The sequence below is a fragment of the Natronomonas sp. genome (assembly GCF_028274965.1).
Classification (GTDB): Archaea; Halobacteriota; Halobacteria; order Halobacteriales; family Haloarculaceae; genus Natronomonas.
Map to the genome: position 1 here is coordinate 1 of NZ_JAQCNO010000056.1, position 54,335 is coordinate 54,335.

A 54,335-nucleotide genomic window follows, 5' to 3' on the forward strand; every position below is an offset into this window, starting at 1 on the left:
GCCGTTTCGGATCTCCGGCCCCGACGGACGGCACGGACGGCTCTCGGAAGCGTCGTGCCGTCCGAAATGAAACGCCAACGGGAGTGTGCCCACCGATCCCGGACGGCCGAAGACCGTTCGGGAACCGAGTGGGCCAACTCGGATTTGAACCGAGGACCTCCCGGTTATCAGCCGAGCGCTCATACCTAGCTGAGCTATTGGCCCTGTGTTGGCGCGTTTCAGCGTTGCGCCGTGCGTCGTTTAAACGTTTCTTTTCGACCGTCGACGCCGGCGGACTACCGGCGGTCGAACTCCTCGCCCTCGTCGGGTTCTCCCCGCCGACCGCCGGAGTCGTCGCTGACGTCCTCGAACTCGTACTGCCGTTCGTCCATCTCGACCGTGTCGGTCCCGCTCGACCCGCCCGGGGTCGCCCCGTCGGAACCCGGGCCGCCGGGAAAGCCACCGTCGAACCCGTCGTCGTCGCCGCCCGGGAACCCCCCGACGTACACGTTTCCGGTCGCGAACCCGCCGGTCTGCCCGTCGAGAAACGGCGTCACGACGTACCGCTTGACGGCGATCCGGATCGGGTACCGCGTCGGCGGGACGACCAACACCAGGCCGAGCAGGTCCGTGATGAGCCCCGGCGTGAGCATCAACGCGCCGGCGACGAGGAGCAGTGCGCCGTCGAGGAGTTCGTCCGTCGGCGCCGAGCCCTGCGCGAGTTTGTGCTGTATCTTCCGGACGGTGTGTCTGCCCTCCGCGCGGACCAAAAGCAGCCCCAAGAGCGCGGTCACCACGACAACGGCGACGGTCGCGGCGGGGCCGATCGACACCGGCCCGAGCCCGGTCGCCAAGACGACGAGCAACAGCACGTCGACGAGGGGGACGAGCAGCAGAACGCCGATTGCCCGCAGTTGCATACCCGCGAGTACCGGTGGATGCGGGAAAACCCTTCCGAGACCGGAAGCGATACCGCCTTAGGCGGGCGGCCGCTTCGGGTAGCCGATGGAAGCAGCGCTAGTGATCCTCGACGGCTGGGGGCTCGGCGACGGGGGCCCCGGGGACGCGGTATCGGCCGCCGACACGCCGGTCTTCGACGGTCTCCGCGCGGCGGCGGCGTCCGGGACGTTGCGAACGCACGGCCGGGCGGTCGGCCTCCCCGACGGACAGATGGGAAACAGCGAGGTCGGCCACCTCAACATCGGGGCCGGACGGGTCCTCAAGCAGGACTCGACCCGGATCACCGACGACATCGACGCGGGCACCTTCGCCGACAATCCGGCCATCGCGGAGACGATGGCGGCGGCCGACCGCAACGGCGGGACGGTCCACTTCGCGGGCCTTCTCAGCGACGGCGGCGTCCACTCCTACCAGTCGCACCTCCACGCGCTCATCGAAACGGCCGCGGATCGCGGCGTCGACGCCGTGACCCACGCGTTCACAGACGGCAGAGACACCCCGCCGGACGGCGGGACCGGCTACGCTGCCGAACTGCGATCCGTCGTCGAACGCCACGGAACCGGCCGCGTCGCGACGGTCGTCGGCCGCTACTACGCGATGGACCGCGACCGGAACTGGGACCGGACAAAGCGGGCCTACGACGCCGTCGTCGACCGGGCGGCGCCCCACGAGGCCGACTCGGCGCGGGCGGCCATCGAAGCCGCCTACGACCGCGGCGAGACCGACGAGTACGTCGAACCGACGCTCGTCCGCGGCCCCGGCGACGCCGAGGAGCCGGCCCTCTCGGAGGGCGACGCCGTCGTCTGTTTCAACTTCCGCGCCGATCGGGTCCGGCAACTCGTCCGCATGCTCGCCGACATCGACCCGGAGTGGCCCTTCGACACCGATCCCCCTGACGTCGAGGTGGTCACGATGACCGAGTACGACGAGCGCTTCGGGTTGCCGGTCGCCTACCCGCCGATCGAGCCCGAGCGGACGCTCGGCGAGGCGCTCTCGGCCGCCGGACTCACCCAGCTCCGGGCGGCCGAATCGGAGAAGTACGCCCACGTCACGTACTTCCTGAACGGCGGCCGGGAGGTCGCCTTCGACGGCGAGCGCCGCGAGATCGTTCCGAGCCCGGACGTGGCGACCTACGATGAACGACCGGAGATGTCGGCCCCGGAACTGACCGACGCCGTCCTCGAGGCGATCGACGCCGGCGCCGTCGATGTCCTCGTCTGCAACTACGCCAACCCGGATATGGTGGGCCACACGGGCGAGTTCGACGCCGCCGTCGCGGCGGTCGAGGCCGTCGACTGCCAACTCGGCCGGCTCCGAGAGGCCGTCACAAACGCCGGGGGCGATCTCCTCGTTACCGCCGACCACGGCAACGCCGACGACATGGGAACGCCGGAGGCCCCCCACACCGCCCACACGACGAACCCGGTCCCGTTCGTGTACGCGACGCCGGAGGGCACCGACGGCGGCCTGTCGGTCCGCTCCGGCGGGGCGCTCGCCGACGTCGCGCCGACGCTTCTGTCTCTCATCGGCGTCGACATCCCGGCGGCGATGACCGGCGAGAGGCTACTCCGATGAGCGAGGCGGTCGTCGTCCCGTCGGACCGGGACGTCCGCGGGACACTCGATCGGCCCGACAGCGAGCGCTGTATCGTCGCCTGCCCGCCCCACCCCCAGATGGGCGGCAGCCGATCGGACAAGCGGCTCCGCGCCGTCAGCGACGCCGTCGGCTGTGCGTGTCTCCGCTTCGACTACGGCCCCTGGGACGACGGCTACGGCGAACTCGCCGACGCGCGCGACGCCTTCGCGTGGGCCGGCGAGCGCTACGAGCGCGTCGGGCTGTTCGGATACAGCTTCGGCGGCTGTCTCGCCTTGCTCGCGGCGGCCCGCGAGTCGGTCGCCGGGACGCCGCCGGGGTCCGTCGCCGCTCTGTCGCCGGCGGCCCGCCTCGCACCCGACCTCGACGCCGTTTCGGCGATCGACGACATCGACTGTCCGATCGCGGTCGTCTACGGCGAGCGCGACACGACCGTCGATGCCGAGGCGGTGGCCGATCGGGTCCGCGAGCGCGGCGGGGACGTGTCCGTGCTGAGTGCGGATCACCACTTCGTCGGTCAGACCCGCGCCGCCGCCGAGGCGATCGCGGCGTTGTTTTCGGCGTGATTCAGGCCGGAACCGACCGACGAGGGAGGCCGGTCAGAACTGATAGCGGCGCGCGTTGTCGTCGTTTCCGCCGACGAGATCGGTCCCGCCCGTCATCTCGTCGAAGGTCACGCCCGAAAGGTACTCCTCGTAGGTCACGTCGTACCCGCTTCGGAGGTGAAAATCGAGGTTGCCGGTGTCGACGGCGGTCTGAAACAGCATGTGGATCGCCCGCCGGACCAGTTCGTCGGTCCCGTCGGGGTCGTACGCGCTTTCGAGCATCGCGAGTTCGTTCCGCGTCTCGCCGTCGAGCGCGACGGTCATCTCCCCGCCGAGGTCGGCGTAGGTGCCCTCGATGTCGTCCGAGAGGTCCTCGAGTCCCATACGACCCGTGCGGTTCGTCGGCGGAAATCGGTTTCGTTCGCCGACCGTCACACACAAACGAGCGTCGGCGGTACGGTGAGACATGACCGACGCGGCCGGGGCGCTCCCCGAGGACCTCCCCGCGGTCCGGGAGGCGCTCGTCGAGTGGTACGAGGCCGGCCACCGGGAGTTCCCGTGGCGCGAGACGGAGGACCCCTACCGGATACTCGTCTCGGAGGTGATGAGCCAACAGACCCAACTCGGTCGGGTCGAGACGGCGTGGCGGGAGTTCCTCGAGGAGTGGCCGACAGTCGAGGCGCTCGCGGCCGCCGACCGGGCCGACGTGGTCGGGTTCTGGACGGAGCACTCCCTCGGGTACAACAACCGGGCGAGGTACCTCCACGAGGCCGCCACCCAGGTCCTCGAGGACCACGACGGTGCGTTCCCCCGGTCGCCGGAGGGACTCGAGGAGCTGATGGGCGTCGGCCCCTACACCGCCGACGCCGTCGCCTCCTTCGCGTTCAACGAGGGCGGCGCTGTCGTCGACACGAACGTCGAACGCGTGCTGTACCGCGCCTTCGACACCGAGGACGACGCCGACGACTTCGAGGACGTCGCCGCCGAACTCATGCCGGCCGGAGAGTCCCGAATTTGGAACAACGCGATCATGGAACTCGGCGGCGTCGCCTGCGGGAAGACGCCCCGGTGCGACGAGGAGGGGTGTCCGTGGCGCGGGTGGTGTCACGCCTACGCGACCGGCGATTTCACCGCGCCCGATGTCCCGACACAGCCGAGCTTCGAGGGCTCCCGCCGCCAGATGCGCGGCCGGGTCGTCTCGGCGCTGACCGAGTACGGCGAACTCACCCTCGACGAACTCGGCCCCCGCGTCCGGGTCGATTACGCGCCCGACGGCGAGTACGGCCGAACGTGGCTCCGGGAACTGGCGGGCGATCTCTCCGCGGACGGGCTGCTTGAGATGTCCGAACGCGACGGCGAAACGGTCGTGCGGCTTCAGGAGTAACCCGGCGTTCGGGTCGGTATGCGGTACTGTTTTCCGTCCGTTCGCGTAGTACCCCGCATGGACCGAACCCGCGTGACGGCCGTCGTCGGCAGCCTCCGCGACGGGAGCTACACGCGACCCGCCTGCCGCCGCGCGCTCGACGCGGCCGCCGCCTTCGACGGCGTCGAGACGGACCTCGTGGACCTGCGGGAGCTGTCGCTTCCCGTCTACGACGCCGACGCCGCCGACGCCGGCGACGCGTCGGTGCTGAAATCCCGCGTGCGAAGCGCCGACTCGGTCGTCCTCGGCTCCCCGGTGTACCACGGGTCGTACGCCGCGCCGTTGAAAAACGCCCTCGACTACTGCGGCTTCGACGAGTTCGAAAAGACGACCGTCGGTCTCCTGTGTGTCGCCGGCGGTTCCTTTCCGACGACGACGCTCGATCACCTCCGGTCGGTCGGTCGGGCCCTCGACGCGTGGGTGCTCCCGCATCAGGTCGCCATCCCGCGGGCGCGAACCAGCTTCGAGGACGGCGAGATCACCGACGAGGAGGTCGCAAACCGCGTCGATACCCTCGGACGGCGGGCCGTCGAGTACGCGGCGATCGAACCGGACCCCGAGACCATCGAGTCGACGCAGAACGTCGGCGCCGAGGACTGATAGATTCCGACAACCGTTTTAAGCCCCGACTGTTGAGTTCCGGTAATGGGAAGCTGTATCATTTGCGGCACGTCGACCGATGGACCGATCTGCGACGTCCATCAGGAAGATGTCGTCTTCGAGTTCGAAGGTAACGACCCCTCACAACTGACGTCCGGACGCTTCTACCGCGGCACCGTCGACGGCTACGCCGACTTCGGCGTGTTCATCAACATCGGGAACGTGACCGGGCTCCTCCACCGGAGCAAACTGGACCGACGCCTCGAGAGCCTCGAGTGGGAGGTCGGCGACGACATCTGCGTCCAGGTGAACAACGTCCGCGACAACGGCGACATCGACCTCGACTCCTCGATCCGACAGTCCGCCGAGGACTTCCGTGGGAGGCTCGTCCAGACGCCCGACGGCGATCGGCTCCCGGACGCCGCGAACGAAGCCACCGAGGGCGGTGGTACGGGAAACGGGAGCGGTGAGGCCGACTCCGGAACGGCCTCAAGCGCGGCCCGAACGGACGCCGACACCGGCCCGGTCCATGATTCCGATCCCGATCCCGACCCCGAACCGGAACCGGATCCGAACCCCGCCCCGGAGTCAGGACCGTCAGAAGACGCCGGCTCCGACCCGGCGGCGGACGAGACCGACCCCGCCGGGAGCGCCGACACCGGCACTGACACTCACAGCGACACCGACGCTGACGCGGACACCGCTACTGCCGCCGAGGCTGAGACCGACGCCGACATCGGTCGCGTCACGGTCGAGAGCCTGAGCGACCGCGTCGGCGAGACGGTCCGACTCGAGGGCCGGGTCGCCTCCGCCCGACAGACGTCCGGGCCGACTGTCTTCGAACTCAGAGATGAGACCGGGATCGTCGACTGTGCGGCGTTCGTCGAGGCCGGCGTCCGGGCGTACCCGGAGGTCGAGGCCGACGACGTCGTCCGACTGGACGGCGAGGTCCGCGTCCGGCGCGAAGAGATACAGATCGAGACCGGATCGCTCGTGACGCTCGAGGGCGAGGCGCTCGCGGCCGTCGAGTCCCGCATGGACGCCGCCCTCGACGACCGGGCCGGCCCCGAGCGCGTCGAGGCCCTCGCCGACGACCCGGCCATCGAGGACGCCCTCGAGGGGATCGGCGCCGTCGCGACCCGGATCAGGCGTGCGGTCATCGAGTCCCGCCCGATCGTCGTTCGGCACGACGCGACCGCCGACGGGTACGTCGCCGGCGCGGCGATCGAACGGGCCGTCCTCCCGCTCGTGGAGGCCGAGCACAACTCGGCCGACGCGGTGTACCACTACTTCGATCGCCGGCCGCTCGAGGAGGGTGTCTACGACATGAACGACGCGACGAAAGACGTCACGCGGATGCTCGGCGACCGCGAGCGCCACGACGAGAAGCTCCCGCTTTTCGTCTTCGCCGCCGCCGGATCGACCGCGGCGTCGATGGACGGCCTCGAGTTGCTCGAGATCTACGACGCGCCGCGGGTGGTCCTCGACGGACGGCCCGCCGACGACGCGGTCGTCGCGGAGATCGACTCCCTCCTTGCCGTGGCCGACCGGACGGCGGCGACGGTCGCGGCGACGGTCGCGGCCGCGGTCAACGACGACGTCCGCGGCGATCTGGCTCACCTCCCGGCGATCAGCTACTGGGCGGACGTTCCGGACGCCTACGCGGCGCTCGCCTCGGAGGCCGGCGTCGACGCCGCCGCGGCGAAGCGACTCCGCGAGGCGATCGCCCTCGAGGCGTTCTACCAGTCCTACGAGGACAAACGACAGCTCGTCATCGACCTGCTGTTCGAAAAGCGGACCGGGCTCGCCGAGCAGGTCTCCGAGCAGTTCGTCACGAAACTCGAGGCCGAACTCGACACCGCCGAGCCGAACGCGGAGGAGCGGACGATCGACGGCACGACGGTCACCGTCCTGGACACCGAGGCGTACACCCACACGTACGACTTCCCGCCGACCCGACTGCTGCTCGACGAGCTGTCCCGGCGGCTCGACTCGGCGGCGGTCGTCGGCCTCGGGACGGACGAGGTGCACATCCGCTCGGACGTCGCCTTCGATCTCGACGCCGTCGGCGCGTCCGTCTCGGCGGCGGTGCCGGCCGCGAGCGTCTCGAACCCCGGGAGTCGGGAACCGAAACTGGAGTTCCTCGCCGGCGAGCGCGAGGCGGTCACCGACGCGGTCGTCGAGGCGGTCGCCGAAGTGGTCGCCGCGCCCTCGGCGTGAGGCCCCGTCCTCGATTACCTTCGCCCCCGACCGCTATCCATTTCCCGCCGCGTCACGTTACACCGGTAGCGAATGAGCACCGACGCCGATCCGACCGAGTCAGAAGCGTTCGAACGCGTCTGTGAGTCGCTCGTGTCTGCGATCCTCGCCGGCGACGTCGACCGCGACGACCTCGAACGCGCCAAGATGGACGCCTGCCGGGAGCACTCGGCGCCGAAGGTCCCGAAGAACACCGAGTTGCTCGATTACGCTCCGGCCGATCGACGCGAGGAACTGGAGTCGGTGCTCCGACGGAAGCCGGTCCGGACGGCGTCTGGCGTCTCGCCCGTTGCGATCATGACGTCGCCGCACATGTGCCCGCACGGCAAGTGCCTGTACTGTCCCGGCGGCCCCGCCTCCGAGTTCTCCTCCTCGCAGAGCTACACCGGCCACGAACCGGCGGCCGCCCGGGGCGTCCAAAACGAGTACGACCCCTACGGGCAGGTGACGCTGCGGTTGCACCAACTGCGGGAGATCGGCCACCCGGTCGACAAGGTCGAACTCATCGTCATGGGCGGGACGATGACCGCCCGGAGCCACGACTACCAGGAGTGGTTCGTCAAGCGCGCCTTGCAGGCGCTGAACGACTACGATCTTGAGGCGCCGCCGGCACCGAGCGAATCGGAGTCGTTCAAACCGGCCCCCGAGGAGACGGAGTTTCGGTACCTCGAGGACGTCATCGCCGAACACGAGACCGCGGCGATCCGCAACATCGGGACGACCTTCGAGACGAAACCCGACTGGTGTGACCCCGAGCAGATCGACCGGATGTTGGCCCTCGGCGGGACGAAAGTCGAGGTCGGCGTCCAGACGACCTACGAGCGGATCAACCGCGAGATGCACCGGGGTCACGGCGTCGAGGCGTCGATCGACGCGAACCGGCGGCTCCGTGATGCGGCGTTCAAAGTCGGGTTCCACATGATGCCCGGTCAGCCGGGGATGTCCGAGGAGATGTGTCTTCAGGACTTCCGGGAGCTCTTCGAGTCCCCGACGTGGCGGCCGGACTACCTCAAGATCTACCCGACGCTCGTCGTCCGCGACACGATCACCTACGACATGTGGCGCCGCGGCGAGTACGAGCCGCTGACAAACGAGGAGGCGGCCGAACTCGTCGCCGAGATCAAATCGATGATCCCCCGCTACACGCGGCTTCAGCGGGTCCAACGCGACATCCCCGCCGACTTCATCGACGCCGGCGTCTGGAAGTCGAACCTCAGGCAGCTCGCCCGCAAGCGCATGGACGAACACGGCTGGTCGTGCGAGTGCATCCGCTGTCGGGAGGTCGGCATGAACGACGCCGAGCCCGGGACCGTCGAGTTGGATACGATGCGCTACGAGGCGGCCAACGGCACGGAGCACTTCATCTCCTTCGAGGACTTCGAGAAGGACCTGCTCGTCGGGTTCTGTCGGCTCCGGTTTCCAGACGACCCGGTCCGGGCCGAACTTGAGGACGCGGCGCTGGTCCGGGAACTGCACGTGTACGGAAGCGAGGTCGGCGTCGGCGAGGACGGATCGGGGGACGGCGACCACCAGCACCGCGGGTACGGCCGGCGGCTCCTCGCGGAGGCGGAGCGGCTGGCCCGCGAGGCCGGCTACCGGAAGCTCTCCGTTATCTCCGGGATCGGCGTCCGCCAGTACTACCGCGAGAAGCTCGGGTACCACCAGGACGGCCCGTACGTCTCGAAACGGCTGGTCTGACCCGACCGCGGCCCCGCCGACCCGACGCGGTACGGTCAAGAGGGTCGCGGCGAAAACGGGCGTATGGCGCGCGAGATCGCCGACGGCGTCTGGCTTCTCGACGTCGCGTGGCCGGAGCCGATCGGCGCGAACGCGTACCTCGTCGACGACGGCGAGGTGACACTCGTCGACGCGGGCGTCCCGGTTCCCCGCCGGCCGTTGGCCGGGGAGATCCGCGCGACGGGCCACTCGGTGTCGGCGCTCGATCGCGTGCTGTTGACGCACTACGACATCGATCACGTCGGGGGGTTGGCGCGGATCGACGCGGACGTTCCGACGCACCTCGGCCGGGCCGATCTCCGTCTCGTCAGGCGGTCGTGGTCGCCGCCGTGGCGGCATCACAAGGGCGCGTTCCACCGGATCGTCCGCCGGGTGTACTCCCTTTCGGATACGGACCTCCGGGGCGTCGACGACGGCGACCGGATCGGCGGGTTCGAGGCGTTTCACACCCCCGGGCACAACCCCGGCCACACCGTCTTTTTGCACCCGGCCTCCGGGACCGCGCTGCTCGGTGACCTCGTCTGGAGCACCGACGAGGGGCTCCTCGCGCCGCCGTGGTTCGACTCCTACGACACCGCCCGGATCACCCGCAGCATCGCCCGGATCGCGGGCGAGTCCTTCGAGATCGCCTGCCCGGGGCACGGTCCGCCGCTCGCGGGCGGGGCAGCGGCGGCGCTCGCGGAGTTTGCCGCCGTCCCCGGGGACGGCCCCCGGCCGTGACCGTGGGGTTCAAGCGTTCGACCGACCTCACGGCGTTTATGCACCCGCGGGCAGCGGAGTTCGCACGGCGCGTCAGCGAGGAGCACGGGACCGAGATCGACGTCCACGAGTTCCCCGAGGGGACCAAAACCGCGGCCGACGCGGCCGAGGCGGTCGGGTGCTCGGTCGCACAGATCGCGAGCGGGATCGTCCTCTCGGCCGACGGCGACCTCGTCGTCTCGGTGACGAGCGGCGCGAACCGGGCCGACGAGGCGAAGATCGCCGAGTTGGTCGGCGTCGATCCGGCGGCGGTGTCGATGGCCGGCGCCGACGAGATCAAGCGAACGCTCGGGTGGTCGATCGGCGGTGTGCCGCCGTTCTGCTACGACGCGCCGGTGCCGGTGTTTCTCGACGAGACGCTCACCGACTTCGAGGAGGTGTGGGCCGCCGCCGGAACGCCCGAGGCCGTCTTCCCGATCGATCCGGACACCCTCGCGGCCCTCGCCGACGCGATCGTCGCGGACGTCCGCCAGTAGTCCGGCGATCGGAACGGGCCAGACGCCCCGGGGCGTCGCACCCGCGACGCGTTATTATCTTCTCCCGCGTTCGATGGGAAAGTTATTATATCGTAGGCACATATTGTGAAACAGATGGGACTCACCAGACGTCAGGCGCTTTCGGCGGCCGCGGCGGCAGGCGCTGCCGGAGCGACGGCCGGCTGTCTCGGCGGATCGGCCAGCGAAGCCGACCCCGCCCCGGGCGATACGACCGCCCGCTCCTCGTTTTTCGTCTTCGGCGACGTCACGGACCGCGTCGCCGGCGACGCCGCGACGAGCGACCTCCTCGTGCCGATCGGACAGCACGGCCACGGGTGGGAACCGGGGCCGCGGGTCCGCGAGGACGTCCGCCGCTCGGAGCTGTTCGTCCACGGGATGGAGGGGTTCCAGCCGTGGACGGACGCCATCCGCCGGGACCTCCGGGCCGACGGGACGGACGTGACCACCGTCGACATCAGCGCCGACGTCTCGCTGATCGGGACCGGCGAGCACGCGAGCGACGGCCACGATCACGACCACGAGCATAGCCACGACGGCGAGGGCGGCGACAGCGACGGCGGGACGCCCGACCCGCACTTCTGGATGGACCCACTCCGGACGCGGGACGCGGCCGAAACCGTTCGCGCCGCGCTCGCCGATGTCGACCCGGACAACGCCGAGGCCTACGCCGAGAACGCCGCGGCCTTCGGCGCCGACCTCGAGGCGCTCCACGAGCGGATCGAGTCCGTCGTGGCGGCCGCGTCGAACGACGTCATCCTGGTCGCCGGACACGACTCCTTCGGGTACTTCGCCGACCGCTACGGCGTCACCGTCGAGTCGCTCACCGACGTCTCCCCCGACGACCGCCCGACGACGCGCGACATCGAGCGCGCACAACAGCTCATCGACACCCACGACCTCCGGTACATCTGCGCCGATCCGCTCGAACCCCAGGAGGCGGCCGAGCAGTTGGCAAGCGAGACCGGCGTCGAGGGGGTGTTGCCGCTCACGGCGATGCCCGGCCTGACGGAGGCCTGGAGCGACGACGGGTGGGGCTACGTCTCGATCATGGAAACCGTCAATCTCCCCTCGGTAGAACGCACACTGAACGCATAATGGCCGCGATCGAACTCGAGGACGTCACGTTCGGGTACGGCGAACAGCCCGTCGTCGAGTCGGTCTCGCTCGACGTCGCCGCGGGGGAGTTCCTCGGCCTCGTCGGCCCGAACGGGTCGGGGAAGACGACGCTTCTGCGGCTGGTAATCGGCCTCGAAACGCCCGACAGCGGGGCGGTTCGGCTGTTCGGCGATCCGGCCCACGAGTTCGCGGACGGCGAGCGGATCGGATACGTCCCACAGGACGTGACGAGCGCGAAAAACCAGATGCCCGTCACCGTCGAGGAGGTCGTCCGGATGGGCCGCTACCCCCACCGATGGATCGGCGGGTTCAGCGACGAGGACCGCCGCTCGGTCCGGGCGGCGATCGAACGCGTCGGGATCGGCGATCTCGCGGACAGACGCGTCGGCCGCCTCTCTGGCGGACAGCGACAGCGCGTGTTCATCGCGCGCGCGCTCGCCGGCGAGGCGGACCTGCTCGCGCTCGACGAACCGACCGTCGGCGTCGACGCCGAGTCGCGGGAGGCGTTCTACCGGCTGTTGCACGAACTGAACGACGAGGGGCTCACGATCGTCCTCATCGAACACGACATCGGCGTCGTAACGACCCATGCCTCCGAGATCGCCTGTCTCAACCGGACGCTGTTTTTCCACGGCGACCCGGACGCCTTCGTCGAGACGGACGCGCTCGCAAACGCCTACGGGGGCGGCCAGCGCGTCGTCCACCACGACCACTGACACAGGGAACACGGATGCACTCACCCACACACGCGGCGGCTCCACCGCACGCGCTCGCCGGCGTCCCGAGTCGGCTCTCCGAGGCGGTCCTCGAGGGGCTCTGGGGGACCGCGATGGACGCCCTCGCCCGGGCGAGCGGCGTCGAGATGCTCGGGTTCCCGTTCATGCAGCGGGCCTACCTCGCGGCCGTCTGCGTCGCGCTCATCGGCCCGCTCGTCGGGGTGTTTCTCGTCCACCGCGAGATGTCGATGATCGGCGACACGCTCGCGCACTCGGCGTTCGCCGGCGTCGCGGCGGGGCTGTTCGTGAACTCGCTTTTCGCGGTGACGGTCCCGCCGCTGCTGGCGGCGCTTGTCGTCGCGGCCGTCGCCGCGCTGCTCGTCCAGACGCTCGTCGATTACGCCGGCGCGTACCGCGACACGTCGCTCGCGATCGTGCTGACCGGCTCCTTCGCCGTCGGAAGCGTCCTGATCACGGCGACGGACGGCGGGATCGCCGTCGGGATCAACGCCTACCTCTTCGGCTCGCTCGCGACGGTCTCGGAGACGAACGCCGCGCTTCTCGTTGCGATGACCGCCGTCGTCGCCGCCGTCGTCGCGGCGGCCTACCGGCCGCTTTTGTACGTGACCTTCGACGAGGTCGGCGCCCGCGCCGCGGGGCTTGACGTCGCCCGCTACAACCGGCTGCTCGCGGTGTTGACCGCGGTCGTGGTCGTCGGCGCGATGCAGATCATGGGCGTGATCCTCGTCGCCGCCATGCTCGTCGTCCCGGTCGCCGCATCAACGTCGGTGACCGGATTCAAGCGGTCGGTCGCGGCTGCAATCGCCGCCGGCCAGTTCGCCACCATCGCCGGCGTAACGGCGTCGTACTGGTACGACGTCGCCGCGGGCGGGACGATTGTCCTCGTCGCGATCGGGGTGTACCTCGCCGCCGAAACGCGGGACCGACTCCGGTCTCGGTCGAGCGGATCGGGGAGAAAAACGGACGACAGTCCGACGCCTCGAACGGCCGTTTCGGCTGACGGCGGCGACGAGGCGGACCCGGAGTGACGTCGCCGAACCGTAACCGACCGCTGAGCCGGGGCGGATGTGTCGCGGGTCGCGGATCGTCCCGGGCCGATCACCGGACGGCTTGGACCTTCTCCAACAGCGTCGGCTTGTCCTGTACGCCGACCATCCGATCGCTGATTTCCCCGTCGTCGAAGAGGTACACCGTCGGCACGCCCTGCACCTGGTACTCGGCGGCGAGGTCCTGGTGGGCGTCGATGTCGACTTTCAGCACGGCCGCGTCGGTCTCGGCCGCGATCTCCGCGACGGTCGGAGCGAGCATCTTACAGGGACCGCACCAGTCGGCGTAGAAATCGACGAGCGCGACGCCGTGTTTCCCGAGGAGCTCCGCCAGGTGATCGGCCCCCTCGACGTGGATCGGCTCGTCCGGGGCGCCCGTCCGTTCGGCCAGTTTCTCCCGTTTTCGCTCGCGGATGCGCTCGATGTCCTCAGAGTCGCTCATACGCACGTGTAGGTCGGATGTCGGATTAACTCCTTCGGGGCTGTGCGATCCCTGCGTCACCCGCGCTCCGAACCCCGCAGAGAGCCACCGACAACAGTTAAGGGGAGCCGATACGACCGCCCGCCATGGAGACGGAGCCCACACCCCAGGAGATCACCTCCCTCGTCGGCCGCGAAGTGTACTCGAACAGCGGCGTCTTCGTCGGCGAGATCGAGGACATCCGCCTCGACCTACAGGAGGAGGCGGTCACCGGCCTCGCGCTCGGAAAAATAAACCGCGAACTCTTCGGCGCCCGCGTCCCGGCATCCGAGGGCGTCATCGTCCCGTACCGCTGGGTCAGAGCGGTCGGGGACGTCGTCCTCATCAACGACATCGTCGAACGGCTCCGCGACGCCGAGGGCGACGAGGACTAGCTCCCGTTGGATCCGTCCCCGCTCCCGCCCTCGACGCCCAGCGCCTCGAAGAGCTTCGATCGGACCGCCTGCTCGGTCAACTCCAGCAGCGTCTCTCTGTTGTCGCCGGTCGTTTCGAGCCCGGTGAATATCCCCAGCGGGATCTCCGCCGAGGCGTCCGTCGAGTGCCCCAGGACCTCGCCGATCTCCTCGAAGGCGTCCTGAAGCACGTTGCCGATGTCGATCCGGATGTCCTTCGAGCGCGCGGCGAGATAGATCGTGTTGTCGGCGATGGCGAACACCGCCGACGTCGTGATGCCCTCGAGGTTCAGGAGGTGTTGGGCGGCCTGCGAGAGGGCGTCCCGATCGCGGATGAACCCCGCGTTCGACACCAGATGCGACCCCTTCACCTCGCGGTTCCGGATCGCCTCGGCGAGCACGTCGAGCGTCTCGGGGCTCATCGAGGGCGACTCGACCTGCTCGAGCGTGTCGTGGTTCGCAAAGGGGTACAGATACGCCGCCGCCGTCAGGTCCGCCGGCGTCGTGTCCCGCTTGAAATCGAGCGTCTCCACGCGGATGCCGTACAGAAGCGCCGTCGCAACCTCCTCGGTGAGGCTGAGATCGAGCTCCTGGATGTACTTCGTGAGTATCGTCGACGTCGAGGAGACGTTCGACCGGACGTCGCTGAACTCGGCCCCGTACTCGACCTCGGGCTCGAAGTGGTCGATGAGGATGTCGACGGTGGCGTCGGTCACCGGATCGGTCGCCTTCGCGCAGTCGACGAGCGCGAGCGTGTCGTACCCGTCGATGTCGACATCGCCGAAGGGGACCAGATCGATGCCGAGGAGGTTCACGAACGCGCGGTCCTCCTGGTGGCCGATCTCGCCCTCATAAAGGATGTCCGCCTCGACGTCTCTGGACTCGGCGATCGCCTGCAGCGCGACCGCCGACGCGATGGAGTCCGGCCCCGGCGAGCGGTGTGCGAGGACCGCAAGCGACTCGCCGCGGTCGATGATCTCGGCCAATTGCGTGGTCTTGTACTCGAGTTCGCCCTGTTCGAGGGCCCTGAGCGCCGAATCCGCGATCACCGCCGAGGGGTTTATGACGACGTCCGCCCCGGCCTGTTTGAGCTCGTCCGCCGTGACGGGATCGGAGGCGCGGACGACGAGAAACCGCTTTCCCTCGCGCCCCCTGAGGTGCTCGACGGCGGCTTTGTTCGCGTCGATGTCCGACGAGAGGACGAGAACGACGTCCCGGTCGGCGATCGCCTCCGCCGCGGCGGGCTCTCTGATATCGGCCGTTCGGGCGTCGAGGTCCTGGTCCCTGAGCGCCTCGACGCGGCTCTCGTCGCGGTCGAGGATGAGAACGTCCCGTCCCTCATCGACGAGCTCTTCCGCGACGGCGTGGCCGACGCTCCCACAGCCGAGGATCGCGTACGTCGACATCGAGGCCATCGAGATGGCGGTGCTCATGCTGTCCGCGACGACGGACGGCGGACACTTAATACGCCCGTACCGTTCTGCGCCGTCGCCGTCCCCCGATCCCGGCGGGGAACGCAACCTATTTCAGTCGACCGACGGTACGGTTGTTTGTGGGCCGATAGCTCAGTCAGGGAGAGCATCTGGCTCTTAACCAGACGGTCGGGGGTTCAAATCCCCCTCGGCCCGTTTTTTGCGGGAAACCCGTATCATAAAAAGAAGCGTCGCTTTCCGCCCGGAGCCCTGCGCCCGCTCCGACCCGAGGCCGTCGGTCGCGCACGTCGCGACGTCGAGCCACTCGTCGGCTCCCGCGATCAGGTGCATCCGGTTCTCGGGTCTCGATCGACGCCGCTCGAGGCTATCGCGTGCTCGCGGGACGAACCGCCCTAAAACAGAGTCGATCCGCTATAGCTTGCCGGCCTTCTGCAGCTTCATCAGGTCCTCGGTGTCGAGGGTCTCGCCGTCCTTGAACTGCTGGTAGATCTCCTCGGCCTCCTCCTTTGCGGCCTCGCGCTCCTCGGCGCGGCCCTCCTCGCGCTGCTCTTCTTCCTCCTTGTCGAGTTCGCGGAGCCGCTTTTGGACGCGGACGAAGTCCTCGTGGTGGCGGTCGGCGGCCTCCTGGGCCTCGACGAACTTGTCGTGCCACTCGTCGGCCTCGTCGCGGATGTCGTCGGCCTCCCGGTAGGCCTCGATCATCTGGTTGTGGTGCTCTTGGGCCTGATCGGCCAGTTCGGTCACCTTCTGGTGGTGTTTCGACGCCTCCGCACGGACCTCCTGGGCCTCGGCTTTGATCTCCTCGAGGTCGCCGCCCTGATCGAGCTTCTCCTTGCGCTCGGAGAGCTTCTCGCGTTTGTTCTCGATCTTCTCGATGAGTTCGCGCTCGTCGTCGCTCGAGAGAACCTCCGTCTGCTGTTTGAACTCGAGTTCCTCGATCTCCTCTTTGAGTTTGTCGACGCTTTTGCCCTCGTTCAGCTCGAGGTCGTCCTTGAGTTCGTCGACCTCATCGAAGAGCTCGTTGGCCTTCGCGTTGAGTTCGTTCCGGCTCTCTTTGTGCTCTTGGACCTTCTCGTTGAGCTCGTCGCGCTTCTCGCGGTGTTCCTGGGCCTCGTCGACCTTCTCTCGCGTCTTCGCGTTGAACTCATCGCGCTTGGAGGCGCGCTCGGAGGCCATCTGGTTCAGCTCGTTGCGCCGGTCGCGGAGCTGCCCGGCCTTCTTTATGAGCTGGCCCTTCGATTTGTTCTCGAGATCGTCTTCTGTCAGTTCTACGTTGTCGGATTCGTCGATTGACTCTGCCATGGTTGTTCACGTTACTCCATTACCGCTCCGGCCGCGGACAGCAACCGCTGCTGAAACGTCGGTCGCCGTATAAGCAAGGTTCCCTGTCATTCTGGTCCGCTGACGATGCTGCCGAACGCCGGACGCGTTCTGGTACGTGGTGATACATCGTTTCCATATTTAAATCCTTTGGAGCCCGGGACCCGTGGAAACGCCTGCCATACCCGGATACGCCCGCCGGAGCGCCCGTTCGGAGTCCGCTCTGTTTAAGCCGACGAGCGACGGTGAACACGGTATATGCGACAACGCGTGCGGGCGAGCGGCCACGAGAACGTCACCGCCGAACACGCGAGCACGTTCGAGTTCACGAGCGACGACTGGCTGACGCCGGCCGGCGACTGCATCCTCGGCGTCGAGGCGGAGCCGGTCCCGGCCGGCTTCGACGACGCCTTCGTGAGCGCCTGTCGGTCCGCCGACGCCGCGATCACCGCGACGGTCCGCGTCGGCGGCGCCGAACAGACGATCCGGGGGCGCGGCCACCCGGAGTTGCGCTTCGAGAGCGACCGCAGCATGGTGTGTCGGACGAGCGAGTACGTCGACGACCGGACGGTCATGATCGACGCCGAGGCCGCTGCGGCAGACGTCGACCGCGGGATCGTCGCCGAACTGGCCGCGGGCGCGACCGTCGAGTGCGTGCTCGAGGTCGATCGCTGAGCGTCCGGTTCGTCGGTGGACAGCGTTTTGCCACGATCGCCCGTAGGGTCGGCATGGACGAAGAGCCGACGGAGAACATCTCTGGAGGCGTCTCCGGCGGCGGAACGGCCGCCGCGTTCGACCCCGCCACCGCCGGGACGCGCGCCGAGGCGGTCGTCGACCGCCTGGGCGAACGCTACTGGCGAAAGCGCTACGGCGGCCGCGACGGCTTCGAGTGTCTCGTTCGGACGATCCTCAGCCAGAACACCTCGGACAAGGCGAGCCAGCCGGCCCACGACGCGTTGATCGACCGGTACGGGTCCGACGAGGCCGACGGCAACGGCGACCTCGCGGCGGCGCTCGCCGACGCCGCACGGCCCGAACTCGCGGAGACCATCTCGACGGCAGGGCTGTACAACCGGAAATCGGAGCGGATCATCGCCATCGCTGAGGACGTCCTCGCGGAGTACGGCGGGGCCGAGGGGTTCGACCGGTTCGTCCGCGAGGGCGACCCCGAGACCGTCCGCGACACGCTGCTCGAGATGGACGGCGTGGGGCCGAAGACAGCCGACTGCGTGTTGCTCTTCGCGGGCGGCCGCGGCGGCGTCTTCCCCGTCGACACTCACGTCCACCGCATCGCCCGCCGGATGGGGCTGGCCGACGCCGATGCCGACCACGAGGCCGTCCGCGCGGCGCTCGAAGCCGCCGTCCCGGCCGAAAAATGCGGCTTCGGCAATGATAAGCTACGATTATGCTATACAAAGGGCGAGAAAGACGGCTTCAATAATGGTGGGGAATACGTCGTTGACGGTGAGAAAACTTGGTTCACTCACGGTGGTGTGCCTGCCGAGAAATGTGGTTTCGGCCATACCGCTATGATTCAATTCGGGCGCGAATATTGTACGGCACGGAACCCCGCCTGCCTCGACGGGCCTGAAGCCTGTCCCCTATCCGATTTATGCGACAGGGTAGGGGTAGATATAGAATCAGGTGAAGCTGTTGACCCTGCTGAAACGGTGGGATAAATCAACAATAATTGCTGATACTTTCACAGTACTCAGAGTATCACTTCCAGCTAATTCCCAGAGGACCGGCCATTTGCTCGATTATCGAGACTCCCCACGGACGCTCTGAGACTGCTAACATCGTGCGTTTCAAGCCTCTTATCAGGCCTCGGGATTTGGGCCAATTAACTAACCGAGCGAATCAAACTTTCTCTGGCGGGTTGCGTAGTCGCTGGCCTGAACCTCACTCTGAGAATACTGAGGAGCTATCCGGTGAAGCTCTGGAAACGGAGATGAGCAAGTGGCTTTGGGGTAAACGAGATACTGACCCATGGCTTGACCGAAGGCTCAGATACTTTCACTAATCTGCGCTACACCATATTCCGCAGAGGTTGACTGTTCACTAATTACCTCTCCGTCTACAAGAATTTGCACTGTGAGGGTTCCAGACCCATCGTCTTGTTTTTGGGCATTGCCTGAGACAATACTCGCACCGTTGTCTACTGGTAGGTGACTATCACCTTGGCCCGAGATACTACGTTGTCCGCTCTCAGTACCTAATGCACCCTGCCAGCTTCCACTGTAGAGTATATTGAAGCTTACGTATTGAGAAGATTCCTCCCCGAGTTCCTGATGCGATTTCTCTACACCATCTATAAAATAGGTTAATGTAAGGAAGCCATTTTGTACTTCGTCAAATGCCACTTCCGATAATTCATTCCCGTCAAACAGGTCTAACGTTACTTCAGCAGTCTCACCGCCTGCTATTGAGACACTCCGTTCGTCAGAATATTCCCCGTACAGTCCATCGGGGCCAATTCCAACATTTACCGACACAGTAGGATTTGATTCTTCTTCCCCTGTATTTTCGACAGTGAGGGTAGAAGTTGTGACGCTACCACTGTTGCCGATCTCGTTGTCCGTAATCGTCAGACTGTCTGCTTCGGAGTTACCACCGTCGCCACCCCCATCACTGCTACCGCTATCACTCGAACAACCTGCCAGTGCAGTCACCCCGAGTGACGAGACACAGGCGAGAAACGTTCGTCTATCATATTCTACCACCTCAGGCATCGCCCATACCCGAGGGTGATTCCTCACCACGGAAGCCAGCCATCAATTCCTTCAGAATCTCTTGGTTGTCTGCCGCCATCCGTTCTCCGAGACTGCGTTTTCGGACTAATGAGAAGATGACCGGAACAAGCTTGAGCATGATGTTTGAGTACATCCAGACCATAGGTCGAACGAAAAAGCCAGACAGCGGTATCCTTCCAGCCCCTTCACCCATAGAATAAGCCAACTCCCGGCGTTCATCACCTGCGAAAACCATGTCCGAGTCTTCACTCATACCTGATGGTTGAGTACGTGGTATATAAATGGGCGGGTAAAATACAACCAGTTTAATCCAGAAATGGGTTAATCTATCTGTCAGTGAATCATGGGAATCGAAGTATAACAGCATACTGCAGACACGATTAGCGGTCCTTCGTCCCTATAGCGTCTCCCTCAGGGCATAGGCACCCAACGGTCGCCGTCGCCTTACGGTGGTTGGCGGAACGAGTGTATCGGGGCGTGAGGGGCGACGTGAGGCGCGTCACAGGCTCCCGAAACCTATGCCTCTTGCGGGCCACGTCGTCCACCATGTCGCTTGAGGCGCTTGCCTCTGCCCCACCCGTGCGACTTGAGTCATCGGATAGCTCATTCCCGACGGCGGCCTCAATGAGTCATGTCATTGAGCCATGTTCTTCGGCGGCGGCGTCCCATCTCTCCTTGCGCTCCTTTGGTACTCTGACGTTCACCTGCTTCATGTCGCCCATTGTAGATTGAGCTACCCAGGCCACCTACTCCGGTGCTATCATTAATATAGCGTACGAAGCCCCAAGTCCAACTTCGGGCACACGGCGATGATACAGTTCGGCCGCGAGTACTGTTCGGCCCGCAGGCCGGCCTGTCTCGAGGACCCCGACGCCTGCCCGATGGCCGACGTCTGCGATCAACTCGGCGTGTACCCGGAGACGGGCGAGGTCCTCGACCCCGCCGAAGCGCCCGCCGACGGGGGGTGACGCCCGCGGACGCCTCAGGGCCGCGGCGACGCGGAATACTGTTGATCGTGCGCTCACAAGACCGCGCATGCTCACGAAGGACCTCCTCCGGGTCTCGCGGGCCGGCGGCGGGTACCGCCCTCGGTTCAGCGACCCGGCCGACGAGCGGGTCGCCGCCCGCGTTATCGGCGCCTACCAGGGCCACGTCGGCCGGTCGCGTGCCGAACTCGACGCCGCGCTCACCGGGATCGAACGCGAGGCCGACGACTTCAAACTCGTCCGTGGGTTCGCGAAACTGCTCGAACGCGAGGCGACCTTCGAGACCCGCTCGCCGCTCGACCCGCGGCGGGCCAGGCGAGCCGCCTTCGAGGCGGCCGAACGCGTCGGGGTCGTCACCGCGGCCGAACGCGAGACCGCCCTCGAGTCGGCCGCCGAACGGCTCGAGGCCTCTGTCCGGGACGTCGAGTCGTCGCTCCTGGCCGACCTCGATCGAGCCGCCGTCCTCGCCGCCTTCGACACGGCCCACGACCCCGAGTCGCTCCGGCGGCAGTACGACCTCTCGCTCGCACAGACCGCACTGTTCGACGCGACCGAGGTCCGGATCAGGTCCTCGGACCCGAAGGCCCTGATCTCGGCGCTCAAGCGGCTCCGGCTCCTCTATGAGATCCGACGGGACGGGACCGAACGGACGGTTGTCGTCACCGGGCCGGACGCGCTGTTCCGGCGGACGCGGCGGTACGGAACGCGGTTCGGACGGCTCCTGCGGACGATCGCCGCCGCCGCGGAGTGGCGTTTGGAGGCGACGATCGACGACCGCGGGACCGAACGCACCCTGACGCTCGACAAGGGGGACGTCTCCGTCCCGGGGACGGATCCGGTCGAGGAGCTGTCCTTCGACAGCGGCGTCGAGTCCGATTTTTACGCCCGGTTTTCGGCGCTCGATCTCGACTGGACGCTCCGTAGGGAACCCGAGCCGCTGGCCGCCGGCGAGTACGCCGTCATCCCGGATTTCGCGCTCGAGTGGGACCACGGCGAGTTCCGGGTCTTCTTCGAGATCATGGGCTTTTGGACGCCCGAGTACGTCGAGACGAAGCTCTCGCGGTTCGCGGACCTCGAGGACGTCGCGCTGTTGGTCGCCTACGACGAGAGCCTCGGCGTCGGCGAGGCGATCGAGGACCTCGGGCACCGGGCGATCCCCTACAGCGGGACGGTCGGGCTGAAGGCCGTCCGGAACGCGCTCCGGCCCTACGAGGACGAACTCCGCGCGGCGAGTTCCGAGGCGCTCCCCGAGCGGCTCGCGCCGGCGGCGGACGTCATCAAAATTGAGGCGCTCGCCGAGCGCCACGGCGTTCCCGAGGAGGCCCTCGAGGCGGTCGCGTTCCCGGAGCACGAGCGGATCGGCCGAACCCTCGTCCGCCCGGGCGTGCTCTCGGCGGTCGATGCCGCCGTCGATCCCGGCCTGTCGCTGTCGGCACTCGAGGACGTACTCGACGAACACGGCCTCGAGGAGACGAGCGCCGTCGTCTCCGCGCTCGGCTACCGGATCGAGTGGGACGGGCTCAGCGGCGGCACGGTGCGCGAGAGGTGACGGCTCGGCCGGGCGCTCTCGGCGCGACGAGCGCCGAGGTCCCCGGACGCGCCGGCGTTAGGGGTTCGGCCGCGACAGGAACTCGGCGCGACCCTCCTCGCCGAGGACCTCGCCGTTGGCGTACACGACATCGCCGCGCGACATCGTCACCTCGGGGAAGACGAACTCCCGGCCCTCGAAGGGCGTGAAATCCGACTGATCGAGCGTCTCGGTCGCCCGGACCTCGGTCCGCTCCTCCGGGTCGACGACGATGACGTCGGCGTCGGCGCCGGGCCACAGGCCGCCCTTCCGCGGCGTCAACCCGTAGTGCTCGGCCGGGGCGTACGACGTCTTCTCGACGACCCGCGGCAGCGACATCGCGCCGTCGTCGAGCGCCGTCGTCACGAACAGCGGGAACCACGTCTGGAGGTTCGGAATGCCGACGGTCGCGTCCCAGATGTTGTCCTTGTGCTCCGTCGTGCAGGGGGCGTGATCGGAGCTGACGAACGCGAGGTCGTCGCGCCGGAGCCCCTCCCAGAGGGCGTCGTGTTCCGCGCTCGTCCGGAACGGCGGGTTCATCTTCGCGAGCATCCCGTGCTCGCGGGCGTCCTCCGTGAGGTGTTGGACCTGGATCTCGGCCGTGACCTCCGCGCGGGTCCGCGATTGGTTCCGCTGGAACGCGCGCATGCCTTTCTCGGAGCTCATGTGCACGAAGTGCACCGGCGCGCCGGTCTCGTCGGCGAAAAGCATCAGCCGGTTGATCGCGTCCGCCTCGAGGAAGTCCGGGCGGACCTCGTTCCACGTGTTGACGCTGTCGCCCTCGGCGCCCGCGTTGCGCATCTCGTCTTTGATCTCGAAGGAGGGCTCGACGTTCTCGGGGTGTACCAGCGCCTTCGCGCCGTACTCGTCGTCGATCGCCGCGACCTCCTCGAGCAGTTCGTACACGATCCCGTCGTCGATGCCGACGAGCGGTTCGACGACCTCCTCGCCGCGGTACGGCAAAAAGAGCTTGAACGACGTGATGCCCTCCTCCTCGACGAACGCCGGGACCTGCCGGACCTGCTCCATCGTGAACACCGCGGCGTGAAACGAGAAGTCCCCCAGAAAGTGCTCCTCCATCGCCGCGCGGAACGCCTCGTAGTTGCTCCGGAGTTCGCCGGGCGGACCGATCAGGAAGTTGATCACGCTCGTCACGCCGCCGGCGACGGCCGCCCGCCCGCCGTGTCGGGCCCCCACGTCGTAGTCCCAGTCGGGCCACTCGACGTGGACGTGCGGGTCGATCGCCCCGGGCATCACGAGCCGCCCCGTCGCGTCGATTCGCTCCTCGGCCGCGATATCGCCAAGTTCCGAGCCGACGCGATCGATCACGCCGTCGGTGACCGCCACGTCGGCGTCACTCCGGCCCTGTGCGGTGACGACCTCGCCGCCCTCGATAAGGGTGTCAACCATGCACCTCACGCGAAGGCGGCGAGAATAAACGTTGGGTCCCGTCCCGGCGGGCGCGTCCGCCGGGGTCGAGGGTCGGCGGCGTCCACGACCGGCCTCCGGGGCGTCTCAGAGCTCCCGTCGTCTCCCCTTCGGCATCTGCGATCGGAGTTCGCCGTGGACGTACAGCCCGACGCCGATCGGCTCGACCGCGCCGGCGATGTCGTGGGCGGCGATGAGATAGCCCCAGTCGCCGTCCCACCCGGGGTCCGTGTCCTCGCCGCGGAGGAAGGCCCTCGCGTCCGCGTCGTCCAGCCGGACGACGTTCCGCTCGGCGTCGGCGGCGAACCGCTGGACGGCGTCGGTCGTCGGCTTCCAGTGCTCCTGTCTGGTGCGCAGGAACGTCATCCCGAGCCCCTCGACGTCGGCAGGCGACTCGACCGCGTCGGCGAAGGCCCACACCTTCCCCGCGCCCTTCTCCCAGAACGTGTAGCCGTCGAACGTCCCCTCGTCTATCCCGAACCGCTCGACCCACCACCCGACGACGGCCTCCCTGCTCGGGCGGCCGGCGACCCGTCGCTCGGCGGCCGTCGGGGGGAGCCGATCGAACCGGCTCCCGTCGTTGCCGTCCGTCATCCCGTCACCTCCAGTTTCGCACAGAAGAACCCGCCGGTGTCGTTGAGATGCGGGTAGATCCGTTTTGCGAGACGCATCGATCCGTCGAACGTCTCGCCGTTCCACTCGGTGACGCCGGCGGCCGAGTCCACGGGCAGATCGAACCCGACGAGCCGGCACTCGCGGGTCTCGATCGCGTGCTGGAGGACGGCCTCGTTCTCCTCGGGGGCGAACGTACACGTCGAGTACACGACGGTCCCGCCCCGACGGGTGACCTCGATCGCCCGCCCGAGGATGCTCTTTTGGACGCCCGCGATCCCCTCGACGTGATCGAGCGACCACGACTCGATCGCGCCGGGGTTCTTGCGGACGGTGCCCTCACAGGAGCACGGGACGTCGACGAGGGCTCGATCGAATCTCCGCCCCGAGAACGGCTTCAGCGAGACGTTCCGCGCGTCCTGTCTGGTCACGACGAGATTCGACACGCCGCAGCGCTCGGCGTTCGAGCGCAGCGCCGAGATCCGCCCCAGGTCGTTGTCGTTGCCGACGAGCGCCCCGCGGTCGTCCATCAGCGCCGCCACCTGCGTCGTCTTGCTGCCGGGCGCGGCACAGCAATCGAAGACGCGCTCGCCGGGCCGCGGATCGAGCGCGAGGGCGGGCAGCGCCGACACCTCCTCTTGGCCGTACACCCACCCGTGGACGAACGGCCAGGAGTTGCCGGGCGACTCGCCGTCCTCCAAGCGGAACAGCCCCTCGTGCCACCCCACCCGATCGAACCCGACGCCGGCCTTCTTGAAGGCCCGCTCGACGCGTTCGGGGGTCGCTTTGATCCCGTTGACCCGGACGACGGAGGGCAGCGAGCGCCCGCAGGCCGCACGGAACGCGTCCGGGTCGTCGACGAGGGGTTCGTACCTCGAAAGCGGGTCCATACCGCCCGTCGGTCGCGCGGCGGTTTGTCGGTGTCGGTGTCGCTGTCGGCGCTCGCCGCCCGACCACACAGGCTTATTGTCGGCGGGCGTTCTGGCTCCGGTATGTCACGAGTGCAGATTCACGCCGACCACATCGACTTGGACGAACCGGTCCTTGTTGAGGGGCTTCCCGGAGCCGGCCTCGTCGGGAAGATCGCTGCCGACTACCTCGTCGAGACGCTCGAGATGGAGTGCTACGGCGCGTTCCACTGCGAGGGGCTGCCCCGCGTCGCCGTCTACGAGGGCGACTCCTCGGCGGTCCGGCCCCCAGTTCGGCTGTACGCCGACGAGGCGACCGACCTGGTGGTCCTCCAGAGCGACGTCCCGGTGTCGCCGACGCAGGCCAGCGAGTTCGCGGGCTGTGTCACCGGCTGGGTCGAGTCGAACGGCGCGTTCCCGCTGTACCTCAGCGGGCTCCCGGAGGACAAGACGGGCACGCCGGAGCTGTACGGCATCGCCACCGGCGACGCCGAGTCCACCCTCGACGACGCCGGGATCGTCCCGCCGCGCGGCGGCGGGATGGTCTCGGGGCCGACCGGCGCGCTGTTGCACCGCGCGACGGAGGTCGGTCTCGACGCGGTCGGTCTCATCGTCCAGACGGAGGCGCAGTTCCCGGACCCCGAGGCCGCGCGGACGATCCTCGTCCACGGCGTCGGGCCGATCGCGGGCGTCGAGATCGACACGGACCGGCTCGTCGAGCGCGCCGAGGAGATCCAGGAGGCCCGCGAGGAGCTCTCGGAGCAGCTCCAGGAGGTCGATTCCGACAAGAGCACGCAGGCCGAACGGATCCGCGGGTTCCAGTGAGCGCGTCCGACCCGACGGGGACCGCAGACCGCCGACGCTCGCCGACCGCAACGGCCTTGTCCGCCTCGGCCGAAACGCCGCCGTGACGCGTTCGCTCTCCGACGTCGTTCCGGGCCCGCCTCTCGCCCCCGGCGGGTGGCGCTACGCCCGCCTCGCGCTCGTCTGTGCGGTCCCGTTGGCATTTGTGAGCCCGCCGCTTGCCGTCTGCTGTCTCGTCGCCGCCGCCGCCGCGGCGTGGTTTCACCGCGACCCGCGCCGCTCGCCGCCGCCGAGCGGGGTCGTTTCGCCCGCCGACGGCCGCGTCTCGGTCGTCCGGACTGAGGGCGACCGCGTCCGGATCGGCGTGTTCATGAACGTCACCGACGTCCACGTCAACCGCGCGCCGGAAGCCGGCACCGTCGCGTCCGTCGAGCGCGAGCCCGGCGGGCACCTCCCGGCGTTCTCGAAGGCCTCGGAGCGAAACGAGAGGGTCCGGATCGACTGCGGCGAGCACGAGGTGACGCTCATCGCGGGCGCGATCGCCCGTCGGATTCACCCCTACGTCTCCTCCGGCGACCGCCTCGAACGGGGCGATCGGATCGGGCACATCTCCTTTGGCTCCCGGGCGGACGTGCTGTTGCCGCCGGCGTACGACGCGGCGGACGTCAGAGTCGAGAACGGCCAGCGCGTCCGCGCCGGCGAGACGGTCCTCGTCGGCCCGCGCTGACGGCCCGATCCGTCCGTTTTTGCCCGACCGCGCCCAACGGCGCGTGATGGCCGAGCGAAGCGACATCGCGCCCGAGACGCTACAGGTGACACTCGACCCGGAGGGCGTCGAGGTCGAGTACCTCGACGGTCGGTCCGTTTTCTACCACGGCGTCCCCGAGAAACGCGAGGGCGAGGTCCTCTGTCCGCCTGGCCGGGAGGTCCACGTCCTGGTGACGTCGCCCGAGGGCCGCGAGGGCGTCATGGTGTACGTCAACGACCGCAGCACCCACGACGACATCCTCGAGTCGACCGGGGTCGGACGGGTGCTCGTCGAGCGCGGCGACACGGCCGCGCTGTTCCCCGGCGTCGAGGCCGAAAACCGCGGCTACCGGATCGAGGTCTCCGCCGACCCGGACGCCGCCCGCGGTCGCGTGTTCGTCTTCGCCGAGGACCAGACGGGCGAGGCTGCGTACGAACTCGTCGCCGACGGCTCGACAGACGGCGCCGACAGCGAGGCCGACGCCGCGGCGACGGGAGGGTCCGAGTGATGCCGCTCGAGACCGGCTGGGAGCCTCTAGAGCGCTCGACGATCGGCGCCGCGCCGGACCGCTACGGTGTCTACGAGGTGGGCGACGACGACGGCACCGTATTAGAGATCGATCACGGGCCGCTGCGGGACGAACTGAAGGAGGCGCTCGCCTACGGGGGCGCCGAGGCGACGCGGGTCCGGTGGCGGGTCACGCAGAACAGCGCCGAGGCCGAGCGGCTCCTCGAGGAGCACCGCCGCCGCCTGGCCGATCGCTGAGTCACTGTATGTAGCTCGGCTCCTCGGCGTCGCAGTTCCGTTCGTGTTGGTCGGCGTCCGAGCGGTCGTCGAACAACAGCCCGCACTCTTCGCACTCGTACCACGTCGACCCGTCCCGTTCTGTCGTCGCAACCATACGAGAACATGGGAAACAGCGGGGTATAACCGTTGCCCCGGCCGCGTGCGGAACGGTAAAGCCGCCGGCGGCCCGACGACACGCATGGCCCGGCAGGTCACGCTGACGGTACAGGCCGCGGAAAAACGGGACGCGGGGCGCGGCGTCGCCCGCCTGCCGGAGGCCGCGCGCCGCGCGCTCGGCGTCCTGAGCGGCGACACCGTCGTCATCGAGGGCGAACGGCCGACGGTCGCGAAGGTCTGGCCCGCGAGCGGCACGGAGGGGATCGTCCGCATCGACGCCGAAACCCGCTCGAACGCCGGCGTCAACGTCGGCGAGACGGTCTCCGTCGCGCCCGTCGAGATCGATGCCGCCGAGCGCGTCGTCGTCGAGATCCCGGTCGCGGCCGACGAGGAACTGCTCGACGCGATCGCGAGCGACCTGCGCGACCGCCCGGTGCAGGCCGGCGAGACGATCCGACTCGAACGCCCTGGGGTCCGGGCGACCGTCGCGGAGACGACGCCCGAGGGGACCGTCCGCGTCACCCCGGACACGACCGTTCGCGTCCGGGAGGCGACCGACGGGGGCGAGACTTCCCCCTCGGAGCGGGCGACGGACGCCTCGCCGTCGGAGGACCCGACCGTCGATCCCGCGCCGAGTGCGACCTACGAGGACATCGGCGGGCTGGACGAGGAACTCGAGCGGGTCCGCGAGATGATCGAACTCCCGCTCTCGGAGCCCGAACTGTTCCGGAAACTCGGGATCGATCCGCCCTCCGGGGTCCTCCTCTATGGACCGCCGGGGACCGGCAAGACGCTGATCGCCAAGGCGGTCGCCAACGAGGTCGACGCGCACTTCGAGGTGATCGACGGCCCCGAGATCGTCTCGAAGTACAAAGGCGAAAGCGAAGAGCGGCTCAGAGAGACCTTCGAGCGCGCCGTGTCGAACCAGCCGGCGGTCGTCTTTATCGACGAGATCGACTCGATCGCCGCCACGCGCGACGAGGACGCCGACATGGAAAACCGCGTCGTCGCCCAGCTGTTGACGCTCATGGACGGCCTCGAGTCCCGCGGTCGGGTCATCGTCATCGGCGCGACGAACCGGGTGGACGCGCTGGATCCGGCGCTGCGCCGGGGCGGGCGCTTCGATCGGGAGATCGAGATCGGCGCCCCCGACGAGGCCGGCCGTCGCGAGATCCTCGACGTCCACACGCGCGGGATGCCGCTGGCCGACGACGTCGACATCGACTACCTCGCCGGTCGGACCCACGGGTTCGTCGGCGCCGACATCCACTCGCTGGCGACCGAGGCGGCGATGGGCGCGCTTCGCGATCGCTCGAACCGCGAGGCGCTTTCGGTCACGAAGGCCGACTTCGAGGCGGCGCTGACAGCCGTCGACCCCTCGGCGATGCGGCAGTACGTCGCCGAGACGCCCCGGGTCACCTTCGACGACGTCGGCGGCCTCGAGGAGCCGAAACGGGTGCTCACCGAGGCCGTCGAGTGGCCGCTGTCCTACGGCGCGCTCTTCGAGGAGACGAACACCGACCCGCCCTCCGGGGTCCTGTTGTACGGGCCGCCGGGGACCGGCAAGACGCTCCTCGCGCGGGCGCTGGCCGGCGAGAGCGACGTGAACTTCGTCTCGGTCGCCGGCCCGGAACTCATCGATAAGTACGTCGGCGAGTCCGAGAAGGCGGTCCGGGAGGTGTTCGACCGGGCCAGACAGGCCGCCCCGGCGATCGTCTTCTTCGACGAGATCGACGCGATCGTCGGCACCCGCGGCGAGTCGAGCGAGGCGACAGAGCGCGTCGTCTCGCAGCTGCTCTCCGAGCTCGACGGGCTGGCCGAGAATCCGAACCTCGTCGTGTTGGCGGCGACGAACCGCCGGGAGGCGATCGACCCCGCGCTGCTCCGGCCGGGGCGGCTCGAAGCGCACCTCGAGGTCCCTCTGCCCGGCCCGGAGGCGAGACGGGAGATCATCGCCATCCACGCCGAGGGCAAGCCGTTCGGCGAGGACGTCGACGTCGAGGGGCTGGCCGCGGCGACGGAGGGGCTCTCGGGGGCGCAACTGGAGGCGCTCGTCCGGGACGCCTCGATGCGGGCGATCCGGGCGCTGGCCGATCGGATCGGCCCACAGGAGGCCACCGAGCGCGCCGACGAGGTCTCGATCGACGCGGACCACGTCGAGGCGGCCCTCGAGGCGATCAATGCTGACGCCGACGGTGGCGGTAGGGTCGGATCCGACTGAGCCGACGCCGCCTGCGGTCGGTTCGCGTCAGTCCCAGAAGGACTTCGTCCGGGCGTACTGTCGTTCGCGTTCGATGATGTCCCGGTAGAAGTCCGCCTCGTCCTCGCGGTGGTTGTTGATGACGTAGGCGGCGTTTCTGGGGCCGACGCCGCGGGCCGCCAGCGCGATGACGGCCTTCTTGCCGTGGCTCTGGACGAGACTCGCGGCCTTGTACGCCCGCTCCGTCTGTTTTGTCTCCTCGTCGCTCCTGTCGTCCGTCCGGACCGCATCGAGGACCTCGTCGGCCCAGGGGTTCAGCGCCGCGATCCGGGTCGACCCGCAGTTCGGACACTCCGGCTGCTCGTCGACGCGCGCGACGGTCCGTCTCCGGTCCCACTCGTCGCAGTGCAGGCAGGCGAGAAGCACCCGGTCGTCCATGATGCGCTCTTTGACCGTCTCGACGACCGAGGCGTCTGCGTTCTCCGGCGACAGCAGCTCCCGCCCGGAGGACCGCCCGGCCCGCCCGAGCGCCGTTCGCTCGCTTTCGGTTTCGAGCTCGATCTCCCCGGAGTGGATCCGAGACAGCACCTCGCTCGCCCCGCCGGCGTCGAGCTGTTCGTGGAGCACGACCCGAACGGCCTCGTCGTAGATCGGCGTGTCCTCGAGGGCCTTCAACAGCCGGTCCTTCCCGAAGCGGTTCTGGCTGGAGCCCTTCCCCTTCCAGCGTTTCAGCGCGCCGAACTTCGCCGCGACCTGCGCCAGCGTGAACTTCAGCGTGTCGGCGTTCTTGAGGCTCAACTCGATGAGCCCGGCGACGTGCTCGGGGTCGGTGCTCCGTAGTATCCCGACGACGTCGCCGATGGTGACCCCCGACGGCACCTCGAGTTCGATCCGGTAGGGGTCGACCTCCATCGCCACGGACGACCCGGTCCGCTGGCCGATGAGCGCCGACAGCAGCCGCCCGAGCGTCTCGTTTATCGTGTGTCCGAACGCGGCGTTGACGACGATGTCCCTGCCGAACCCCTCGACGACGATCCGGTCGTCGGTGGGGACCGCCCCGTCGTGACGCTCGATCGGGTCGAGCGCACGCCCCGCGGTGTGCTCGTCGATCGGGAACCGATCGGCGAGCCCCCGGGCGACGAGTTCGCGGCTCGCGCCGGCCTCGAAGCGCTCGCGTGTCTCGGCCCGCGTCCGCCCGACGCGCTGTGCGACCGCGCGCGGGACGGGGATCTCCTGGCCGACCCAGGAGGGGACCTCGCCGGTGGGGTCCTCGATCGGCGAGACGAGAACGGTCTCGTCCTCGTCGTCGATCTCCGTGATCCGCCACATCTCGCCGCCCTGGACGAAGGTCTCGCCGGGGGCGGCGAACGTGACGACGAACCGCTCGGCGAGCGTGCCGACCGTCTCGCCCGACGCCATGTCCTCGACGGTGTAGTTCGCCTCGTCGGGGATCATAGAGAGGTTCGCGTAGAAGTACTGCCAGGTGCCGCCGGATTTCTCTACGCGGTCGGCGTCCTCGTCGAGGTACAGCACGCGGTTGCCCGATAGCTCCCGCACGACCGATTTGAACGCCGTCTCCGAGAGGTTCCGGAAGGGGTACGCGCGGGTGACGATGTCGTACGCCCGGGCCGCCGACAGCTCCCCGAACCCCATGAGCAGGCCGGGGATCTGGTTGGCGACGGTGTCGAGGCTGCCGTGGTGGATCCCCGCCGACTCGACCGCGCCGCGCTCGGCCCGATCGACGATCGCCAGGGCCTCGATCGTGTCGTCCGGCGTCGTCGTGATCACCGTCCCCGAGGACACCGCCTCGCGGCGGTGGCCGGCCCGCCCGACGCGCTGAAGCAGCCGCCGCACCTCCCGCGGGCTCGCGTACTGGACGACGTGGTCGATGCGTCCGACGTCGATCCCGAGTTCCATCGAGGACGTACACAGGAGCGCGTCGATCTCGCCGGCCTTGAAGCGGTCCTCGACGTCGATCCGGGCGGACTTCGAGAGCGAGCCGTGGTGGATCCCGACGTCCGTCCCGTAGCTCTTCAGGCGGGACCCGAGCCCCTCGGCCGTCTGGCGGGTGTTGACGAACACGAGCGTCGAGTCGTGCTCGGAGACGACCTCGTCGATGACCCGGACGTGGCTCGCGATGTCGGCGTCCGTCAGCAACTCGCCGGCGGCCGTCTCGTCCTCGGGGCGGACCGTCGGCGTCCGAACGCGAACGTCGACGTTCGATCCCGCCTCGACCTCGATCACCGCACAGCCCCGGTCGCCGGTCAGAAACCGGCCGACCTCCTCGGGGTCGCCGACGGTCGCCGACAGCCCGATGCGCTGAAAGGCCCCGGCGTGCTCCCGGAGGTGCTCGAGCCCGATCGTCAGCTGTGCCCCGCGCTTCGAGGCGGCGAGTTCGTGGATCTCGTCGACGACGACGTGCTCGACGTCCGCGATCGCGCGCCGCAGTTTCGAGCCGGTGAACATCGCCTGCAGCGTCTCCGGCGTCGTCACGAGGATCTCTGGGGGGTCCTCCGCCTGCTGTTGTCGCTCGTAGTCGGTCGTGTCGCCGTGTCTGACCGACACGTCGATACCGAGGGTGTCGCCCCACCAATCGAGACGCTGTCGCATGTCGCGGTTCAGCGCCCGAAGCGGCGTGACGTAGAGCGCCTGAATCCCGTGTGTCGGATCGCGGTCGTCGATCGCCGACAGGACCGGCAGCATCGCCGTTTCGGTCTTTCCGGAGCCCGTCGGCGCGACGACGAGTCCGTCCTCGCCGGCCGAAAGCGGCGAGATTGCCTTGCGCTGTGGCTCCGTCGGCGTCGAGAACCCGCGCTCGGACAGCGCCGCCCGGACGTCCGCGCTCAGCGCCGCGAAGGCGTCCATCCCGTCCCGGTCGGGGGACTCGTACATCGGATCACCGTAGTGTCCCGAGCGGATTAAGCGCCGCGTTCGCGGGCGGCGTCTCGGGGGCTGCCCGCCGCCGTCAGAAGGCATATCCCACCGCCCGACGAGGTGTTCGGCATGATCGATGAAACAGCCGCGGAGATCGAGCAGATGCAGACGCACTCGTCGTCTATCGTCGCGGTCAAGGCCGCGCGGGCGCTCCGGGAACTGCTCGAGCGGGACTTCGCGACCGTCGAGGAGTACGTTCGCTCCCTCGAGCGCAACAGCAGCGCGCTCCGGCGGGCCCAACCGTCCCACGCCTCGCTTTTCAACACCCAACACGAGATCGTCGAGCGGGTCCGAGAGGGCGGGTTCGGGACGATCGACGCGGCGAAAGCCGAGACCGAGGCGGCCATCGACGACGCGATCGACTCCGTCGAGAGCGCGAAACGCGGGGCCGCCGAAAACGCCGTTTCCCTCCTCTCGGACGGCGACACCGTGTTGACCCACGACTACTCCTCGACGGTCGTCGAAGCGATCGAACGCGCCGCCGGGGAGGGCCGCCACATCGAGGTGTACGCCACCGAGGCCCGTCCCCGGTATCTCGGCCGGAAGACGGCCCGTACGCTCGCCGCGATCGATCGGGTCGACGTCACGCTCGTCGTCGACGGCGCCGCGGGACACTACCTCGAGGCGTGCGATCGGGTCCTCTGTGGGATGTCCTCGATCGTCGACGGGACGCTGTACAACCGCGTCGGGACGTATCCGATCGCGGCGACGGCCGCCGAACTCGGCGTGCCGATGTCGGTCGTCGGCGCGAGCGAAAAGCGGATCGACGAGGGGTTCGTCTTCGAAAACGAGTTCCGGCCCTCGGCCGAGGTGTTGCGCGAACCGGCCGAGGGGTTCTCGGTGGGAAACCCCGCCTACGACGCGACGCCGACGCGGCTGCTCGAAAGCGTCGTGACCGAGTCGGGGATCGAGCGCCCCGAGTGAGACGGCACAACCCGGGGAGACTCACAAACCAGGGCGGATTCAGGCGACGAGTTCGCGGCCCGCGCCCGCCTCGAAGCGCGGCTGGGAGACGACGACGGCTCCACAGCGGGGACAGTCGACGTCGGTCCGCCCGTCGTGTTGTTCGAGCGCCCACCCGTCGTTCATCGGCGCCGAGCGACCGCACGCCGAACAGAACAGCACCGACTTCGGGTCCGCGTCTCTCCCGGGGGATGACTCGAGGGCTCTCATCGGGTGTACGTTGGTTCCGAACTCGTATACGTGTGGCGTTTTCGCGCCGTAGACGCCCTCAGCCGAACCGTGCCGGCCGTTCGGGGGTCGGGCCTACTGGAACGTTCGGCTGACCTCGCGCTCCTTGGGCTCGCCCTTCTGGCCGAACTTCTCTTCGACCTCCTCGTAGCGTTCGCGCGTCTCGTCGTCGACGCTCGGCCCGACCTCCTCGAGCGCCTCGTCGAAGTGCTCGCGGGTGATCCGGACGTTCCCGACGCTCTTTGCGGCCTCCTCGGCGGAGACGCTGTGGATGAACTCCCGGGTCGCCGCCATCGAGGCCTCCCGGCAGAGCGCCTCGATGTCGGCCCCGACGTAGCCCTCCGTCTCGTCGGCGAGGTAGTCGAGGTCGACGTCGTCGGCCAGCGGCTTGTCCCGGGTGTGGACCGCTAAGATCGCCCGCCGCCCGTCGAGGTCCGGGACGGGCACGTGGACGTGTCTGTCGAGCCGTCCGGGGCGCAACAGCGCCGAGTCGATGAGGTCCGGCCGGTTCGTCGTGGCGATCACGACGACGTCCTCCAGCTCCTCGAGGCCGTCCAGCTCGGTCAACAGCTGGGAGACGACCCGCTCGCCGACGCCGCTGTCGCTCATGTTGCCGCCGCGCTCGCCCGCGATCGAGTCGATCTCGTCGAAGAAGACGACCGTCGGTGCGTTCGATCGGGCCTTCTCGAAGACCTCGCGGACACCCTTCTCGGACTCGCCGACGTACTTGTTCAGCAGTTCGGGGCCCTTTATCGAGATGAAGTTCGACTCGGCCTCGTTGGCGACGGCCTTCGCCATCAGGGTCTTGCCGGTTCCGGGCGGGCCGTACAGCAGGACGCCCTTGGCGGCCTGCATGTCCATCGCCTCGAACACCTCGGGGTAGTTCAGCGGCCACTGGATCGTCTCTCTGAGCCGCTCTTTGGTGTCCTCGAGCCCGCCGACGGAGTCCCACGTGATGTCGGGGACCTCGACGAACACCTCCCGCATCGCGCTCGGGGTGATGCCCTTCAGCGCGTCCTTGAGGTCGGCCTCGGTGACGCTCATCGACTCGAGGATCTCGGCGTCGATCTCGTCCTGTTCGAGGTCGAGTTCGGGCCGGATCCGCCGCAGCGCGTTCATCGCGGCCTCCTTCGTCAGGCTCTCGAGGTCGGCCCCGACGAAGCCGTGGGTCGACTCGGCGTACTTCTCAAGATCGATCCCGTCGACGAGCGGCATACCGCGCGTGTGGACCTGGAGGATCTCCTTGCGGCCCTCCTTGTCCGGGACGCCGATCTCGATCTCCCGATCGAAGCGCCCGCCCCGGCGCAGCGCCGGGTCCAGCGCGTCCACCCGGTTCGTTGCACCGATGACGATGACGTCGCCGCGCTCGTCGAGCCCGTCCATCAGGCTCAACAGCTGGGCGACGACGCGTCGCTCGACGTCGCCGCTCGTCTCGCCGCGCTTCGGCGCGATCGAGTCGATCTCGTCGATGAAGACGATCGCGGGGGAGTTCTCCGAGGCCTCCTCGAAGACCTCGCGGAGCTGCTCTTCGCTCTCGCCGTAGTACTTCGACATGATCTCCGGGCCGGAGATGTTCGTGAAGTGGGCGTCGATCTCGCTGGCGACGGCCTTCGCCATCAGGGTCTTGCCGGTCCCCGGCGGGCCGTGGAGCAACACGCCCTTCGGCGGTTCGATCCCGAGCTGTTTGAAAAGCTCCGGGTGCCGCATCGGCAGTTCGATCATCTCGCGGACCTGCTCGAGTTCCTCGTCCAGCCCGCCGATGTCCTCGTAGTTCACCGAGGGCGTCCCCTCGGCGACAGCCCCGCCCGCACCGCCCCCCGATTGGGCGATCTGCTCGGCGGGCTTTTCGCTGATCTGGATGTCCGTCGAGTCGGTGACGACGACGGTTCCGTCCGGGTCCGTCTCGGCGATCCGAAGCGGGATCCGCTGGCCGCTTTGGGTCGACAGCGGCCCCAATCCGAGCGAAAAGGGCACGTTCTGCCCGGTCGTGACCGCCTGCCCGCTGAGCTTGTCGCGGATGTGCGGGCCGATGTTCCCGCGGATCCGGAGGTTCTGCGGGAGCGCGACCGTCACCTGCTTGGCGGGGTTTACGTCCGCCGGTTCGATCGTCACCTTGTCGTCGATGCCGACGTTCGCCTCCTGTCGGAGCCGCCCGTCGATGCGGACGACGCCGCGGCCCTCGTCCTCGGGATACCCGGGCCACACGCGGGCCACGGCGCGGGACTCGGCGCCCTCGATGACGATGTAATCGCCGTTCTCGACGCCCATCTCGCTCATCGCGCCGCGGTCGACGGCCGCGAGTCCGCGGCCGGCGTCCTTCTGCTTGAGGGGTTTGACGGTGAGTCGCATGATTATCGCTCCACCTCGATGCTGACGACGCCGTTGTTCATAACTGCTCGGGCGGCGCCCGCGGGCACAGAGAACTCGTGTTGCTCGCCGTCGACGACGACGATCGCCGTCCCGTCGACGATGTCCACGCTGCCAGACGCGGGGCCGAAGTCCGCGACGAGAACCGTCTCGTCGCCGTACTCGTACTGACGGACGGGGCCGTCAATGTCGGCCCGCATCGACTGTATATGCTCACTCATACTAACCAATAGTTAGTGCCTTTACTATATAAATACATCGGTAAAAATGGCAGGACACGACGGGGTACGAGGCTTTCGGTCGAATTGCGGTTCACGCTCAAACGAGCAATGAGAGTCGCCCGCCGCGGTCGCGTGTGATCCGCCGACGCCGGGTGTTATGTACCGCCCGGGCCGAGTGCCCGTATGGCGACGGTCACACACGACGGACGGACGACCGCGTATCACCGTTCGACCGCCGGGGACGGCCCGACGGTGTGTTACGTACACGGCGCGGGCGGGAGCCGCCGGCTCTGGAGCGAACAGTACGACCGCCCGGAGACGCCGCCCGCGGTCGCGCCCGATCTCTCCGGGCACGGCGACAGCGACGACGTCTCGACGCCGCCGGGCCGAGAGACGCTTACCGCCTACGCCGACGACGTCGTGGCCGTCTGTGAGGCGACCGACACAACGGTGCTCTGCGGGAACTCGATGGGCGGCGCGATCGCGCTGTGGATCGCCTTAGAGCGCGAGTTCGACCCCGAGCGGATCGTCCTCGCCGACAGCGGCGCAAAACTCGGCGTCGATCCGTCCTTTCTCGACGCCGTCGCCTCGGACTTCGAGGCTGCCATCGAGTCGCTTCACGCCCCGGGAACGCTGTTTTTCGAGCCGACCGAGGGGCTCATCGAGCGCTCGAGTGCGGCGCTGCGCGCGGCGGGATCGGCGGTGACACACCGCGATTTCGAGACCTGCGATGCGTTCGACGTGCGAAACCGGCTCGGTGGGATCGATACCCCGGCGCTCGCGCTCTGCGGCGAACACGACCCGATGACCCCGCCCGCCTTTCAGGAGTACTTGGCCGAGACGATGCCGGAGTGTCGCTTCCGCGAGATCGCCGACGCGGCCCACCTGTCGATGCTCGAACGACCGGCGGCGTTCAACGACGCCGTCGGTTCGTTTCTCGACGCCTGAGCGTCCTCCCGGACGCGCATTCGCTCGGGCGCGCTCACTCGAGGCGCTCGGCGGCGTCCTTTTCGACGAGGACGTCGGCGTTCGGCTCCGGGAGGGTCACGACGTCCTCGGAGGCGAGGTCGTAGTCCCGGTCGTCCGCCCCGACGATTTCCCCGACGTCGGCGGTGATGCGGACGGTCGTCCGCCGGACCCCCGCCGATCCGTCGCCGTTCGATCCATCGCCGTTCGACCCGACCCCTGAGGACCCCGATCGCCGTGTCTCGCCGGTCCGGCCGGCCTTTCGAGCGCCGCCGGCGGAAACGGTCGGCGGGTCACCGTCCTCCCCCTTCGGAGGCCGTCCGGCGTCGTCCTCGTCTGGTGTGGGCGGCGATCCGGACTCCTCGGCCGGAGTCGACGAGGCGGGCGACGGCGAGGCCCCGAGTTCGCCGTCGGCTCCCGTGCCCATCAGATCCGCGGCGGCGACGCCGTCGTCGGATCCCTCCGACGCGTCCGGTCGGTCCGTCGCCTTCGGGGGGTCGGGGGGCTCCGTCGTTTCGTCCGGTCCCTGCCCCTGTTTCTCGTCGGCCTCCGGACGGTCGGACGTCGACGCCGGGTCGTCGATCGAACAGGAGACCGACGGTGCCTCCCCGTCGAGGGCCGCGAGCACCGCCTCCCGGTTCGATTCGATGCGGGCGACGAGGTCCTCGAACAGCTCCGCCTCCTCGGCGGTCAGGCCGTCGTCCTCGACGGGCATCCCCGCGGCCGCGATCGAGGCCTTCTTGACGACCTTCCCGACGCGGCGCTCGTAGATCGCCTCAACGGTGCTCTCGGCGGTCTCGATGTCGTCGGTGATCCGTCTGACCTCCGGCTCCGAGAAGGGGTCGTCGGCGGTTTCGACGATGCGGGCGCGCTCCTCGTTGAGCTCCTCGATGTACTCGCCGACCTCGCGGTAGAACGACGAGCGGAGGCGCTGGAGGTCGCTCGATTGTCGCTCGCGCGCCTGTACGGACTGTAGCTCGTCGAGGTTCATTCTCCTGTTTTCCGTGCGTGGCCGCGGGCCATCGCGAACACGCCCACGTACTCCGGGACGGTACGGACACCCTCCTCTATCCTAAATCTTTCCCCCCGGAGCTCGACGGTCAGTTCCTCGGGCGCGTAGATCGCGATCTCGTTGCCCCGGAACGTCTCCGGGACGGGATCGACGAGCGGATCGAACGCGTCGAGATCGCCCCGCTCGATCCGGCGGACCTCGAGTCCGGTCCCGCCATGGAGGCTCCCGGGCATGCGGATCAGCCGGTTGATGTCCGTCGTGACCGGCTCGTCGATCGGCGCTCGCTGGGTTTCGATCACGTCCTCGAAGAGCAGTCGGGCGACGCTGAACACCGCCGGGTGGACGTCGACGTTGCCGCGCTCTAGCTCCCCGCGGTTCTCCGTTGCGGCGTTCAGCGCCGCCGCGGCCTTCCCCTCGCCGATGCCCTCGAACGCCCGCAGCCGGTCGAGCGCGTCGGACTCCGGCATCGACCGGAGCTCCTCGAGAAACGATTCGAGCCGCTCGCGGGTCCGCCCGGCCCACCCGCCGTCCGGGAGGCTCCGCTTCTGTGCGGGCGAGCGCCGACCGGCGCTTCCCCCGACGGCCCGCGTCGAGACGATGTCCTCGAAGTCGATCCCCTCTCCGAGGACGTACTCGACGATCTCGCGGCGGGCCGCCCGTCCGAGTCCCAACACGTCCTCGCGTCTGACGTGGACGTGGTAGCCACGACCGCCCGAGAAGACGACCTCGAGGTCCTCGAACCCGAAATCGGACGCCAGGATGTCCACCAGCCGCCGGAGGGCGTCCTTGCACGCCCGGAGCATCTCCCCGTAGCTCGTCGTCTCCGGATCGACCCCGGGGAGGTGATCGGCGTCGAGATCGAAAACGAGATCCGAGCCGCGCCAGCCCTTCGCGCCCATGCTTGAGGCCCCCGGGTCGTCGTAGCGCCCCGCCGAGTAGTAGACGTGCCGCGGCCGTTCTCCGGTGAGAAACCCCGCGAGGTCGCCGCCGCCGGTGAGGTCCAGATACGAGTGGTGTCTGACCATCGTTGTCCGGGCGTCCCAGGTGATGTAGCCCCACTCGCGCTCGTTTCCGGCCGGCGGAAGCGACAGCTCACTCCGCCTGTAGTGGTCGCCGAACCGACCCTTCAGGTACTCGCGGGTGCTGTCGTCCATGGCGCTCGTTCGGACGATGCGCGAAAAAGCGTTGCCGTCTCCGGGCGTTCAGGCCCCGGGGACGAACCGCGAGAGCGTCGACCGGAGCCCGCCGTCCCCGAGCCGGAGGTACAGCGCGTCGCCGTTGTCCTCGTAGTACCCCTTGACGCGGCGCTCGACCTCGAAGCCCAGGTGGCGATAGAAGGCGAGCGCCGACTCGTTGGTCGCCCTCGCGTGACAGGTCACCGAGTTGTGCTCCTCGGCGACGGCGGCGACGAGCCGCCGGCCGAACCCCTCGCCGCGGTACTCCGGGGCGACCGCCAAAAAGAGGATGTAGCCGTCCCGGCGCGCGGCCGCGAACCCGACGACGTCGTCGCCGTCGTAGCCCGGTTCGACGAGGGCGTACACCTTCGAGCGCCGGTAGGCGTCGGTGAAAAAACCGCGGCGCTGCTTGAGAACCCCGTCCTCGCGACGGATCCGCTCTTTGAGCCGCCAGGCCTCCTCGACGCAGGTATCGTCACCCGTTTCGATCGCACGGATATCGACGGTGACGCTCACTACCGTTCCGTACGGCTGGCCCGATTATAATTCCACCGCCCCGGAACGCTTTCGGCGGTGGCGCGTCTCCGAGGAACCGATGAGCCAGAGCGTGAGCGATCCGTGACGCCGATCGAGGGAGCCGGGCGGGCAGGGGCCGCACGGCTCCTGAGCCGGCCGCCGCCGACCGGGAGGGGCGTCCGCCCGTGAGCTTCGAGTTGTGCGATCACACCGCCGACATCGCCGTCGAGGCGACCGGCGAAACCCTCGCGGCGACGTTCGAAAGCGTCGCCGACGGGCTCACCGCCACACACTGCGAGTCGGTCCCGGCCGGCGGCACGCGGTTCTCACTCGCCGTCGAGGCCGAGCCGATCGAGGCGCTGTTGTTCGATTACCTGGACGAACTCATCTACCAGCGGGACGTCCGGGCCGTCCTCCCCTGTGAGCACAGCGTCACGATGGCCGGCGGTACCGGACGGCTCGAGGCGTCCGCCCGCGGCGTCGACCTCAGTTCGGTGACGGCGCGGGAGATCAAGGCCGTGACGTACTCCGAGATGGCTCTCGATCGGACGCCGACCGGTTGGCGCGCGTACGTCGTCTTCGACGTCTGACGTCCTGCCGACCGCGGCCCGGCGGGCGGCTCTCCGCGTCGATTCCGCCCCCCGGCGTCCGGTTCGGAGCGGAGACAGACAGTTTTATACGATCGCACTCCCGACCTGCATCCGTCGCTCGCTTGGTGTAGTCCGGCCAATCATGTTGGCCTTTCGAGCCAACGACAGGGGTTCAAATCCCCTAGCGAGCATCCGTCTTTCGCCGAGAGCGGCGTCGTCGGTCGCTCCCGACTGGACGCGACCCCGACCCTGGCGCTCCCGACAGCGCCCGCGACCGTTACGGCTTTGTGAGCGCCCGGAGGACGGAACGACGATGGAGGGCCGCGCAACGGCACCGGCGGCAGGCACCGTGTTGAACGCGCTCGCGAACGGCTACGGGTCGGCCTTTGCGATCGACGCCCACACCGACGCGACCGTCGAACTCGACGGCTCCGGGGCGGTGTCCGGCGAGATCGCCGGCGCCCCGGACGCCGACACCCGCCTCATCGAACGCTGCGTCGAGTCGGTGCTCGAGCGGTTCGGCGACGGCCAGGGCGGACGCGTCCGAACCGAAAGCGACGTGCCGATGGCCTCGGGGCTGAAAAGCTCGAGCGCCGCCGCCAACGCGGCCGTGCTCGCGACGCTCGACGCCCTCGAGGTCGATCTCGACCGCGAGCGAGCCTGCCTGATCGGCGTCGACGCCGCCCGCGACGTCGGCGTCACCGTCACCGGCGCCTTCGACGACGCCTCGGCGTCGATGCTCGGCGGCCTCACGGTGACGGACAACACCGAAGACGAGCTGCTCAGACGCGAGGCCGTGGCGTGGGACGTGTTGGTGTACACGCCCGACAGACGGGCCCTCTCGGCCGAGGCGGACGTCTCGCGGTGCGAGCGGATCGCGCCGATGGCTGACCTCGCCTACGAGTTGGCGACCGACGGCGAGTACGAGCGCGCGATGGCGGTCAACGGGTTCGCGTTCTGTGCGGCGCTGGGGTACCCGACGGAGCCCCTCGTCGAGGCGATGCCGGCGGCGACGGCGTCGCTCTCGGGGACCGGGCCGAGCTACACCGCCGTCGGCGACCGCGAGGCGCTCGAGGCGCTCGCCGAGCGGTGGGGCGACCGCCCCGGAACCACGTGGCTGACGACGACGCAGACGGCGGGCGCGACCCGGGGGTAACCGCCGCGTCCGATTGTGATTTGCCGCGTTCCGCCACGCCGTCGGGCGATCTATCCGAGGAGGACCCACACTACGACGCCCATCGCCTCTGGATCGCCGAACCTGACGCCGACGTACCCGAGGACCGCTTGTGTCGCGTTGAACAGCCCGTGCATCACCGCGACGACGACGAGGTTGCCGGTGTACTCGTAGGACATCGCGAGCACGAGACCGACGAAAAACAGCACCGAGACCCCGAGGGCGCCGCCGGCGAGGCTGCCGAAGCCGACGATGTGGATCGCGGCGAAAAGCGCCGTTGCAACGGTGATCCCGGCGACGACGCCGAACGACTCCCGAAGCCGGCTCTGGATGACGCCGCGAAAGAGCAGCTCCTCGGTCGGCCCGATGACCAGAAGCGACAGAAGCCCCAACAGGAGGAAGATGAGCGGGTCCTGCTGTGCGACGTCGAATATCGCCTGGCTGTCGCGCTCGACGCCGAGCCGCTGGCCGACCACGAAGGAGGCGACCGAGCCAACGAGCCAAAGCAGGATCATGCTCACGAACCCGACGCCGAGGACGATCCAGCCCTCGAACGTCGGCGCCCGCACGCCGATGTCCGACACCGAACGGTCCCGATAGCGGAGGTACGCGAGCGAGACGCCGGTGAAAAAGACGAGCTGCAGGACGGCGACCGACAGCAGGAAGCTTAGCCGGGGCGTCAACTCGACGTTCAGGGCCTCAAAGGCGTTCGCCAGCGCCCACACGACGACGTTACCGCCCCCGTAGGCGACCGCCGCGAGGCCGAACGCGACGGCGACCGCGACGACGGGCCCCGGAAGCCGGGCTCGGAGGGACATACCTGCACTACGACGAGCAGCCCAAAGAGTGCTGTTGTTCGGCCTTGCGCTCCCCGGCCTCGCGGTCGGGGTCCGGGCGTCCAGGTCGGACCGGAACCCCGACGATCGGCTCGGAGCCGGCCGCCTGCGCTTCGGCTACCCGCCGCCGTTGATCTCGGTGAGGATCTCCGGGTCGGTGCGGAACTTGAGCACGTTCGTCACGACCGAGTTCCGGAGGTTGTCGACGACGTCGCCGTGCTCCTTGTAGAACTCGTGGATCCACCTCGATTGGGCGTCGCGGCTCGGGAACATCATCACCGCCTTCCACTGGTACTCCCCGTCGGAGAGGAAATAAAACAGCGTGTTCGGCGAGTCACGGATGCACTCCATCGCGTCGCGCCACCCCGACTCGAAGTTCTCGGGGTTGAACTTGAACTCGAAGAGCGCGAAGTAGAAGTACTCCTCGTTGGGGATGATCGCCTCCCGGAAGACGCCCTCCTCGCGCATCCCGCGGATCGACTCCGAGACCGTGACGTGCGAGACGTCGATCCCGTACTTCTCCTCGAGGATCCGCGCGAGGTCCCGCGAGGACAGCTGCGGGTCGCGGGAGAGCTCCCGGAGCACCAGTACGTCGCGCTCTTTGAACTCCCAGTCGGGCGCGTCGGGCGAGTTCATCGACACTACGCGCTCCCGCTCGATTCGTTCAAAAACGTTGCTAAGGCGTCCCGGTAGGCCGCCGGCCGGTCCTCCATGACCCAGTGGTAGGCCTCGGTGAGCTCGACGACCTCTCCGTTTAGGTCCTCGGCCAACCGCTCGCCGTACGCGAGCGGCTGCATCACGTCGGAGCTCGCCCACAGACAGAGCACGTCGGCCGTGATGGCGTCGTACTCGATTTCGGTCGTGTGGTTCGTGTTCGTCGACACCGCGGCCCGCGAGAGCGCGCGCTTGCCGTCCTCGCGGAGCCACGGCGCCTTCATCCCCGAGACGAACGCCGGGTCGGCCTCGCCGTAGGCCCCGTCCGCGAAGGCGAAATCGAGCTTCCCCTCGAACTCGTCGTCGTCCATCCCCTCTGTCCCGGGCAGCCCGAAGTCCGCGATGAACTCCACGGGCCACGAGTCATAACAGACGGCGTTCGAGGCGACGAGCCGCTCGACGCGATCCGGTTCGTTCGCGGCGACGCGCAGCGCAACGCCGCCGCCGATGTCGTGGGCGACGAGCGTGACGCGGTCCTCGCCGAGGTCGTCGAGCAGCCCGCTGAGCATCGCCTCCTGCGCGCGGATCGAGCGGTCGAACCCCTCGCGGCGATCGGAGTTGCCGAACCCGACGAGGTCGGGCACGACGACGCGGTAGGTCTCCTCGAAGGCGGGCGCGATGCGGCGCCAGAGGAACGACCACGTCGGGATCCCGTGTAGGAACACGACCGTTCCCTCAGGAGCCGCCTCGGGGCCGCCCTCGTAGTACGCCACCGAGAGGTCGTGACCGTCGACTGCGAGTGTCGTCTCCGATTGGGCCGCGGTCCACTCCTCGTGGTTCATAGGACCCGATCCGAGATGATGTTCTTCTGGATCTCGCTTGTGCCCTCGTAGATCTTCGTGATCCGGGCGTCGCGGTAGTACCGCTCGGCGGGGTGGTCCGTGACGTACCCGGCACCGCCGTGGACCTGGACGGACTCGTCGGCGACGTCGACGGCGTGCTCGGACGCGAAGAGCTTCGCCATCGACGCCAGTTTGACGGCCGTGTCGTCCGTTTCGCCCTCAACGTGGCTCGCCGCCCGGTAGGTCAGAGAGCGGGCGGCCTCGACGCTCGTCGCCATCTCGGCGACCTTGTGTTCGATCGCCTGGAACTCGCCGATCTTCTGTCCGAACTGCTCGCGTTCGTTCGCGTACTCGACGGCGGCGTCCAGTGCGCCCTGTGCCGCGCCGACCGCCTGTGCGGCGACGCTCGTCCGGCCCGACGCGAAAAAGTCCATCAGCTGGTAGAACCCTTCGTTGGGCTCGCCGATGACGTTCTCCTCGGGCACGCGGACGTCGTCGATGACGACCTCCGCGAGGTCGGAGGCGTGGATCCCGAGTTTGTTGTCGATCTCCGTCGTCCGGAACCCCTCGCGGTCGGTCGGTACGAGAAACGCCGTGATCCCCTTGTGGGCCGGCTCCGCCGCCGGATCGGTCTTCGCCATCACCACGGCGATGTCGGCGACGGTCCCGTTCGTGATCCACATCTTGTTGCCGTTGAGGACGTACCCGTCGCCGTCGCGCTCGGCGTGTGTCTCCATGCCCGCGACGTTCGACCCGTGGGCCGGCTCGGAGATGCACGAACAGGACACCGAGTCGCCGGCGGTGATCCGCGGCAACCACTCCTCTTTCATCCACTCGTCGCCGTACTCGAGCAGCATCGACGTGCCGAACCCGGCCGAGCCGATCGCCGAGCCGATCCCGGGGTCGCCCCGCCACAGCTCCTCGGTGACGATACAGCGCGAGAGCATGTCCATCCCGGCCCCGCCGTACTCGACGGGGACGTGCGGCGCAACGAGATCGAGTTCGGCCGCCTTCCGGCGCAGCCCTTCGGGGTACTCGCCGCGCTCGTCGTGCTCGCGGGCGACCGGCTCGATCTCGGCCTCCGCGAACTCCCTGACGGCCCCGCGGATCGCTTCCTGTTCTGCGGACAGTTCGAACGACATAGGACCGCGTTGTCGTTCCAATGAAAAATAGATTGCCCCTCTGGCCGAACAGCGTTAATCGCGGCCGATCAGCGGCCCTCGAACTCCGGTTCGCGGCCCTCGAGGAACGCCGTTGCGCCCTCCTCGTGGTCGCGGGTGGCGAAGACGGAGGCCTGCGCGGCCGCCTCGTTGGTGAGCGCGTCCTTCAGGGACGTCTCGAAGCCCTGCTCGATGAGCTGTTTCGAGGTCCGGAGCGCGATCGTCGGGCCGGTGGCGATCTGCTCGATGAACGCGTCCGCCTCCGCCTCGAAGTCGTCCTCGAACACGTGGTTGAACAGCCCGAGATCGTCCGCTCGCTCCGGGTCGAGTAACTCGCCGGTCAGGACCAGCTCCTTGGCCGTGCTCACGCCGACCTGCCGGGGCAGGAGGTACGACGTCCCGGTGTCGACGGCGAGGCCGACCTGCCGGAAGCCGAAGCTGATCCGCGCGTCGGCCGACGCCAGCGTGATGTCGGTCGCGATCGCGAGGTTCGCCCCCGCCCCGTAGGCCACCCCATCGACCTTTGCGATCGTCGGGAGGTGAAACTCCGCGACGCGCTGGATGGCGCGGCTCGTCTCCAGTTGGACCTTCTCGACGCCCTCGTGCAGCGGGACCGATCCGTTCAGCATCTCCGTCATCGACTGGACGTCGCCGCCCGCACAGAACGTCCCCTCCGTCCCGGTGACGACGAGACAGCGGACGCCGTCGGCCGCCTCCGCCTCGTCGACCGCCTCGACGATCGCCGCCGACATGTCGGCGCTGAGGGCGTTGCGGTTGTCGGGTCGGTTCAGGGTGAGCGTCGCGACGCCGTCCTCGATGTCGAGTCGTACCGGATCGGTCATACTACCCGCCGTTTCTCGAAGCCAGCGATTAAAACCTTCGCCGCCGGCGGATGCCCGACGATCCGGGCGAACGCGGACGATCGGAGCCGGATGCGGAGGGTCCGTCCCGACGCCCGGTGCCGGCGCGGCGGCGCGTGGCGTGGCCTTCCACGGGGCTTTTAATACCGGCTGTCGTAGGCGACGGATAACGGCCGAAACCGGGGCGATCGGCCCCGAAGCGAAGGCACCAATGTCAACGTCAGCCCGCATCAAACGCCAGCTCGCGGTCTCGGGGAGGGCTCTCGGAGCCGTCGTCGTCGTCCTCGGGATCGCCGCGATCGCCGCGGGGGGGTACGTCTACACGACGCCACCGACCGAGGAGGTCCCCTCCCAGCAGGTCGACGTCCAGGAGTTCGAAACGGAGATCGAACACAGCGCGGACGTCGTCGAGCCGACGCCGCTGTACCGGCCGCCGGGGACCGTGCGGAACCAGCCGGTGTACTTTCTCAACGGGACGCCGGAACTGCGGATCACCGTCAACGCCACCGTCCCCGACGACCGGGCGGTGACCGTACAGCACAACCTGACCGTCTACCGGGAGGCGACGTTCAGGGAGACGACCTTTTTCGAGGAGGAGACGACGCGCATCGACCGAACGGAGACGACCGAAGAGGGCCTCGTACAGGCCCAAACGACGCTCGACATCCCAGCCGTCGCCGAGCGCACGGCGGAGGTGCGGAACGCGATCACCGGCACGGGGACGGTCACGACCGGGATCCGCCTCCGGACGAGTTACGAGGCGCCCTCGACGGAGGGGGGCACGTACCAGGGGACGCTGACGACCCAAAGCGAGTTCGAACTCACCGAGCGGGCCTACTGGCTCGCGAGCAGCGACCTCGCCGCGAGCCAGACCGAAAGCCGGACGACCGAACCTCGCGTTAACGAGCAGTCCCCGAACGTGCCCGTAGTCGTTGCGCTCGTCGTCGCCGGACTCGGGGCGGTCGCCGGCGGGGTCAGACTCGCCTCGTGGAGCCGGACGGTCGACGTCGAGGCGCTGGAGACCGAGGTCCACCGTTCGCAGTACGACGAGTGGATCTCGGAGGGCGACTTCCCGACCGACGCCGGCAAGCAGTACGTCTACATCAACTCCCTCGAGGACCTCGTGGACATCGCCATCGACACCGGAAAGCGGGTGATATACGACGACGAACTGGACACCTACGGCGTCCTCGACGGCGACATGGTCTACTACCACGCGACCGACGCGACCACGATCGACTCGTGGGTGAACTTCCGGACGAACGACGGCTGAGGGGGCTGTCGAGGGCCCGATCGCTACGATCGCGCTCGCCGACGCTGAACCGCACGCCGGGGCGTTCCGGCCGAACGCCCGGTTCTGCGGGCAACCGTGTGACGCGCGTCGTCCGTCGTCACCGGTAGGTATTTTACTGACGCGTTTCAAGGATGTTTACGCAAATTACCCCGGGATTGGTCTCTCCCGGTGCTCGTCCAATGAGTAACGAACCGGATCCCTCGACGAACGACGCAGATACCGTCGGCGCGGAGTCGTTCGAGGCGTGGCTCACACAGGCCGCCGAGAACAAGGGCGTCTCCCGACAGGAACTGATGAACCAGATGTTGTCGTCGTACTGGATCCTCGACGAGCTGACCGGGCTCGTCGACGGCGCCGACTCCGACCGCACCGCGGGGGTCCCCGAGCCGGGCTCGCCGGAACGGGAGAACGAACGCCCCGACGCGGACCGAGCCGAGACGGGGGCGACGGGGGCAGCCGAATCCGACGACCTCGGCGCGGACAGAGAGGCCGTCGCGGAGATGGTCGAGTCGCTCTCGCCGGCGTACCTCGAGGAGATCGAGGACAACGTCCGAACGCTCCAGTCGGCCGTCAGAACGCTCGAACAGCGCGACGAGGCCGGATCGTCGGCACCGGAGCTGTCGGCGGACGCCGCCGGATCGGTGGACGGGAGCCTCATCGCGATCATCTCCTACATGCTGCGGCAGTTCGAGGAGGTCGAGTCCGAGCTGATGAAGCTCGACCGGCTCGAGGAGATCGAAGCCGACCTCGAGAAACTCGATCGGATCGACGAAATCGAGGCCGACCTCGAGAAGCTCGATCGGATCGAAGAGATCGAAGCCGAGTTGGCGACGCTGCGCGAGCGCCAGGACTCCAACGTCGAACGGCTCTCCGATAACCTCCAGCTCGCGCTCGATCGCGTGGGGCGACTTGAATCCGAACGCGACGAGTTCGTCCGCGACGACGACGTGGACGCGGCGATAACGGCCATCGACGACGACATCGAGGCCGTCAAAAAGGAACAGGCGGCCCTCGAGGACCGCATCGAACGGGAGTTCGACAGCATCGAGGAGCTCTTCGGCGACCTCTTCGGCTCGATCGAGGAGATCGACGACCGAATCGAGGACGTCTCCGAGTCCTACCGCGAGGACGTCCCCCCGCTCACCGAACGCGAGAGCGAGCGGGAGCAACTCGAGGACCTCAAGACGGAGGCGCTGCTCAACGAGGAGCGAAACGCGAGTTGCGGCAACTGTAACCAGGCGATCGACATCGGGCTGCTCGAATCGCCCCGCTGCCCGAACTGCAACGGCCGGTTCGAGGGACTGACCGACAGCGGCTGGAACCCGTTCAAACCCCCGATCCTCGAGGCCGGACCTCCCCGGGAGTACTGATCACAGCGCCGTGACAACAGCCCCATCCGGCCGATCGACGCGGGCCGCGTGCGCCCCGGCTCCGAGCGGAGCGACCCCCACCGGTCGGTCCGGGATCGCCCGCCCATCCCTGGGGCCGACTATCGACGGTGACAGCCCGAGATGACCGAAGACGACAGCGGGCCGGCCGTTTCGGACGACGAACGGGACGCGGCCGACGACGAGGCGTCCGAATCCCGGTTCGGCGCGCTCCGGGATCGGTTCCGGCGCTCCCGAGAGCGACCGGCCGACGAGTCCCGAAACGGCTCCGGGTCGGACGGCGCCTCGGTCCCCGGCCCTGACATCGACCGCGATCGTGAGGGCGGGTCGACTGGTCGACGCTCCGGTGGCCCGGACTCCGATGTGACAGACGCGGACCTCGATGGGTGGGTCTGGGGGTCGCCACGGGGGCGTACGCCGGAGGACGGAACCGGGAGCGACGACGCCTCGGTCCCCGACGGAAAGACGGATCGAAGGGACGCCGGCCCCGGTCCCGGCCCCGGAGACGGGGCGGACTCGACGCCGCGGCGATCCCCGGAAGCCGCCGAGGAAAACGCCGGATCCGAACGGCTCTGGAACCGTCCGGAGGGGGATCGTCCGGCGTCGGACGCGTCCGAGGAGGCGAGCGCCGCTTCCGGCGACGAGACGGCGGAGCGCGAGCCGGACCCGGACGACGGGTTCGCGGCGGACGCCGATCCGGGGTCCGACGGCGATCCCGACATCGCCCCCGACCACGACCCTGAGTTCGGTGCCGACTCGGGACTCGACTCCGACTCCGATCCTGACTCGGATTCCAGTTCCGATCCGGAACCGGAGCCGGACCCCGAAACGGGATCGCGGTGGGAACGGCTCCGGTCGAGCCCGGCGATCGCGGAGCAAGAGCCCGACGACGCGTCCGATCGGGGCTCCGGACAGCACGACGCTGAAGCGGACGATCCTTCGGACGCCCCCGAACCGGCGAACAGGTGGGCGCGGTTCTCACGGGAGTCGGACGATCCCGCGCCGTCGGAGCCCGAAGCCGACCCCGGAAACGCGAGCATCGACGGCCTCGATCGTGTCGCCGACTCTGCCAGCGTGTTCGCGCTCGGACCGTCCGGGAGCCCGGTTTCGGAGGCGGTCTGCGGGCGGTTCCTTGTCGGCTCGGAGGGGAGTCGGAACGCGCTGTTCGTCAGTTTCGACGCCTCGCCGATCGACTGGCGGTCGGTCTGTCGGCAGGCCGACGACTGGAACGGCGCGACGGTCGCGGTGGTACGCGTCGGCCGGAGCCGCGAGCGCGCCCCGGACGCCGAGCGGATCGCCGACGAGATCGGCGCCGAGGCCGTCAGGATCAGGCGGGTCTCGAGGCCGGGCGATCTCTCGAAACTCGGGATCGTCGCCACGCAGTTGCTCTCGGAACTTGACGCGCGACCGAACCGGACGGTGTTCTGCGTTCACACGCTGTCGGCGCTGCACCAACACGTCGGGACGAAGACCCTGTTTCGGTTCCTGAACACGCTCCAGGGGCGGCTCGGCTCGTCGGACGTGGTCGGCTACTACCAGATGGACCCGGAGCTACACGACGAGATCGTCCTCGAGACCCTCCGGCCGCTCTTCGAGGCGACCGTCCGCTTCTCCGCGGACGGCGACATCGACGTCGAGATGGGCTGACCGGACGGTCGGACGACCGGACCGCGCGCCCGGGTTGCCCCGACATTTATAACCGGAGCGCGGCCGTACGACCTCATAGATCCGCGCATGGGGCTTCGATCGTCGGCCGGTTCGGCGCTGACGCTTCTGGTCGTAGCGGTCGTACTCGCGATGCTCGTCGGCCAGCAGCTCGGCCAGCCGATCCTCCTCGGCTTCGTCGTGACGGGGAGCATGTCGGGGACGCTCAACCCCGGCGACGGGTTCGTCGCGCTCCCGCCGGCCGTCGCGGACGACATCGAGGAGGGCGACGTCATCACCTTCGAGGCCCGGGAGGTCGGCGGTGGCGGTCTGACGACCCACCGGGTCGAGGCCGTGACCGACGAGGGCTACATCACGAAAGGCGACGCGAACCCCTTCACCGATCAGGACGGCCCGGAGCCACCGGTACAGGACTCACAGGTCGTCGCCGTCGCCTGGATGTCCGGCGGCGATCCCGTCCGGATACCCTACATCGGAACCGCCGCGTTGGCGCTTCAGGGGGCGCTCGCGTCTGCCATCGGGGCGCTCTCGGCGATCCCCGGCCTTTCGGGGCTCGGGGACGGGAACGTCGGATCGGTGATGACCGCCACCGGGGTGTTGCTGTTGGCGTACAGCTTCGTTTCGGGGGTGCGCTCGTCCGGCGGGAACGACCGATCGCGCTCGCGCTCCCGCGGCGGGGCGGTGAGCGCGTTCACCGTGCTCGCCGTCGTCATCCTGTTGATCGTCGGCCCGGCGACGGCCAGTATGGTGATCCCCTCCGGGACCAACGAGATCACCATCGTCAGCTCCGAGTCCCCGAGCGGGGACCCGACCGTCATCGAACGCGGCGGCACCCAGACGCTCGAGTACAACGTCTCGAACGACGGCTACATCCCGCAGGTGGTGTTGATCGAACCGGCGAGCAACGGCGTCGACGTCTCCGAGAGCACCCTCGTCGTCTCGCGGGGCGAACAGCTCGGGACGACGGCGACAATCTATGCCCCAGACGAGACGGGCGTGTATCTCAGGGCGATCTCCGAGCGGCAGTACCTCCAACTGCTCCCGGTCTCGGTGATCATCGCGCTCCACGGCATCCACCCTTTCGTCGCCATCGCCGCGATCGATCTGGTCATCGCCACGGCGGTGACGGCCGTCTTCGTCGTGGCGGTCGGGTTCGAGCCGCTCCGGTTCCGCTCGCGGGACAGAAACCGCCCGCTCGGCGAGCGGATCCGCCGCCGACTGCGGCGGTACTTCTGAACCCGATCAGAGCCCGCCCGACCCGACGAACAGCCAGAGGTTCCACGCCGTCAGCCCGGCGCCGAGCGCCGTCGCCACGAGCGGCGGCCAGTAGTACGAGAACCGATCGTTCGTGCGGGCGCCCTGGACGCTGATCGAGAGCAACACCAGAAACACCAACAGCTTGGCGAGCAGAAACCCCGGGAGCCCCAAGTTCCGTAACACCGTCGCGATGACGGGGTTGGCCTCGGAGACGCCCGGCGTCGAGAAGACCGCGACCGTCGTCGAGACGATGTCGCCGAACCCGTAGGTCGCGGCCGCGAGGAGCCACAGCGCGTAGAACTCCCTCGTGCGGACCTCGTATCGGGCCGGCGCGGACACCGCGTTCCACGTCTCGACCCTGTCCCTGCGGGTCTCCTCAGCCCCGGGCGGTTCCTCCTCAGTCGGCTCCTCGAAGGTGGCGTCGAACTCGGCCAGCAGTTCGCCGACCCGGCGCCGGCGCCCCACGAGTTCCGTTTGGAGCGCCTCGTAGCGGCCGTCCTCGGACAGCTCCTGCGCCGGGCGCTCGGCCTCGATCGCCCGCTTTTTCGAGAGCAACGAGAGGTACGAATCGATCGCGCCCTCGATCGCGTTCCGGCGTTCGAGGTCCGCAACGAGCCCGAGGAGTTCCTCGCGATCGACCGGCTTCGTGACATACTCGTCGATGTCGAGTTTCAACACGTCGAGATCCGGCTCGACCGCCGTGAGCATCGCGGCGCGAAACTCCGTTCCGCGCCCCCTGAGCGCGCCGAGGACCTCGTCGCCGCTCATGCCCGGCATGCGCCGATCGAGCAACACGACGTCGACGTCCTCGTCGAAGCGCTCTACGGCTTCCGTCCCGTCAGCCGCCGTTCTGAGTTCGTAGCGCTCCCCGAGCCACTCCGCGTACAGCGTCGCCAACTCCGGTTCGTCTTCGACGACGAGGACGGCGGTACGATCAGACATCGACGTCCGGACGGGCGGCTTCCGGGAGTAAATAATCCGGTGGAGTCGGCGCGCTCGGGTGGTCGGCGTTCCGGGACCGACCGGCGCGTCTCAGCTGCCCCCTCCGGTACCCTGCTCGAGTTCCGCGTCGAACCCGCCGAGGACGGCGTCGTTTTGATTTAGCAGCGAGAACTCTATCGTCCAGTTGCCCGAGGCGGGGTTCCGATCGAACCCTTCGAGGGCGTAGCTCAGGTCGCTGCTGTCGTTGAAACCGACTGAGGCGTGTCCGACATTCGCGCCGACGTCGCCGCCGGTGCTATCGGAAACGACCGTCTCCGAGCCGGCCTTGATACTGAATCCATCGAACGAGGTCGGCTCGTTCGCGCCCCGTGCGGTGACTCCGAGGTTGAACCCGCCGACGGTCGCGGCGTCCTCGGTACTGACGGTGAACTCGATCGCGCGCTCGGGCCCCGTCGACACCGTCGGCCCCGCCGTCAGGTCGACGTCGACCCCCTCGCTTTCTCCTTCTTTTCCTTCCCCTTCGGAACCGCTGTCGCCCTCCGTCTCCCCGCTCTCGGCGATGATCCGCAGCGTGACGTCGGGGTCGCCGCTGATCTCGTCGATCTCGGCCGCGGTGAGATCGATCCGCATTCCGAACGGGATCGACTCACCCGGCTCGAGTCGGTCGTCGCCGGCGTCGCCGGCGCCGCTTTCGGCGATCAGGTTGCGCTCGTCGACGGCGTCGATCTCGACGAGGGTTCCGTCGCTCCCCGAGACGATCCGCAGCGCCTCTTCGACGTCCCCGTCCGGCTGCTCGGCGCCCTCGACGACGAACTCGAAGCGAAGCGACGTGACCGTCTGGGTCCCGCGGTTCGTGACGAGAACGAGTTCCTCGTAGGTCACCGACGAGCGCCCGGGGATCTCGAACTCGATCAACTCGGCGTCGGGATCGACGACGTCCTCGTCGAGCGACTCTAAGGACAACAGCGCGTTCTCGTCGCTCGCAGTTTCGAGGCTGACGGCGCGTTCGGCCTGTACCGTATCGAACGCGCCGGTGCTTACGAGCGCGCCGCCGCCGGCAAGTAGGCCCCCCAGCCCGAGAACCGTTTGTCGTCTCGAAACCATGGGTGCATCCCCGTCGATAGTCCGTTACTCGAAGGTAGATAGGCGTGAGCGTTCGTTTCGGTTAGTTGTCGTCGGTGCTTTCGGCCGTGATCGTGAGCGTGTAGTCCCCGTTCGGCAGATCGCCGTCCTCGGTGCCGCCCTCGAGGAGATCGATCTCGATCCCGAAGTTGATACTCTCCCCGGATGAGAGCGACGAAGCGACACTGTTGTCGCCGGACAGGACGTCACCGCCGTTGTCGACCATGTCCGTCCCGTCGTCGTCGACCTCGTCTACCGGGAAACTAAACGTGTCATCGAGGGTGATGTCGCTGTCGCCCTCGGGCTCGCCCGTGAACTCGAGGGTCAGGCTTCCCACGTTCTGGGTCCCCTGGTTCGCCACCGTCACCAGGTTTCGGAGGACC

The 54,335-nt window shown here is 68.4% G+C and carries 54 protein-coding genes, 3 tRNA genes and 1 pseudogene (1 of these 58 running past the window's edge); 31 read left to right on the top strand and 27 right to left on the bottom strand.

What is annotated here, in order from left to right; genetic code table 11:
* Positions 1-129 precede the first annotated feature (129 nt).
* Both Q0916_RS08680 and Q0916_RS08685 read right to left on the bottom strand, forming a co-directional pair.
* Positions 130-204: transfer RNA gene (locus Q0916_RS08680), tRNA-Ile, on the bottom strand.
* Between the two features lie 71 nt (positions 205-275).
* Positions 276-899, bottom strand: a complete 624-nt coding sequence (locus tag Q0916_RS08685) for an FxsA family protein (protein WP_299236644.1) — start codon at positions 897-899, stop codon at positions 276-278.
* 85 nt (positions 900-984) lie between these two features.
* Between Q0916_RS08685 and gpmI the strand changes: the two genes are divergently transcribed.
* Positions 985-2,514, top strand: coding sequence for a 2,3-bisphosphoglycerate-independent phosphoglycerate mutase (gpmI, locus tag Q0916_RS08690; RefSeq protein WP_299236646.1), 1,530 nt, complete (start codon positions 985-987; stop codon positions 2,512-2,514).
* Positions 2,511-3,098, top strand: a complete 588-nt coding sequence (locus Q0916_RS08695; protein ID WP_299236648.1) for an alpha/beta hydrolase — start codon at positions 2,511-2,513, stop codon at positions 3,096-3,098. The genes gpmI and Q0916_RS08695 overlap by 4 nt, the downstream gene beginning before the upstream one ends.
* A 33-nt stretch (positions 3,099-3,131) precedes the next feature.
* On the opposite strand, the gene Q0916_RS08700 is transcribed toward Q0916_RS08695, so the two are convergent.
* Positions 3,132-3,461, bottom strand: coding sequence for a hypothetical protein (locus Q0916_RS08700; RefSeq protein WP_299236650.1), 330 nt, complete (start codon positions 3,459-3,461; stop codon positions 3,132-3,134).
* Between the two features lie 82 nt (positions 3,462-3,543).
* Between Q0916_RS08700 and Q0916_RS08705 the strand changes: the two genes are divergently transcribed.
* The 9 genes from Q0916_RS08705 to Q0916_RS08745 all read left to right on the top strand — a co-directional run bounded on the left by Q0916_RS08705 (position 3,544) and on the right by Q0916_RS08745 (position 13,233).
* A complete protein-coding gene (locus Q0916_RS08705) occupies positions 3,544-4,461 on the top strand; it encodes an A/G-specific adenine glycosylase (protein WP_299236652.1) in 918 nt (305 codons plus the stop codon).
* A gap of 57 nt (positions 4,462-4,518) precedes the next feature.
* On the top strand, positions 4,519-5,100 hold the full coding sequence (locus tag Q0916_RS08710; protein WP_299236654.1) for an NADPH-dependent FMN reductase: 582 nt from the start codon (positions 4,519-4,521) through the stop codon (positions 5,098-5,100).
* A 45-nt stretch (positions 5,101-5,145) separates the two neighbouring features.
* A complete protein-coding gene (locus Q0916_RS08715; protein ID WP_299236656.1) occupies positions 5,146-7,320 on the top strand; it encodes an OB-fold nucleic acid binding domain-containing protein in 2,175 nt (724 codons plus the stop codon).
* 72 nt (positions 7,321-7,392) lie between these two features.
* The gene (locus tag Q0916_RS08720) at positions 7,393-9,057 is read left to right on the top strand and encodes a tRNA uridine(34) 5-carboxymethylaminomethyl modification radical SAM/GNAT enzyme Elp3 (protein WP_299236658.1); all 1,665 of its coding nucleotides are present in this window, start codon (positions 7,393-7,395) and stop codon (positions 9,055-9,057) included.
* 63 nt (positions 9,058-9,120) lie between these two features.
* Positions 9,121-9,816: an MBL fold metallo-hydrolase gene (locus Q0916_RS08725; protein ID WP_299236660.1), complete on the top strand. Its 696-nt coding sequence runs from the start codon at positions 9,121-9,123 to the stop codon at positions 9,814-9,816.
* 38 nt (positions 9,817-9,854) lie between these two features.
* A complete protein-coding gene (locus Q0916_RS08730; protein ID WP_299236662.1) occupies positions 9,855-10,331 on the top strand; it encodes a YbaK/EbsC family protein in 477 nt (158 codons plus the stop codon).
* Between the two features lie 114 nt (positions 10,332-10,445).
* Positions 10,446-11,447 carry a metal ABC transporter substrate-binding protein gene (locus tag Q0916_RS08735; protein WP_299236664.1) on the top strand — a complete coding sequence of 334 codons (1,002 nt, stop codon included), beginning with the start codon at positions 10,446-10,448 and terminating at the stop codon, positions 11,445-11,447.
* Entirely contained in the window at positions 11,447-12,184 is a 738-nt protein-coding gene (locus Q0916_RS08740; RefSeq protein WP_299236666.1) for a metal ABC transporter ATP-binding protein, read from the top strand. The genes Q0916_RS08735 and Q0916_RS08740 overlap by 1 nt, the downstream gene beginning before the upstream one ends.
* A 14-nt stretch (positions 12,185-12,198) precedes the next feature.
* Entirely contained in the window at positions 12,199-13,233 is a 1,035-nt protein-coding gene (locus tag Q0916_RS08745) for a metal ABC transporter permease (RefSeq protein ID WP_299236669.1), read from the top strand.
* 70 nt (positions 13,234-13,303) lie between these two features.
* Here Q0916_RS08745 and trxA read toward each other — a convergent pair whose 3' ends face one another.
* Complete coding sequence (trxA, locus tag Q0916_RS08750) at positions 13,304-13,693, bottom strand: thioredoxin (RefSeq protein WP_299236671.1); 390 nt, start codon at positions 13,691-13,693, stop codon at positions 13,304-13,306.
* Positions 13,694-13,818: 125 nt separating this feature from the next.
* Here trxA and Q0916_RS08755 point away from each other — a divergent pair, with 125 nt between their 5' ends.
* Positions 13,819-14,106 (top strand): PRC-barrel domain-containing protein, encoded by a 288-nt coding sequence (locus Q0916_RS08755; protein ID WP_299236673.1) that lies wholly within the window; start codon positions 13,819-13,821, stop codon positions 14,104-14,106.
* Here Q0916_RS08755 and Q0916_RS08760 read toward each other — a convergent pair.
* Positions 14,103-15,557, bottom strand: coding sequence for a DHH family phosphoesterase (locus Q0916_RS08760; RefSeq protein WP_299236675.1), 1,455 nt, complete (start codon positions 15,555-15,557; stop codon positions 14,103-14,105). The two genes, Q0916_RS08755 and Q0916_RS08760, sit on opposite strands and share 4 nt — an antisense overlap.
* A 121-nt stretch (positions 15,558-15,678) precedes the next feature.
* Between Q0916_RS08760 and Q0916_RS08765 the strand changes: the two genes are divergently transcribed.
* Positions 15,679-15,752: transfer RNA gene (locus tag Q0916_RS08765), tRNA-Lys, on the top strand.
* 216 nt (positions 15,753-15,968) lie between these two features.
* Here Q0916_RS08765 and Q0916_RS08770 read toward each other — a convergent pair.
* Entirely contained in the window at positions 15,969-16,859 is an 891-nt protein-coding gene (locus Q0916_RS08770; RefSeq protein WP_299236677.1) for a coiled-coil protein, read from the bottom strand.
* A gap of 276 nt (positions 16,860-17,135) precedes the next feature.
* Between Q0916_RS08770 and Q0916_RS08775 the strand changes: the two genes are divergently transcribed.
* Complete coding sequence (locus Q0916_RS08775) at positions 17,136-17,552, top strand: DUF371 domain-containing protein (RefSeq protein WP_299236679.1); 417 nt, start codon at positions 17,136-17,138, stop codon at positions 17,550-17,552.
* 53 nt (positions 17,553-17,605) lie between these two features.
* Positions 17,606-18,556 (top strand): endonuclease III domain-containing protein, encoded by a 951-nt coding sequence (locus Q0916_RS08780; protein WP_299236680.1) that lies wholly within the window; start codon positions 17,606-17,608, stop codon positions 18,554-18,556.
* 327 nt (positions 18,557-18,883) lie between these two features.
* On the opposite strand, the gene Q0916_RS08785 is transcribed toward Q0916_RS08780, so the two are convergent.
* Both Q0916_RS08785 and Q0916_RS08790 read right to left on the bottom strand, forming a co-directional pair.
* Positions 18,884-19,609: a hypothetical protein gene (locus tag Q0916_RS08785; protein WP_299236682.1), complete on the bottom strand. Its 726-nt coding sequence runs from the start codon at positions 19,607-19,609 to the stop codon at positions 18,884-18,886.
* Positions 19,602-19,883 (bottom strand): hypothetical protein, encoded by a 282-nt coding sequence (locus tag Q0916_RS08790; protein WP_299236684.1) that lies wholly within the window; start codon positions 19,881-19,883, stop codon positions 19,602-19,604. The genes Q0916_RS08785 and Q0916_RS08790 overlap by 8 nt, the downstream gene beginning before the upstream one ends.
* A 532-nt stretch (positions 19,884-20,415) precedes the next feature.
* On the opposite strand from Q0916_RS08790, the pseudogene Q0916_RS08795 reads away from it, so the two are divergent.
* Positions 20,416-20,598: pseudogene (locus Q0916_RS08795) on the top strand (endonuclease III); the annotation flags it as partial.
* A gap of 67 nt (positions 20,599-20,665) precedes the next feature.
* Positions 20,666-22,165 (top strand): DUF790 family protein, encoded by a 1,500-nt coding sequence (locus tag Q0916_RS08800; RefSeq protein WP_299236685.1) that lies wholly within the window; start codon positions 20,666-20,668, stop codon positions 22,163-22,165.
* Positions 22,166-22,222: 57 nt separating this feature from the next.
* On the opposite strand, the gene Q0916_RS08805 is transcribed toward Q0916_RS08800, so the two are convergent.
* From Q0916_RS08805 to Q0916_RS08815, 3 genes are all read right to left on the bottom strand, one after another.
* Positions 22,223-23,593, bottom strand: coding sequence for a dihydroorotase (locus tag Q0916_RS08805; RefSeq protein ID WP_299236686.1), 1,371 nt, complete (start codon positions 23,591-23,593; stop codon positions 22,223-22,225).
* 105 nt (positions 23,594-23,698) lie between these two features.
* Positions 23,699-24,205 (bottom strand): DUF7122 family protein, encoded by a 507-nt coding sequence (locus tag Q0916_RS08810; protein ID WP_299236688.1) that lies wholly within the window; start codon positions 24,203-24,205, stop codon positions 23,699-23,701.
* Positions 24,202-25,113 carry an RsmB/NOP family class I SAM-dependent RNA methyltransferase gene (locus Q0916_RS08815; protein WP_299236690.1) on the bottom strand — a complete coding sequence of 304 codons (912 nt, stop codon included), beginning with the start codon at positions 25,111-25,113 and terminating at the stop codon, positions 24,202-24,204. Before Q0916_RS08815 ends, Q0916_RS08810 begins: the two co-directional genes overlap by 4 nt.
* A 102-nt stretch (positions 25,114-25,215) precedes the next feature.
* On the opposite strand from Q0916_RS08815, the gene Q0916_RS08820 reads away from it, so the two are divergent.
* The 4 genes from Q0916_RS08820 to Q0916_RS08835 all read left to right on the top strand — a co-directional run bounded on the left by Q0916_RS08820 (position 25,216) and on the right by Q0916_RS08835 (position 27,448).
* Positions 25,216-25,956, top strand: a complete 741-nt coding sequence (locus tag Q0916_RS08820) for a proteasome assembly chaperone family protein (RefSeq protein WP_299236692.1) — start codon at positions 25,216-25,218, stop codon at positions 25,954-25,956.
* Between the two features lie 82 nt (positions 25,957-26,038).
* Positions 26,039-26,662 carry a protein sorting system archaetidylserine decarboxylase gene (locus Q0916_RS08825; RefSeq protein ID WP_299236694.1) on the top strand — a complete coding sequence of 208 codons (624 nt, stop codon included), beginning with the start codon at positions 26,039-26,041 and terminating at the stop codon, positions 26,660-26,662.
* 46 nt (positions 26,663-26,708) lie between these two features.
* Positions 26,709-27,191, top strand: coding sequence for a DUF5796 family protein (locus Q0916_RS08830; protein ID WP_299236696.1), 483 nt, complete (start codon positions 26,709-26,711; stop codon positions 27,189-27,191).
* Entirely contained in the window at positions 27,191-27,448 is a 258-nt protein-coding gene (locus Q0916_RS08835) for a DUF7508 domain-containing protein (RefSeq protein WP_299236698.1), read from the top strand. The genes Q0916_RS08830 and Q0916_RS08835 overlap by 1 nt, the downstream gene beginning before the upstream one ends.
* A gap of 1 nt (position 27,449) precedes the next feature.
* Here Q0916_RS08835 and Q0916_RS08840 read toward each other — a convergent pair whose 3' ends face one another.
* On the bottom strand, positions 27,450-27,584 hold the full coding sequence (locus Q0916_RS08840) for a DUF7128 family protein (protein ID WP_299236700.1): 135 nt from the start codon (positions 27,582-27,584) through the stop codon (positions 27,450-27,452).
* A gap of 84 nt (positions 27,585-27,668) precedes the next feature.
* On the opposite strand from Q0916_RS08840, the gene Q0916_RS08845 reads away from it, so the two are divergent.
* Complete coding sequence (locus Q0916_RS08845) at positions 27,669-29,807, top strand: AAA family ATPase (RefSeq protein ID WP_299236702.1); 2,139 nt, start codon at positions 27,669-27,671, stop codon at positions 29,805-29,807.
* Positions 29,808-29,834: 27 nt separating this feature from the next.
* Here Q0916_RS08845 and Q0916_RS08850 read toward each other — a convergent pair whose 3' ends face one another.
* Complete coding sequence (locus Q0916_RS08850; protein ID WP_299236704.1) at positions 29,835-32,678, bottom strand: DEAD/DEAH box helicase; 2,844 nt, start codon at positions 32,676-32,678, stop codon at positions 29,835-29,837.
* Between the two features lie 111 nt (positions 32,679-32,789).
* Between Q0916_RS08850 and Q0916_RS08855 the strand changes: the two genes are divergently transcribed.
* Positions 32,790-33,644, top strand: coding sequence for a translation initiation factor eIF-2B (locus Q0916_RS08855; RefSeq protein WP_299236706.1), 855 nt, complete (start codon positions 32,790-32,792; stop codon positions 33,642-33,644).
* A gap of 39 nt (positions 33,645-33,683) precedes the next feature.
* On the opposite strand, the gene Q0916_RS08860 is transcribed toward Q0916_RS08855, so the two are convergent.
* The 3 genes from Q0916_RS08860 to Q0916_RS08870 all read right to left on the bottom strand — a co-directional run bounded on the left by Q0916_RS08860 (position 33,684) and on the right by Q0916_RS08870 (position 36,499).
* Positions 33,684-33,893 (bottom strand): hypothetical protein, encoded by a 210-nt coding sequence (locus Q0916_RS08860; protein WP_299236708.1) that lies wholly within the window; start codon positions 33,891-33,893, stop codon positions 33,684-33,686.
* A gap of 93 nt (positions 33,894-33,986) precedes the next feature.
* On the bottom strand, positions 33,987-36,260 hold the full coding sequence (locus Q0916_RS08865; RefSeq protein WP_299236710.1) for a CDC48 family AAA ATPase: 2,274 nt from the start codon (positions 36,258-36,260) through the stop codon (positions 33,987-33,989).
* A 2-nt stretch (positions 36,261-36,262) separates the two neighbouring features.
* Positions 36,263-36,499 carry a DUF7127 family protein gene (locus Q0916_RS08870; RefSeq protein ID WP_299236712.1) on the bottom strand — a complete coding sequence of 79 codons (237 nt, stop codon included), beginning with the start codon at positions 36,497-36,499 and terminating at the stop codon, positions 36,263-36,265.
* A 183-nt stretch (positions 36,500-36,682) separates the two neighbouring features.
* Here Q0916_RS08870 and Q0916_RS08875 point away from each other — a divergent pair, with 183 nt between their 5' ends.
* Positions 36,683-37,447, top strand: coding sequence for an alpha/beta fold hydrolase (locus Q0916_RS08875; protein ID WP_299236714.1), 765 nt, complete (start codon positions 36,683-36,685; stop codon positions 37,445-37,447).
* A gap of 34 nt (positions 37,448-37,481) precedes the next feature.
* Here Q0916_RS08875 and Q0916_RS08880 read toward each other — a convergent pair whose 3' ends face one another.
* The 3 genes from Q0916_RS08880 to Q0916_RS08890 are packed head-to-tail and all read right to left on the bottom strand — an operon-like array spanning position 37,482 to position 40,168.
* Positions 37,482-38,456 carry a hypothetical protein gene (locus Q0916_RS08880; RefSeq protein ID WP_299236715.1) on the bottom strand — a complete coding sequence of 325 codons (975 nt, stop codon included), beginning with the start codon at positions 38,454-38,456 and terminating at the stop codon, positions 37,482-37,484.
* Positions 38,453-39,631, bottom strand: coding sequence for a DNA primase small subunit PriS (gene priS, locus Q0916_RS08885; RefSeq protein ID WP_299236717.1), 1,179 nt, complete (start codon positions 39,629-39,631; stop codon positions 38,453-38,455). Before priS ends, Q0916_RS08880 begins: the two co-directional genes overlap by 4 nt.
* A 48-nt stretch (positions 39,632-39,679) precedes the next feature.
* Positions 39,680-40,168 (bottom strand): GNAT family N-acetyltransferase, encoded by a 489-nt coding sequence (locus Q0916_RS08890; protein ID WP_299236719.1) that lies wholly within the window; start codon positions 40,166-40,168, stop codon positions 39,680-39,682.
* Positions 40,169-40,353: 185 nt separating this feature from the next.
* Here Q0916_RS08890 and Q0916_RS08895 point away from each other — a divergent pair, with 185 nt between their 5' ends.
* From Q0916_RS08895 to Q0916_RS08905, 3 genes are all read left to right on the top strand, one after another.
* Positions 40,354-40,758 carry an archease gene (locus tag Q0916_RS08895; protein WP_299236721.1) on the top strand — a complete coding sequence of 135 codons (405 nt, stop codon included), beginning with the start codon at positions 40,354-40,356 and terminating at the stop codon, positions 40,756-40,758.
* A 116-nt stretch (positions 40,759-40,874) separates the two neighbouring features.
* A tRNA-Glu gene (locus Q0916_RS08900) sits at positions 40,875-40,949 on the top strand.
* A 122-nt stretch (positions 40,950-41,071) separates the two neighbouring features.
* Entirely contained in the window at positions 41,072-41,914 is an 843-nt protein-coding gene (locus tag Q0916_RS08905; protein WP_299236723.1) for a shikimate kinase, read from the top strand.
* Positions 41,915-41,964: 50 nt separating this feature from the next.
* On the opposite strand, the gene Q0916_RS08910 is transcribed toward Q0916_RS08905, so the two are convergent.
* The 5 genes from Q0916_RS08910 to Q0916_RS08930 form a co-directional block, all read right to left on the bottom strand.
* Entirely contained in the window at positions 41,965-42,750 is a 786-nt protein-coding gene (locus Q0916_RS08910) for a CPBP family intramembrane glutamic endopeptidase (RefSeq protein ID WP_299236725.1), read from the bottom strand.
* Positions 42,751-42,885: 135 nt separating this feature from the next.
* Positions 42,886-43,404, bottom strand: a complete 519-nt coding sequence (locus Q0916_RS08915) for an Lrp/AsnC family transcriptional regulator (RefSeq protein WP_299236727.1) — start codon at positions 43,402-43,404, stop codon at positions 42,886-42,888.
* A gap of 5 nt (positions 43,405-43,409) precedes the next feature.
* Positions 43,410-44,264, bottom strand: coding sequence for an alpha/beta fold hydrolase (locus Q0916_RS08920; protein WP_299236729.1), 855 nt, complete (start codon positions 44,262-44,264; stop codon positions 43,410-43,412).
* Positions 44,261-45,406, bottom strand: coding sequence for an acyl-CoA dehydrogenase family protein (locus Q0916_RS08925; RefSeq protein WP_299236731.1), 1,146 nt, complete (start codon positions 45,404-45,406; stop codon positions 44,261-44,263). Before Q0916_RS08925 ends, Q0916_RS08920 begins: the two co-directional genes overlap by 4 nt.
* A gap of 68 nt (positions 45,407-45,474) precedes the next feature.
* Entirely contained in the window at positions 45,475-46,266 is a 792-nt protein-coding gene (locus tag Q0916_RS08930; RefSeq protein ID WP_299236733.1) for an enoyl-CoA hydratase/isomerase family protein, read from the bottom strand.
* 229 nt (positions 46,267-46,495) lie between these two features.
* Between Q0916_RS08930 and Q0916_RS08935 the strand changes: the two genes are divergently transcribed.
* The 4 genes from Q0916_RS08935 to Q0916_RS08950 all read left to right on the top strand — a co-directional run bounded on the left by Q0916_RS08935 (position 46,496) and on the right by Q0916_RS08950 (position 51,867).
* Positions 46,496-47,557: a DUF5305 family protein gene (locus Q0916_RS08935; RefSeq protein ID WP_299236735.1), complete on the top strand. Its 1,062-nt coding sequence runs from the start codon at positions 46,496-46,498 to the stop codon at positions 47,555-47,557.
* A 200-nt stretch (positions 47,558-47,757) separates the two neighbouring features.
* Positions 47,758-48,948 (top strand): hypothetical protein, encoded by a 1,191-nt coding sequence (locus tag Q0916_RS08940; protein WP_299236737.1) that lies wholly within the window; start codon positions 47,758-47,760, stop codon positions 48,946-48,948.
* A 141-nt stretch (positions 48,949-49,089) separates the two neighbouring features.
* Positions 49,090-50,613: a DUF7504 family protein gene (locus tag Q0916_RS08945; RefSeq protein WP_299236739.1), complete on the top strand. Its 1,524-nt coding sequence runs from the start codon at positions 49,090-49,092 to the stop codon at positions 50,611-50,613.
* Positions 50,614-50,700: 87 nt separating this feature from the next.
* A complete protein-coding gene (locus Q0916_RS08950; protein ID WP_299236741.1) occupies positions 50,701-51,867 on the top strand; it encodes a signal peptidase I in 1,167 nt (388 codons plus the stop codon).
* A 6-nt stretch (positions 51,868-51,873) separates the two neighbouring features.
* Here the strand turns inward: Q0916_RS08950 and Q0916_RS08955 are convergent, their stop codons facing one another.
* From Q0916_RS08955 to Q0916_RS08965, 3 genes are all read right to left on the bottom strand, one after another.
* Positions 51,874-52,830, bottom strand: coding sequence for a response regulator (locus Q0916_RS08955; RefSeq protein WP_299236743.1), 957 nt, complete (start codon positions 52,828-52,830; stop codon positions 51,874-51,876).
* A gap of 90 nt (positions 52,831-52,920) precedes the next feature.
* Positions 52,921-53,934 (bottom strand): hypothetical protein, encoded by a 1,014-nt coding sequence (locus tag Q0916_RS08960; RefSeq protein WP_299236744.1) that lies wholly within the window; start codon positions 53,932-53,934, stop codon positions 52,921-52,923.
* 61 nt (positions 53,935-53,995) lie between these two features.
* A protein-coding gene (locus Q0916_RS08965) for a hypothetical protein (RefSeq protein WP_299236745.1) crosses the window boundary here: on the bottom strand, positions 53,996-54,335 show its 3' portion. The gene runs 278 nt beyond the window's last position; 340 of the gene's 618 nt are visible here — the last part of the coding sequence; its start codon lies off the right edge, out of view — the gene reads right to left on this strand; the stop codon is at positions 53,996-53,998.

Coding starts and splice junctions, on each gene's coding strand:
- Q0916_RS08685 (WP_299236644.1), bottom strand. CDS start 899: ATGCAACTGCGGGCAATCGGCGTTCTGCTGCTCGTCCCCCTCGTCGAC.
- gpmI (WP_299236646.1), top strand. CDS start 985: ATGGAAGCAGCGCTAGTGATCCTCGACGGCTGGGGGCTCGGCGACGGG.
- Q0916_RS08695 (WP_299236648.1), top strand. CDS start 2,511: ATGAGCGAGGCGGTCGTCGTCCCGTCGGACCGGGACGTCCGCGGGACA.
- Q0916_RS08700 (WP_299236650.1), bottom strand. CDS start 3,461: ATGGGACTCGAGGACCTCTCGGACGACATCGAGGGCACCTACGCCGAC.
- Q0916_RS08705 (WP_299236652.1), top strand. CDS start 3,544: ATGACCGACGCGGCCGGGGCGCTCCCCGAGGACCTCCCCGCGGTCCGG.
- Q0916_RS08710 (WP_299236654.1), top strand. CDS start 4,519: ATGGACCGAACCCGCGTGACGGCCGTCGTCGGCAGCCTCCGCGACGGG.
- Q0916_RS08715 (WP_299236656.1), top strand. CDS start 5,146: ATGGGAAGCTGTATCATTTGCGGCACGTCGACCGATGGACCGATCTGC.
- Q0916_RS08720 (WP_299236658.1), top strand. CDS start 7,393: ATGAGCACCGACGCCGATCCGACCGAGTCAGAAGCGTTCGAACGCGTC.
- Q0916_RS08725 (WP_299236660.1), top strand. CDS start 9,121: ATGGCGCGCGAGATCGCCGACGGCGTCTGGCTTCTCGACGTCGCGTGG.
- Q0916_RS08730 (WP_299236662.1), top strand. CDS start 9,855: ATGCACCCGCGGGCAGCGGAGTTCGCACGGCGCGTCAGCGAGGAGCAC.
- Q0916_RS08735 (WP_299236664.1), top strand. CDS start 10,446: ATGGGACTCACCAGACGTCAGGCGCTTTCGGCGGCCGCGGCGGCAGGC.
- Q0916_RS08740 (WP_299236666.1), top strand. CDS start 11,447: ATGGCCGCGATCGAACTCGAGGACGTCACGTTCGGGTACGGCGAACAG.
- Q0916_RS08745 (WP_299236669.1), top strand. CDS start 12,199: ATGCACTCACCCACACACGCGGCGGCTCCACCGCACGCGCTCGCCGGC.
- trxA (WP_299236671.1), bottom strand. CDS start 13,693: ATGAGCGACTCTGAGGACATCGAGCGCATCCGCGAGCGAAAACGGGAG.
- Q0916_RS08755 (WP_299236673.1), top strand. CDS start 13,819: ATGGAGACGGAGCCCACACCCCAGGAGATCACCTCCCTCGTCGGCCGC.
- Q0916_RS08760 (WP_299236675.1), bottom strand. CDS start 15,557: ATGAGCACCGCCATCTCGATGGCCTCGATGTCGACGTACGCGATCCTC.
- Q0916_RS08770 (WP_299236677.1), bottom strand. CDS start 16,859: ATGGCAGAGTCAATCGACGAATCCGACAACGTAGAACTGACAGAAGAC.
- Q0916_RS08775 (WP_299236679.1), top strand. CDS start 17,136: ATGCGACAACGCGTGCGGGCGAGCGGCCACGAGAACGTCACCGCCGAA.
- Q0916_RS08780 (WP_299236680.1), top strand. CDS start 17,606: ATGGACGAAGAGCCGACGGAGAACATCTCTGGAGGCGTCTCCGGCGGC.
- Q0916_RS08785 (WP_299236682.1), bottom strand. CDS start 19,609: ATGCCTGAGGTGGTAGAATATGATAGACGAACGTTTCTCGCCTGTGTC.
- Q0916_RS08790 (WP_299236684.1), bottom strand. CDS start 19,883: ATGAGTGAAGACTCGGACATGGTTTTCGCAGGTGATGAACGCCGGGAG.
- Q0916_RS08800 (WP_299236685.1), top strand. CDS start 20,666: ATGCTCACGAAGGACCTCCTCCGGGTCTCGCGGGCCGGCGGCGGGTAC.
- Q0916_RS08805 (WP_299236686.1), bottom strand. CDS start 23,593: ATGGTTGACACCCTTATCGAGGGCGGCGAGGTCGTCACCGCACAGGGC.
- Q0916_RS08810 (WP_299236688.1), bottom strand. CDS start 24,205: ATGACGGACGGCAACGACGGGAGCCGGTTCGATCGGCTCCCCCCGACG.
- Q0916_RS08815 (WP_299236690.1), bottom strand. CDS start 25,113: ATGGACCCGCTTTCGAGGTACGAACCCCTCGTCGACGACCCGGACGCG.
- Q0916_RS08820 (WP_299236692.1), top strand. CDS start 25,216: ATGTCACGAGTGCAGATTCACGCCGACCACATCGACTTGGACGAACCG.
- Q0916_RS08830 (WP_299236696.1), top strand. CDS start 26,709: ATGGCCGAGCGAAGCGACATCGCGCCCGAGACGCTACAGGTGACACTC.
- Q0916_RS08835 (WP_299236698.1), top strand. CDS start 27,191: ATGCCGCTCGAGACCGGCTGGGAGCCTCTAGAGCGCTCGACGATCGGC.
- Q0916_RS08840 (WP_299236700.1), bottom strand. CDS start 27,584: ATGGTTGCGACGACAGAACGGGACGGGTCGACGTGGTACGAGTGCGAA.
- Q0916_RS08845 (WP_299236702.1), top strand. CDS start 27,669: ATGGCCCGGCAGGTCACGCTGACGGTACAGGCCGCGGAAAAACGGGAC.
- Q0916_RS08850 (WP_299236704.1), bottom strand. CDS start 32,678: ATGTACGAGTCCCCCGACCGGGACGGGATGGACGCCTTCGCGGCGCTG.
- Q0916_RS08855 (WP_299236706.1), top strand. CDS start 32,790: ATGATCGATGAAACAGCCGCGGAGATCGAGCAGATGCAGACGCACTCG.
- Q0916_RS08860 (WP_299236708.1), bottom strand. CDS start 33,893: ATGAGAGCCCTCGAGTCATCCCCCGGGAGAGACGCGGACCCGAAGTCG.
- Q0916_RS08865 (WP_299236710.1), bottom strand. CDS start 36,260: ATGCGACTCACCGTCAAACCCCTCAAGCAGAAGGACGCCGGCCGCGGA.
- Q0916_RS08870 (WP_299236712.1), bottom strand. CDS start 36,499: ATGAGTGAGCATATACAGTCGATGCGGGCCGACATTGACGGCCCCGTC.
- Q0916_RS08875 (WP_299236714.1), top strand. CDS start 36,683: ATGGCGACGGTCACACACGACGGACGGACGACCGCGTATCACCGTTCG.
- Q0916_RS08880 (WP_299236715.1), bottom strand. CDS start 38,456: ATGAACCTCGACGAGCTACAGTCCGTACAGGCGCGCGAGCGACAATCG.
- priS (WP_299236717.1), bottom strand. CDS start 39,631: ATGGACGACAGCACCCGCGAGTACCTGAAGGGTCGGTTCGGCGACCAC.
- Q0916_RS08905 (WP_299236723.1), top strand. CDS start 41,072: ATGGAGGGCCGCGCAACGGCACCGGCGGCAGGCACCGTGTTGAACGCG.
- Q0916_RS08910 (WP_299236725.1), bottom strand. CDS start 42,750: ATGTCCCTCCGAGCCCGGCTTCCGGGGCCCGTCGTCGCGGTCGCCGTC.
- Q0916_RS08915 (WP_299236727.1), bottom strand. CDS start 43,404: ATGAACTCGCCCGACGCGCCCGACTGGGAGTTCAAAGAGCGCGACGTA.
- Q0916_RS08920 (WP_299236729.1), bottom strand. CDS start 44,264: ATGAACCACGAGGAGTGGACCGCGGCCCAATCGGAGACGACACTCGCA.
- Q0916_RS08925 (WP_299236731.1), bottom strand. CDS start 45,406: ATGTCGTTCGAACTGTCCGCAGAACAGGAAGCGATCCGCGGGGCCGTC.
- Q0916_RS08930 (WP_299236733.1), bottom strand. CDS start 46,266: ATGACCGATCCGGTACGACTCGACATCGAGGACGGCGTCGCGACGCTC.
- Q0916_RS08935 (WP_299236735.1), top strand. CDS start 46,496: ATGTCAACGTCAGCCCGCATCAAACGCCAGCTCGCGGTCTCGGGGAGG.
- Q0916_RS08940 (WP_299236737.1), top strand. CDS start 47,758: ATGAGTAACGAACCGGATCCCTCGACGAACGACGCAGATACCGTCGGC.
- Q0916_RS08945 (WP_299236739.1), top strand. CDS start 49,090: ATGACCGAAGACGACAGCGGGCCGGCCGTTTCGGACGACGAACGGGAC.
- Q0916_RS08950 (WP_299236741.1), top strand. CDS start 50,701: ATGGGGCTTCGATCGTCGGCCGGTTCGGCGCTGACGCTTCTGGTCGTA.
- Q0916_RS08955 (WP_299236743.1), bottom strand. CDS start 52,830: ATGTCTGATCGTACCGCCGTCCTCGTCGTCGAAGACGAACCGGAGTTG.
- Q0916_RS08960 (WP_299236744.1), bottom strand. CDS start 53,934: ATGGTTTCGAGACGACAAACGGTTCTCGGGCTGGGGGGCCTACTTGCC.